We start from the raw sequence: 57,671 nt of genomic DNA, 5'->3' as shown, positions 1-57,671 counted from the left end.
CGATCGCGGGCGATCGGCGAGCTCCACCAGCACGTCCTCGCACTCGCCCATCACCACGGCGTCGACGCCGAGCTTGCGCAGGGTGGCGCGAGGGGTGGTGGAGGCGTGTGGCCCCACCGCGAGCCGGAGCCCTGGCAGCCCGTGGAGCGCGCGGAGCGCCTGCTGCGGGACGCGGAGCTCGGGCGGCGCGCAGCGCCAGAAGAGGTAGCTCGGCGCGGTGGTCACCACGATCGCATCGGCGCGGAGCGCGGCCACCTCGTCGCGGAGGGCGCCATCGGCGAGGCCCCGGGCCTGGGCGTCGACGACGGTCGCCTCGTGCCCCGCGGCCTCGAGCAGCGCCCTGGCGTAGCCGTACTCGAGGGGCAGGTGAGGCTCGCGGCAGCCGAAATAGATGCTCCCCTCGAAGCTCCAGGCCGGGTTGACGAGCGCGAACCTCACCGGACGCCCCCCGCGCACGGCTCCTTCGCGGGCTGGCCGGCGCCGGCGGCCTTCCCGGCGCCCGTCGTCTCCGTCATCTCCCGCAGCCAGCCGTGCAGCCTGCGCACCCCCTCGCGGACCCGGACGCGCGGCCACCACCCCGTGGCCGCGGAGAGCCGGCGGCAGTCGGAGACGTAGTACCGCTGATCGCCCGGCCGCCACCCCTCGAAGCCGATCAGGGGGCGCTTGCCGTCGAGCTCCTCGATGAGGTCGAGCAGCTCGAGCAGGCTGAGGGTGTTCTCCGGGCCCCCGCCGACGTTGAACGCCGACGCCGAGATCCGCCGGATGTCGCCGCGGGCGAGGAGGAGCGCGTCGACGAGGTCGTCGATGAAGAGCACGTCCCGCACCTGCATCCCGTCGCCGTAGAGGGTGATCGGCTCCCGCCGGAGCGCCTGGAGGAGGAAATGAGCGACCCACCCCTGGTCCTCGGTCCCGAACTGGCGAGGACCGTAGATACAGCTCATCCGGAACACCGCCGCGGGGAGCCCGAAGGTGCGGGCATAATCGATGACGTACTGGTCCGCCGCGCCCTTGGAGCAGCCGTAGGGGCTGTGGAAATCGAGCGGGCGGGCCTCGGAGACGCCGGAGGCCCGGAGCTCCGGATCCGCGGGCTCGTAGCGCCGGCCGCTGCACGAGAGCGGGACGTCGGGGAGGCCGCCGTACACCTTGTTGGTCGACGTGAGGAGGAGCGGCGGAGGGGCGCTCTCGGCGCGGATCGCCTCGAGGACATTGAGCGTCCCGCGGGCGTTGATCTCGAAGTCTTCCACCGGCTGGACGAGGCTCGTCGTCACGGCCACCTGGGCGGCGAAGTGGAAGACGCTGGAGGCGCGCCGGACCGCTGCCGCGACAGCGCGGGCGTCCCTCACGTCGCCGGTGATCAGCGTGACGCGGTCACCGTGGGTGCGCCTCAGCCACTCGACGTTGCGCGCCACCGAGGGGCGGGAGAGGTTGTCGAAGAGGATCACCGCCTCTCCCGCCTGGAGCAGGCGGTGGGCCAGGTTGGCCCCGATGAAGCCGGCGCCGCCGGTGATCAGCGCCGGGCGTCCTTCCGCCAGGGTCGCGCCGCCCGGGTCGAGCGCCGCGGCGCTCATACCGTCAGCCCCCTGGACTCCAGCTCTGCGCGCGCCTGGGCGACAGCGTCCTTCGCCACCTGCCCCTCGAGCCAGTCGGCGAGATCGCGGAGCCCCTCCTCGAGCGACACCCGGGGCGCATACCCGATCTTCTGCTGCGCCGCGCCGATGTCGGCGAAGCAGTGCCGGACGTCGCCCAGCCGGGATTTCCCGACGATCTCGGGCTCGATACCGCTCTTCCCCATCACCTCGCGGACGCGCTCGGCGACCTCGCGCACGGTGGTCGACCGCCCGCTGCCGATGTTGAGCACCTGGCCGATCGCGGCGTCGGCGCCGAGGGCCCGGACGCAGGCGCGGGCGACGTCGGTGACGCTCACGAGATCGCGCCGCTGCAGCCCGTCCTCGAAGATCACCGGCGGACGGCCGTTGAGGAGCCTCGCGGCGAAGATGGCGAGGACGCCGGTGTACGGGTTGGAGAGGGCCTGGCGGCGGCCGTAGACGTTGAAGAAGCGGAGCGCGACGGTCGGGATCTGATAGGCGCGCCCGATCATCAGGCAGAGCCGCTCCTGGTCGTACTTGGAGAGCGCATAGACCGACTCGAGCGACGGGGGCTTGGACTCGGGCGTCGGGATGGGCACGAGCGCCTCGCCGGCCTCGCTCCGGACCTCCCAGTCGCCGCGCCTGAGCTGCTCGAGCGGCCGGCTCACGCCGGGGACCACCGCGCCGGAGGCCGTCCGGTAGAGCCCCTCGCCATACACGCTCATGCTGGAGGCGACGAGCAGCCTCGAGACCGGCTTCTCGGCGAGCTCCTCGAGGAGCACGGCGGTGCCGACGTTGTTGATCGAGGTGTACTCCGCGATCTTGTACATGCTCTGTCCGACCCCGACCGCGGACGCGAAGTGGACAACCGCGTCCACGCCGCGGAGCGCCGACCTCACCGCCTCCCGGTCGCGGACATCACCCACGATGAGCTCGACCTCCGGGTCGAGGTACGCCGGACGGCGGCGGTCGGGGCCGTGCACCTGAGGGACCAGGCTGTCGAGCGCCCGGACGCGGACCCCCTGGCGCAGGAGCTCGTCGGCGACGTGAGAGCCGATGAACCCTGCTCCACCGGTGATGAGGACGTGGCTTGTCATATCCCTCTGGTTCGATGATCGGCGCACGGCGGAGGCGCCGCGAGCCCGGGCGGAACAGGCGAGGCGAGCGAGGCCAAATGAGGCCGGAGGTCGATGTCCCTTGCGATGACGTCGTGCTCCGGCGGATCGCTGCGCGTCGTTCCCTGCTCCGTTCGTTGCAAACAGGGCATGATCGTTGCCCCGGACGCCATCCGAGTATCATGCGACTCACGATCACGCAAGCATCGTTGTGAGGTATTCAACAAGGGCCCGCTCCGTGCGATTTTCCGTGCTCCGCTGAGGAATGCTCGAGTCTGGCGAGCCCATAGGGGCTTTCCCGTCGTCTTCCGGGCCGGTCTGTACCGTTCGAGTGCGCGAGATCCGCTGACGTCGGAGCGGTTAGGGTGAACCCGTAGCGATGGTTCTGATCGGTTGCGTGTCGCCGGAGGCATTGCATTGAGCTCCGAGGGATTGCCAGGCATTCTGCCGGCGTGCGGGCGGCGCCAGCGCGGGAGCGCGCGGGCAGGGCGGCGAGCGCCGCGTGGCCCCGGTCGGGCACGGGCGCTGCTAAGCTCTCCGTCGCCCGCAGCATGCGGGCCTCCCGTACGAGCAAGAAGGAGAGGAGCGATGATCGTCGTCACCAACCGCATCCCCGTCGCCGAGGGCCACGAGGCCGATTTCGAGGATCGCTTCAAGAACAGGGTCCACCTGGTCGATCAAGCGCCCGGCTTCATCCGGAACGAGGTCCACAGGCCGAAGCCGATGAAGCTGGACCACGCGACCGGCGCGTGGAGCCCGGACCCGGACGCGCAGGGGTTCTACGAGGTGAAGACCTGGTGGCGGTCCATGGACGACTTCATCGCCTGGACGCGGAGCCCCGCGTTCGCGGAGGCGCACAGGAACCGCGCGCCGAAGGAGATGTTCGCGGGCCCGAGCAAGCTCGATATCCACGAGGTATTTCTCAGCACCGATCTGAAGGGGTAGGCCCGGAGCGCGCCGGCGATCGAGCGACGACTGACGACCGAGCGAGCACCGGCCTCCGCCCGGCGCCTCGAGCGTCGCGTCGACCCCTGCAACACCGAGACAGCGCGGGGCCTGCCGGGACGGTAGACCCGGTCCGAGGCATCTGTTATCACGGATCCACGTAGACGGTCTGATCTGGTCCGGCCCGACGCGCGGAGCCGCCCGGGGAGGAGGCGTATCGGCCAGGTCGCCTGCCGCCCTTCACGGCCCCGCGCCGCGGGCAGCGCGCGCTGGTCCTCGCCGGCGGCGCCTGGAAGAACACGCGAACGCCCAGAACCAAGGAGACGCAGCGCATGCGGTTTCGTCCGGATCCCACCTTTTACCCGTCGCCGCGCCTGGCGATGGAGGCGCCGCCCGAGCGGCTGGCCTACGTGACCGCGCTCGACGCGGGCGCCGCGCTGAAGCGCCCGGGCGAGCTGCGCCACGACGCGCTCACGGTCGTCGATCTCGATCCGAGGTCGCCGGCGTACGGCACCCTGGTCTCGGTCAACGAGCTGCCGACCTATGGCGATGAGCTCCACCATTCCGGCTGGAACGCGTGCAGCGCCGCCCTGTGCCCCTACGCGCCGCACCCCCACGTCGAGCGCCGCTTCCTCCTGCTCCCGGCGCTCCGCTCGTCGAACATCTTCGTCTTCGACGTCAAGCCGGACCCGCGCCGCCCCGAGCTCGTCCACACGGTGCGCGCCGAGGAGATCGCGAAGCGGGCCGGCTACTCGCGCCCGCACACGCTGCACTGCGGCCCCGACGGCATCTACGTGAGCGCGCTCGGCGGCCCTGACGGCGACGGGCCGGGGGGCATCTTCGTGCTCGACTGCGAGAGCTTCGATGTGCTCGGCCGATGGGAGATCGATCGCGGGCCGCAGTTCCTCCACTACGACTTCTGGTGGCACCTCGGCCACGACACCCTCCTCACGAGCGAGTGGGGGACGCCGAAGATGATCGAGGACGGCGTGAATCCGGAGCTCCTGCTCGGCAAGAAGTACGGCCACCGCGTCCATGTATGGGACCTGCGGAAACGCAAGCACCTCCAGGCGCTGGATCTCGGCGATGAGCACCAGATGGCGCTGGAGCTCCGCCCCGCCCACGACCCGACCAAGGCGTATGGCTTCGTCGGCGTCGTCGTGAGCGTCAAGGATCTCTCCGCCTCGATCTGGCTCTGGCATCGCGACGGCGATCGGTGGGCGATCCGCAAGGTGATCGAGGTGCCGGCCGAGCCCGCGGATCCCGACCTCTTGCCGCCGCTGCTCAAGGGCTTCAAGGCGGTGCCGCCGCTGATCACCGACATCAACCTCTCCCTCGACGATCGCTTCCTCTACGTCTCTTGCTGGGGCACAGGCGAGCTCCGCCAGTACGATGTATCGGACCCGTTCCACCCGAAGCTGGCTGGCTCGGTGCACCTCGGCGGGATCGTGCGACGGGCGGCGCATCGCCGCTCCGGCCCGCTGCGGGGCGGGCCGCAGATGGTCGAGGTGAGCCGCGACGGCCGGCGCGTCTACTTCACGAACTCGCTTTACGCGTCGTGGGACGAGCAGTTCTATCCCGAGGGCGTGGGCGGCTGGATGGCCAAGGTCGATGTGGCGGCGGGCGGGGGCATCACGGTCGATCCCGAGTTCTTCGTCGATTTCGGCGCGCTGCGCCCTCACCAGGTGCGGCTCGAGGGGGGCGACGCGTCGTCCGACTCGTTCTGCTACCCCTAGCCGGCCATGATGCCCTGGCTCACGCTGGCGCTCCTCGGCGCCTATCACGGCGTCAACCCTGGCATGGGCTGGCTGTTCGCCGTCGCCCTGGGCCTGCAGGAGAAGAGCAGCGGCGCGGTGCGGCGGGCGCTCGTCCCCATCGCGCTCGGCCACGCGGCGTCGATCGGCCTCACGGTCGCGCTGCTCGGGGTCGGGCTCGCCAGCGTCCCCGCCGCGGCGCTCCGGTGGCTCACGGCGGCCGCGCTCGTCGCGTTCGGCGTGCTCAAGCTGGTGAGGCCGCGGCACCCGAGGTGGGTCGGGATGCGCGTCGGCTTCCGCGACCTGACCTGGTGGTCCTTCCTGATGGCCACCGCGCACGGCGCGGGGCTCATGCTGATCCCGGTCTTCCTGCTCAGCGAAGGCAACCCCGCTCCGTGCCACGGCGGCGGGTGTCACAACGCGGCTGGCCTGTCGCTCGCGAGCCCGCTCGGCTACCTCGCCGCGGTCGTCGTGCACACGGCCGCCATGATGGTGGCGGCCGCTGCCGTCGCGCTCGTGGTCTATCACAAGCTCGGCGTCGCCATCCTTCGCACCGCCTGGTTCAACCTCGATCGGGCCTGGGCCGTCGCGCTCATCGGGGCCGGCGTCATCGCCGTGCTGCTCTGACGTCCGTTGTGGCGGGCGACCGGGCGACGGCCTGGCTCCCGAGCTCGCCCGCACCCACCTCACCGCCCTGACAGTCGACGGCGGCCCGCCTGCGCATCTCTGCGCGATGTGCAACCGTCCCCGACAACTCTATAAATTTGGCGCGCATCGCGCTGACCTAGCCCGATCGTCTTCCAAGGCTCGCACATGGCCAGGGATTCACAGTATGTCAAGCTCGAGCTTCTCCACGAAGGGGCAGATACCCTCGTCTTTCGAGCGCGTCGTAAAGAAGACGACCGGCCGGTAGTGCTCAAGGTCTTGCGACGCGACCACGCCGACCCCCGCGCTCTCGGGCGGCTGCTCCACGAGTACGAAATCGCCAGCGCGATCGAGGCTCCCGCCGTCGTCAAGCCTTATGCGATCGACGCGCTCCACGGCCAGTCTGCGCTGATCCTGGAGGACTTCGGGGGCCGCCCGCTTGATCCTCCCCCCGGCGAGCCGATGCCGCTCGAGCGCTTCTTCCCCCTCGCCCTCCGCATTGCCGCGGCGCTCGCCGAGCTGCATCGGCATCACCTCATCCACAAGGACATCAAGCCTCAAAACCTGCTCTACAACCCGGATACCGACCAGGTTAAGATCACCGATTTCGGGATCGCCTCCCGAGCACCTCGCGAGTCCCAGGATCTCACCCGCGCCGGTCTCATCGAGGGGACGCTGGCCTATATGGCCCCGGAGCAGACGGGCCGGATGAACCGCTGGATTGACGAGCGGACCGACCTGTACTCCCTCGGGGTCACGTTCTACCAGATGCTGACGGGCCGCCTGCCCTTCGAGGCGCGCGATCCCCTGGAATGGGTGCATTGCCACATCGCCCGAACGCCGCTCCCGCCCCACGTGATCGTGCCCTCCGTTCCCCCGCCGCTGTCCGCCGTCGTGCTCAAGCTGCTGGCCAAGGCCGCCGAGGAGCGTTACCAGAGCGCGCTCGGCCTGCGGCACGACCTGGAGGCTGGCTTCGCAGCGTGGCAGGCCACCGGCACCATAAAGGCCTTTGCGCTCGGGCAGCGTGACCTCTCCGACCGCTTTCAGGTCCCGCAGCGGCTCTATGGGCGCGAGCGCGAGGTCGAGGCGCTGCGCGCCGCCTTCGATCGGGTGGCGGCGAAGGGCCGGCCGGAGCTCGTGCTCGTATCGGGGTACTCGGGCATCGGCAAAACGTCGCTCGTCGCCGAGCTGCACAGCCCGGTGGTGCGGGAGCGCGGGTGTTTCCTCTCCGGCAAATGCGACCAATTCAACAGGAACATCCCCTACCTTCCTTTCCTCCAGGCGTTTCGTGGTCTCTTGCAGGAGATCCTCTCCGCCAGCGAGGAGCGGGTCGACCGCTTCCGGCAGCACCTCCGGGAGGCCCTTGGCTCGAATGGCCGGCTGCTCGCCGACGTGCTGCCCGAGATCGAGCAGCTCGTTGGCCCGCAGGAGCCCATGCCCGAGCTCTCGGCGACCGAAGCCCAGAGCCGGCTGCTCGCGACAATCCAGCGCTTCGTCGCGGCGACGGCCCAGAAAGAGCACCCCGTGGTGCTCTTCCTCGACGATCTTCAATGGGCCGACGCGGCCAGCTTGAAGCTCGTCGAGCAGCTCGTGACGTGCACCGAGACCGCGCACCTGCTCCTGCTGGGCGCCTACCGCGACAACGAGGTCGTCCCCGCGCACCCGTTGCCGCGCATGCTGGCCGAGGCGAAGAAGCGCGGCGCCGTCGTCTCCGACGTCGTCCTCGCGCCGCTCTCGGCGGCCGATGTCGGAGCGCTCGTGGCCGAGGCGGTCCACGCCAGCGCGGCGCAGGCCGAGCCCCTCGCGCGGCTGGTCTACGAGAAGACCGGCGGCAACCCGTTCTTCGTGCTCCAGTTCTTGATCGCGCTGCATCAAGAGGGGCTCATCACCCTCGACGCGGAGGCGGGCGCATGGCGGTGGGACATCGCCGCGATCCGCGACAAGGGCTTCACCGACAACGTCGTCGAGCTGATGACGGAGAAGCTAAGACGGCTCCCGATCCTGGCGCTGGACGCGCTGAAGCTCGCCGCGTGTCTGGGCAGCCGCCTGGACCTCGACACCCTCGCGGTGGTCGCGAAGCGGCCGGCGACAGAGCTCCGCGAGGCGCTCGAAGAGGCCGTGCAAGAGGGGTTGATCGTCGGTCAGGGCGGGACCTACAGGTTCCTCCACGATCGGGTGCAGCAAGCCGCCTACGCGCTGATCCCGGCCGGACGGCTCGCCGAGGTGCACCTGGGGATCGGCTGGCTGCTCTTGAAGCGACAGCGCGCGGAAGAGCGTGACGACATGATCTTCGACGTCGTCGGTCACCTCAACCGCGGCGCGACGCTCGTCCGTTCCCGGGCGGAGAGGGAAGAGCTCGCCGCGTTGAACCTCCGCGCCGGCAGGAAGGCCAAGGCCGCGGCGGCGTTCCACGGCGCGGCAGCGCACTTCGCCGCGGGCATGGCGTTGCTCGCGCCGGACAGCTGGGAGACGCAGTACGAGCTGACCTACGACCTGACCTTCGAGCGCGCATACGCCGCGTACGTCACGGGCAGCTTCGAAGACGCCGAGCCGCTGTTCGAAGAGCTCAACTCTCGGGCGCGGACCGAGCTCGAGAGGGCCGCGGTCGTCGAGCTCGCGGTCGGCTTCCATGTGACCCGCAGGCAGAGCGTCCGCGCGCTGGAGCTGGGGCTCCGGTGCCTCCGCGCCTTCGGCATCGATTTACCGATCCACCCGACCGACGCCCAGGTCGAAGAAGACACCGAGCGCGTGTGGCAGGCGCTGGGGGACCGGGCGATCGAGGATCTGATCCGCCTGCCCCCCATGACACACCCGGAGATCAAGGTCGTGATGGGGGTCCTGCGAGGTGTGGCCCTCGCCGCTTATTTTGTGGACCCGAACCTGATGTATCTCGTCAACGTGCGCAAGATCGAGCTCAGCCTGCGCCATGGTAACGCCGAGAGCTCCGCCCACGCGTACAGCACCTTCGCGGTCGAGATCGGCCGGAGGTACTGGAAATACAAGGAGGCTTTCCGCTTCGGCGAGCTCGCCTGCGGCCTGGCGGACCGGAGCAGCCTCCTCACGAAGTCCTTCGTGTTCACCGCATTCGGAAATCACCTGAGCTTCTGGCGGCGGCACTACCGAGAGGCTTCCTCTTATGCGCGTATCGGTTTCAACGCCGCGATCGAGTCCGGCGATCTGCATCTGGCATGCAGCAACTGCCAGTACTCCCCGTTGTTCCCGCTCTCCTGCGGTGAGCCTCTCGAGGACGTCCTTCATGAGGTCGAAGATCGACTTGGCTTCGTGCGCAGAGCCCGTCATGCGTTCTCTCATGACATTCTCCTCGGTGTTCATTGCCTGATCCAGGCGCTGCGGGGGAGGCCGATTCGCCTCTCGATGCTCGATGGATCGGTCCTGGATCAGGCAGCTTTCGAGGCGCGGCTGAATCCGAAGGATCTCGAGGGGGCTCACTGCTTCTACTATATATTGAAAGCACAGGCGTTGTTCGTGCTCGGCTACCCCAAGGAGGCGGCCCGTGCGACGACCATCGCGAGCGCCGAGCAAGCCTGGCGGTTTGAAATGGGGCCCTTGGTCGTCGAGTTCGTCTTCTATCGGACGCTCGCGCTCGCCGCCGCCTGCGAAGAGCCGTCGTCGTCGCCGCGGGAGCTCCCCGAGGGCCTCCTCGCGGGCGAGAGGCAGCTCGCCGTGTGGGCGGACAACTGCCCCGAGAACTTCCTCCACAGGCACGCGCTCGTGCGCGCCGAGATCGCTCGGCTCCTGGGGCACGAATCCGAGGCGAACCGGCTCTATGAGCAAGCCATCTCGTCGGCGCGGGAGCACGGCTTCGTCCAGCATGAGGCCATCGCGTGCGAGCTCGCTGCGGCGTTCTGCCGCGCGCACGGCCTTCCCATCGCCGCCGACGCCTACCTGCAAATGGCCCGCGCCGGCTACTTCCGCTGGGGCGCCCATGCCAAGGTGGAGCAGCTCGACCAGCGCTACCCCCACCTCGTGGAGCGCAAGCCCATCGCCCCCACCGTCACCTTTGCGCTGCGGGCCGAGCAGTTCGACGTCCTTTCGGTGGTCAAGGCCTCTCAGAGCATCTCCGGGGAGCTGAAGCTGCCGCGCCTGCTCGAGACACTGCTGCGCGTCGTGGTCGAGCACGCAGGCGCCGATGAGGGGGTTGTGCTCCTCCTCCGGGGCGAGCGTCTCTCGACCGCGGCCGCGATCGAGGCGAGCGGAGGGACGGTGCGATCGCTCGATCTGGGCGAGGAGCAGACGGCGGCGCTCCCGCGATCGATCCTCAACTATGTTCGCCGGAGCCGCGAGCGCGTGCTGCTCGACGACGCCACCGCCCCTCACCCGTTCCTTGAGGACGAGTACTTCACGCGCAGGCGACCGAGGTCCCTGTTATGTCTCCCCATCGCGCGCCAGACCCGGCTGCTCGGCATCCTGTACCTGGAGAACAGCCTGGTCACCGGGGCGTTCACCCCCGGGCGGCTCGACGTGCTCGAGCTGCTCGCCTCGCAAACGGCGATCTCGCTGGAGAACGCCATGCTCTATTCCGATCTCGAGGAGGAGAACTCCGAACGGCAGCGTGCCGAGCAGGAGCTCAAGGCCAATCAGGAGATCCTCCAGGGCATCGTCGACAACTCGGCGGCAGCCATCTACCTCAAGGACCGCGAGGGCCGCTTCCTGCTCGCGAATCCGCGCGTGTGCGACCTGTTTCGCCTGCCGAGCGAGGAGCTTCTCGGGAAGACCGACGCGGAGATCGTCCCCGCTCCGATCGCGGAGATCCTTCGTGACCACGACCGAAAGGTGCTCGAGGTGGGTGCGCCCATGGAATGGGAGGAGGAGCTGCCGCTCTCCGATGGGTCACGCACGTTCCTGTCGATCAAATTCCCTCTCGGCAAAGGCGCTGCGCCGCGCGCGATCTGCGGTATCTCCACCGACATCACGGAGCGCAAGCAGGCCGAGCGGGCCCAGCGCTTTCTGGCCGAGGCGAGCCGCAAGCTGATGGCGCTGGGCTACGACGCCACGCTGGCCAGCGTGGCCGATCTCGCGGTGCCTGCGCTCTCCGACCAGTGCCTCGTCAGCGTCCTCTCCGAGGACGACGCGATCTTCGGCACCGCCGCCTCAGGGGTGCGCCTCGAAGAGATCCAGGCGCTGCGCAAGGCGCTGACGCCCCCCGCGGCGGCGACGTCGACCGAGGCCGAGATCGGGGACGCCCGCGCCCTGCCCCTGATGCAGCAGCTCGGCGTCCACGCCTACCTTCGCGTTCCGCTCAGCGCGCGCGATCGATGCCTCGGGGTCATGTTCCTGCTCGCAACGGCGCCGCAGCGTCGTTATGGGCCCGCCGACCTTGCGCTGGCCGAGGAGCTGGGGCGACGTGCCGGCCTCGCGCTCGACAACGCCCGGCTGTACGCGTTGGCCCGGGAGGCGATCGGGCGGCGGGACGAATTCCTCACGATCGCCTCTCATGAGCTCAAGACCCCGCTCACGTCGTTGCAAATGCAGATTCAGAGGATCGAGCGGCTCGTGCGCCGCGACCCGTCTGCGCACCTCAACCCAGGGCGGATCGAGACCATGCTCCGCGTCCTACATCGGCAGAGCGCGCGGCTCGGGAATCTGGTGAACGAGCTGCTCGATGTCTCGAGGCTGAACGCCGGACGACTGACGCTGGCGTGCGAGCCAATCGAGCTCACCCGCCTGACCCGCGACATCGTCGAGCGGGTGGCGCCGCAGCTCGCGGCGGCCGGCTGCCGGGCAGAGCTCGACATGGACGAGCCGGTGGCTGGGGTCTGGGACAGGTCCCGCCTGGAGCAGGTCCTGCTCAACCTCCTGTCGAACGCGATGAAGTACGGCATGCATCAGCCCATTCACGTGGGCGTGCGCAGGCAGGGGGACTCGGCGTTGATCACCGTCCGAGATCAGGGGATCGGGATAGCCGAGGAGGATCAGGCCAGGATCTTCAATCGCTTCGAGCGCGCGGTGTCAGTGCGGAATTTCGGCGGCCTCGGCCTCGGCCTGTATCTGGTGCGCTGGATCGTGACGTCGCATGGCGGGACCGTCCGGGTGGAGAGCAAACCGAACGCTGGAGCGACGTTCGTCGTGCAGCTCCCCTTGCGTCCCCCGGCGGTGGGCAACCAGGACGAAACGTCATGCTACAGGGCTGACGACGACGGCTTGGCCCCTGTCCCAGGAAACCACTGGGAGCTCGGCAAACTATGATCGGAGGCCCGCGGCTGCCCTGGTGAGAACCGCCGCGCGCGGCACTCGGCGCGATCGAGGACCTGTCAACCAGAATCGGTCAAAGCCTGTCTCGATGCGGGCCCTCTTCGCCACGAGCGTATGCATCGTCCGGTCCCAGCGGCACGCCCAGCGGCGATCCACGCCGCCGCCTGGCCTGCAGCTTGAACGCGTGCGGCCTCATGTATTACGAGGCCGGCCGGCCGTGCTCGTCGGGCCGCGGCCTTCTGCCGCGCTGCGCCGATGTCCCGCGGGATCGCCACCATGTCAGAACATCATCGAGCAGCGTGGGACACCGGCGTCGGGCCGTGGGGTCCCGCGGGCCCGGGGCAGGGGACGAGGGCGCGTCCCGGGCGCCCGCGCGGCGAGGTGGCGCTGGAGCGGCCGCGGCCCGCGCCAAGGCGGACCCTGTATCTCCTCCCCAACCTGATCACGCTGTCCTCGGTCTTCTGCGGCTTCGACGCGGTACGGCTCTCGGCCTCCGCGCGGTCCGACGACGACTTCCAGCGCGCCGCGCTCCTCATCCTCTTCGCGATGCTCGCCGACACGCTCGATGGCCGCGTCGCGCGGATGACCCGGACCGAGAGCGCGTTCGGGGTCCAGCTCGACTCGCTGGCCGATCTCGTCTCCTTCGGCGTGGCCCCGGCGCTGCTCGTGTACCAGTGGGCGCTCCACCGCCTCGGTCTGGCCGGCGTGCTCGGCGGGGCCGTGTTCGCCGCGTGCGGGGCGATCCGGCTCGCGCGCTTCAATGTCCTCTCCATGGGAGAGGCGGGCAGGCTACCTTCGCCCGCGAGGTACATCGTGGGCCTCCCCGTCACGGGCGCGGCGGGGATGCTGATCGCGATCGTCATGACCCACCGCGGCGCGGACGGGCAGCTCGGCGGCGCCGGCGTCGAGCTGCCCGTCCTCGCGACGACGCTGCTCGTCTCGATGCTGATGGTGTCGACGCTCCGGTTCCGCTCGTTCAAGGATCTCCGGCCCGGCCCCCGCACGCTGCTGGCCATCGCGCTCGCGCTCGGATCGATCGCGCTGCTCTCCGTCCGCTGGGGGCCCGCGCTCGTCCTCGCCTGGGGGCTCGGCGCCTATGTCGTGCTCGGCGTCGTCGAGTCGCTCTGGCGGCTCCCGGCGCTACGGCGCGGCGCTCCGGCCGTGCTCGAGGCGCGCGCCCGGGGAGGCGAGGAGCGGCCGTAGCGCGGCCCGCCGATCACGGCCTCCCCGACTGCCAGTACCCGTTCCCCTGCTGCTTCCACCACTTCACCTCGGCGCTCGGGGACCCCGGCCACGCGCGATACGTGTAGATCCCGTCGTCCAGGAGACAGATCGGGTCCTGGTTCTCGTGGCTCAAGCAGACCTTCCCGGGCCCTCTGTCGTACTCGAGATAGTAATCCACCTGTTCGGGGTCCTGTAGCCCATCACTCCAGATATTTTTCGTTCGTGCCTCCCATCTGCCCATCGACACATAGGTGAACGTTCGATGGGTGGTCCCGGTGACCCCTCCGGCCCTGGTGGTTGGCCCGGAGTACGCATAGATCATCATCTGCGCATAGGCGGCCGCCGACGTGAGCGACACGACGGCCAGGGTAGCGAGACCGCGGCGTAGCCTGCTCATGGATCACCCCTCCTGCCATTGAGAGAACGATGCTTGTCTCGAACGATCGGCTGTACGTCAGGTCCCTCCGACCTTGACGCGGTTCACCCTCTAGAGCCCTGGCGCTGACCGTCAACCCTGTGTACCTGCCTCCGGGTATACGCTTCGCGCGGCCGCGAGCAGGCTCGTGCTGGGCTGCGCACGCGGCGCTTTGGCGCTCGACCTCGATGGGCTGTCGCGGAGATCTGGAGCGAAGGAGCCGGCTGGCCGCTCTGCGGGACCAGCCCGATCGACCCCTCTGCAACCGTGGTTCGGGGCGGCCTCGGGTCACGGTGACCCGGGGCCAGCGGGGCAATCCACGCTCGCGCGAGCGGCGCCTCAGAACGCCGAGCCGTCCGCGCGAAGGCCCGGAGAGGCGCTCGCGCCAAGGGTGCTGTGCAGCACGAACGGCACCCCCGTGGAGGCGTCGGGGCTGCGGTTCATCGAGACGCCGTCCTGCGCCGCGAGCCCGCTCGCGTAGGTGACGGTGTCCACGGTCGCGCCCGAGGCGCTTCGCAGCGTGACCGTGTCCCCGCTGTTGCCGAGGTTCAAGGACCCCGTGGACGCCGCGACGGCCCCGCTGCCGCTCGGCACGGCGGACGCGCCGCCGTACACGACGATGGCCGTCGAGGGCCCGAGCGACGCGCCGGTCGGGAAGGTGTGCCGCGTCGACGTGCCGTCCGACAGCGTCCAGCCGGCGAGGGCCGCCGCCGCCGTGCCGACATTGACGATCTCCACGAACTCGCCCGCCGTGTTGCTGCCCGGCTCGTTCGCGAGGACCTCGTTGATGATCACGGCGGCGGTGCCCGTGCCCCCGCCGCTGCCGCCGGCCCCGCCGCTGCCGCCGGCCCCGCCGCTGCCGCCGGCCCCGCTGCCGCCGGCCCCGCCGCCGCCGCCGGCCCCGCCGCCGCCGTCGGGGACCAGGAAGTCGCGCACGACGCCCATGTGCTGCATGTTCGAGGCGCCGCTGTCCGACGAGAGCGCGGGGCTGATCTCGGACAGCGGCGAGTAGACGCGCGTGTCCGCCACCAGGCCGTTCACGAAGCTGCTCCCGCCGATGACGACGGCCGTCTCGTACGCCTCCAGGTCCCCGTCGACGAGCACCCAGTCGTAGGGCTTCGTCCTGCCGGCGTTGGTGTTCGCGTTCCCGTTCCTGTCGGCGGGATAGGGTCCGGCCGTGACGACGACGTCGGAGAGGCTCGAGACGCACGCCTCGGTCCGGCTCCCCGTGTTGAAGTCGCCGCCGATCACCAGGTAATCGCCCTGGGCCACGTTCGCCTCGATGAACGAGACGAGGTCCTGCGCCTCCGTGTTGCGCGCCGCCGCGCTGGAGGTCAGGAGGTGGACGCTGATCGCGAACACGTGGCCGGGGCCGGGGATATCGATGCGCGCCCACGCGAAGTCCCGGTTGCTCACCGACATGTCGTCCCACTCGCCGGACGCCACGATCGGCCACCGGCTCACGATCCCGTTCGGGATCTGCGCCCCGCTCTCGCGGTAGTAGCTGAACCCGGCGCCGAACGTCGCGTCCACGAAGCCGCGGATCTCGGACGCGGTGTTGCCTCCGTAGTTGAACTCTTGCAGCAGGGCGATGTCGGGCTTGATTCCCTGCAGGATGCGCTTGCCGTGCCCGGGATCGTAGCTCTGGTTGTTGCCGCTCGTGATGTTGGCGGCCATGAGCCGGACGCGCGTCGACAGCGCATCGCTGTGCTCGCCGAGGAGCTCCGCCTCCGCGCCCTCCTCCTCGTCGAGCGGCAGATCGGCCGCGCACGCGGGCATGGCGAGCGCCGCGGCGAGCAGAGGCAGTCGAACCCATGAGCATCGCTTCAAGAAAGAAGACGTCGATCGCATATCGCTGCACCCGACCTTTCTGGGGATCGTCTCCTGGAGCATCCCCTCGAGTTCTTCGGGAAAATTCACAGGGAGGCGGGGAGTGAAACCACTCCGTTCTCTCCGTCTCCCCGCCTCCCTGTTGAGTTCTTCTCTAAAGATGTGAGCAAAACGAGGGGTTTGTCAGGAACGTCTCATTACAGCACGGAACGATGGCGCGGCGGTGTCGCGTTCGTCCCTGTTCCATGCAGTGAGGATGCCGTTCCGGTTGCGGACGGACGACACCCGACGTCGGGCGCGCTGGTCGGCTCAGCGGCTCGCCATTGCGAACGCGATCCCGCTCTGGAGGGAGCTCTTCACCGCGCAGCGGCCCATGTTCGCGCCGCGCTCGGCGAGGCGGTGGGCGACCTCGGGGCGGATCCCCGTGAGGACCACCTGCGTGCCCAGGAGGCCCGCGACCCGCACCGCCTCGAGCAGCGCCTCCATCGCCGGCGGATCGATCTTGTCGACGCCGGTCAGGTCGATGATGGCGATCCGCGTGCGGCGGTTCGCGATGCCGCGCGACAGCGCCTCGATCATGCGGCGCACCCGCCCGGCCTCGAGCGGGCCGATGAGCGGCACGACCACCACGTCGTCGCGGATGGGGATGAGCGGCATGGACAGCTTCGCCAGCGCGGCGTCCTGGGCCTTGATCACCTCCTCCTGCAGCCGCGCGCGCTCCTCCTCGGCGCGCTTGCGCTCCGTCATGTCGATGCCGGTCATGATGACGAACCGGACCCGCTCGTCCCTGCCGCGCAGGACGGCGCCCGACCACGCCGTCACCCGGCGGGCGCCGTCGGCAGCCGTCCATGGCACCTCCACCTGCTTCTTCGACCCGCCCGAGCCGAGCTGCTCGAAGAGGCCTTTGAGCTGCGCCGACGCGCGCGGATCCGGCGTGAGGTCCCAGAGGAACCGCGCCTCCCGGAGCCCCCGCGCGCTCCCCAGCGCCTGCTCGGCGGCGCTGTTCGTGCGGACGATGCGGCCCTGCGCGTCGAGCGCCACGATGAGGCCGTCGACGAGGTCCATGACGGCCGCCATGAAGTCCCGCTCCCTGCTCAGCATCTCCTGTCCGTGCTTGCGCTCGAAGATGCGGCCGAGCTGCCGCGCGATGCGGCCGATGGTCGCGGTGAACTTCCCGTCGTCCGCGTGCTCGGCGTCGGAGAAGAACTCCAGCACGGCCACGACGTCCGCGCCGACCACCACGGGGAAAGCGAACCCCGCCTTCACGCCCAGGTTCCTCGCGAGCCTGGCGCGCGGGAAATTGGCGTCCGTCGTGACGTTGCGCACCCACGCCGGCTGCTTCGAGGCGAGCACCCTCCCGGGAAGACCGAGCCCCGCGGTGAACTGTGTCGCCTCGGTGACAGCCTTGAACGTCGCGAACTTTGCTTCATCGTTCAGGTGCCAGAGCGCCGTGGGAAGGAGCAGAGACGGATCGTCCGCGGCCGGCACGTACGCATGCCCAACCGGCCAGCCGAGGTGATTGCAGATGTGCGTGATGGTGCGATGCAGCGCCTCTTCGACGCTCGCTGCCTCGTGGACGTCGACGGTGACCACCCGGAGCAGGTCCACGAGCGACCGCTCGTCCGTCAGGACATTGTCGAGCCTCAATCGAGCTCGCGCCGCTACTTCATCCGAGCGCTTGAGGGGGCAAGTCATGCATGAAGCCGTAACATGCGCCATGTATCGAATCCGTTTCGACGCGGCGTCGTCGCCGGTCCGCTCGTTTCGCTCGTTTCGCCCGCTTGCCATTGACCGGCGCGGCGCACGCGGTCCCGGGCCAGCGCCGCGGCGTCGCGGTGACGTCGCCGGGCGGGCGGCGGGCGCGCCGGGGATCCTGGGAGATCACGGCGCCGGTCATCGGAGTCGTCGCTGGACGGTGGCGCGCTCTTCCCCTTAAGGTGTCGACCCCCGCGGCGGCGAGGCGGCGTGCGCGGGAGCGCGGGCCGTGAAGCAGGCGACGGCCGCGGCGCCCTCCCCGGCTTCTGCTCCAGTCTCTGACCGCTCCTGACCGCTTCTGACGGCTTCTGACGGACAAGGATGATGATGCTCTCGAACTGTCTTCGCCGGTGTGCGTTCGTTGTGACGTTGCTGGCTGCCGTGCCGGCGCTCGGGGCGCCTCCGCCGGCCGGCGCCTCGGCCGAGGCGCAGCAGGCCGCCCGGACCAAGGCGCACGAGGGGCTCAAGCTGTACGGCGCGGACCGCTGGCAGGAGGCGTTCGACGTCTTCCAGGAGGCGGATCGCCTCTTTCATGCGCCGACGCTGGTGCTCTACATGGCGCGGTGCCAGCGCAAGCTCGGCCGCCTGGAGGCCGCGCGCGACCTGTACGAGCAGGTCCTCGGCGAGCCGCTCCCGGAGGATCCGCCGACCGCGTTCCTCGAGGCGCGGAAGGACGCCGAGACCGAGCTCGCGGGCGTGCGCGCCGCGCTGGAGGCGGCCGCGGTGAAGGCGCCGCCCCGCGCCGAGCCCGCGGCGCCGGCAGGCGCGGAGGCCGGCGGCTCGCTGGTCCCCGCCGGCGTCGCGTTCGGGCTCGGGGCGGTGGGCATCGGCGTCGGCGCCGTGACCGGCCTCATGTCGCTGTCGCAGGTCTCGGACATCAGGTCGGGCTGCGAGGGCCGGCGCTGCCCGGCCGAGCTCCAGGCCGACGCGGATGCGGCGGCCACGCTGGGCCATGTGTCCACCGTGAGCTTCATCGTGGGCGCGGCGGCGGCCGCGACGGGCGTCGTGCTGCTCGTGGTCCGGCCCGGCGGCGGCAGCGAGGCCGCGGGCGCGCCTGCGGCTGCGGGCGGGCCGCCGCGAGCGCCGCGCGGCGTGGTCTGGAGCGCCGGGGTGGGCCTCGGGCGGATCGAGCTCCAGGGGAAGTTCTGATGCGAACGCTGGCGCCGCGCGCGAGGAGGGGCTGGCGTGTCGGAGCGCTCGCGGCCCTGGCGCTCTCCGGCGGCAGCGCGTGCACGAGCATCTCCGGGATCGGCGATCTCGAGTTCGGCGTCGGCCAGGGCGGGGGAGGCACAGGCGCGGGCGGCGTCGGCCAGGGCGGCGCAGGCGGGAGCGGCGCAGGCGGCGGCAGCACGAGCGCGAGCGGCGCAAGCGAGGGAGGCGCTGGCGCCGGCGAGGGGGGCGCTGGCGAGGGAGGCACAGGCGGGGGAGGCCACGGGGGCAGCGGCGGCGGCGCCGGCGAGGGCGGCGCCGGCGGGGGTCAGCCGCCGGGTCCTCCGACGGCGGCGGAGCTGCTCGCGCTCACGGCGTCGTGCCGCCCGGCCTCGTCGGGAAGCTTCAGGAACGCGTTCGACGGCAGCGCGGAGCCCGGTATCCCCGTCTGCCAGCTGAACGGGGCGTACTTCTGGCAAGCCGGGATGGGGATCGACTGCGACGGTCTGTCCCACGAGTCCACCGAGTGCCCCTCGTCGACGGCTCACACGGCGCTGGCCGACGCGCAGGGAAACGCGCTCGACTCGGTCCATCTCCCGTTCGTCGTCGCCCCCAACAGCTGGCCCGCCGAATGCGACGCGGTGGCGTGGAACCACAGAGACGCCGGCGTCGAGCTGGGGGCCGTTGTGGCGGTCATCCGCGGCGACACGGTCGCCTATGGCATCCTCGGCGACACCGGGGAGTGCGATACGATCGGGATGGGCTCGTACGCGATGGCGCAGGCCGTGGGCATCGAGCGGCCGGGCGCCGGGGTGGCGAGCGGCGTCACCTACATCGCCTTCGCGGGGCCGCGGGCGGTCGTCGATCCCGTCGAGGACCACGCGAAGGCCGAGGAGCTGGGGATCCAGCTCGCGGCCCAGCTCCTCACGGCTCCCTGAGCTGGCGCCCAAAGCTCGCCCCTCCCCCATCGCTCACCAATGTTATCGTGGTCGTGGTCGTGGTCGTGGTCGTGGTCGCGGTCGTCGACGACACGATCGTGGACGTAAACGTTCTGCCGAAACCTTGGTCAACGAATGAAAGCGGCGACTTCCGGGTGACGTTCACGTTCACGACCGAGCCGTTGACGACCACGACCACGACCACGACGGCTTCGTGCCTTGAGCGCGACCGAACGGGCTTGGTTAACACCGATGACGGGCGTGGGAGGATCGCCTTCGGGCGTGGGAGGATCGTCTCCGGGAGCGGGAGGATCGCCCTCGGGCATGGGATGATCGCCTCCGGGAGCGGGAGGATCGCCGCGGAGCGGAGCAGGGCCGCCCCGCGGCGACTGTCATCGCGACGTCAGTCGCACGTCGCGGCCTGACAGGCCTCCATCTCCGCGCCGCACGCCGTGCCGATGCAGGTATTGCAGGCCTCGGCGTCCTGGCCGTCGCACGCCTCGATGCAGGCGCCGTTCCCTCCCGTCATCTGGCAAGCGAGCGCCGCCGAGAGCTGGGGGCCGACGCTCTCGCAGCTGTTCACCACGCAGCCGTAGGCCGCGGCGTCATCCTGGGCGCTGCCGAGGCACTCGAACGCCTGGGCGCACGTGGTCTGCCCGTCGCCGAACCACGTCGCGGCCTCCAGGCCCTCCTCTGTCCGGCAGTTCTCGTAGGCCGGGGAGCGCGGGAAGTACGGTCCGATCAGCATGCACATCTCGTCGCGGGTGGTCAGGCCCTGCGCGATGTTGCGATCCTCGACGTTGTTGAAGTCGCAGTGGTAGTCCAGGGACTCTCCCGCCTTGACCTCGAGGAAGGGCGAGAACTCCTTCGACGGGACCCCCTCCCACCTGTCGTGGGCATAGAGCTCCGTCATCGTGCCGTCGAGAGCGACCTTGTTCGCGGCATAGCCGACGCCGCGCCGGTGCATGTGCGACTGGATCCTCACGACAGAGATATCGTTCTCGGTGACACAACGCATCCGCGCCGTGGAGCTTCCGTGCGCCGGCACGCTGATGAAGGGGTTGTAATGGAAGAGCATGCCCGCCTCGACCTCCACCTCGTCGTCCGCGATCGTGTAGAGGTTGATGCGCGCGTCGGTCTCGATGGGGTTGGACGACGAGTTCAGGTAATGGGTGTTCATGAGGAGCACCGTGCCCGGCGGGACCTTGAGCGCCACGCCGTCCGGGAGATCGCCCAGGAAGGAGTTGCCGTCGGGCGACTGGGAGCCGGCGACCACGCCGTTGACCTCCCAGTCGGCCTGGGGGCCGTCGTTGCAGTCGTGGACCTGGGTCGCGTCCAGGGCGACGCCGCGGCGCGTCTCGGTCGGGATCGACGTGTAGGGCGTCGTGTACAGGAGCACGTGGTGGCTCCCGCCGGAGAACCGCACCACCTCCCGGTTGACGTTGAGCCCCTCCGGCGGCGCGACGAACAGCTGGCAGCGCTCGATCTCCTGCGCCGGCTGGAGCGTGGAGACCATCCGATACTGCACGCCGGTGCCCTCGGCCGGCGGCGCCAGGATCTCGTCCTCGGAGGGTTGAGGGGTGGGGCTCGAGGAAGAACAGCCGAAGAGCGCAGTTGCACCGAGGAGAGCGATGAGTGAGGTCGTTGTTCGCATGCGTTGATCCCTGCCGTGTGTTGATATCGCATCTCGCGCGCGCCCGTCGTGTCGCGCGCACATAACTCCCGGGGGCTCGCGGAGGGGCGCGCACCCAGGCAAATCGATCGACGCCGGCTGGTCCGCGCCGGCATGTCCGCGGCCGACCTCACCCCGCCGAGGGCGGAGTCGGACGCATCATGAAGTCATCTCCAGGATCGAGGGCGGCCGCGCCAGTTCGGCCGGTCCCGCGAGCCCCATCCCGGGGAGCGGCCGAGCGATGTGTCGATGGCGAGCCGCACATCGAGGCGAGCCAGCGTCGCCCCGATGCAATAGTGATTGTCGCCGCCAAAAGCAATGTCCTTGTCGGCGCCCCGCTGCAGATCAAACGCGACAGCGCGGGGGTAGACGATCGCACCGCTGGCCATGTCGGCACGTACGCTCAGCGCCGCGAAAAACTCCCCACCGTCCTCGCTGCCACCCGCAGCGGCGCGGGGCTCCTGCGGCGACTTGGCGGTTCCCTCATGCCGGCAGGACGGGGGAATCCCCCCACCACGCACATGTGAGTCTGTCGCGAGAGCAAGTACAGGCTGTGCTCGTTCCGCTGCTCGCTGCTCGCTGTTCAAGGCGAGCTGCGGGGCGTTCGCTGTGAGCGCCCACGCTGGACGATCGGTCATGAAGAGGCCATCGGGCAGCAAGGACACGACGTCCTCAGCGCCGGAGGACGAGCCACGCGCCCCGCGTCCGTTCGTATGCCATGGCACATCGAACGCCTCGGCCGACAGTGCGTACATCCTTTCGCTTCGCCGTGAGTTGTCGCCTGGTTGCGCTCGACCGCGGTTGCGTCCGGCGTCGAGCATCGTTGAATGCCATGCCGACGAGCGCCTGTCGAGCCTCGATCCAGGCCCCGATGGGGCACCCGGAGTGGCATTGACGGGCTGTTTTGTCGCTGTTTTCGCGTTGGTGCATGTCAGATCATGTGTTGAGTGAAGAACTGTAAAGACGTTTTGATAAGTGTGATGTCGCGAGCGTGGCGCAAGGCAGCGAGGTAGGGGCGCGCCGGCGCGCCCGCTCTTCCGGCGGGGCGAGGGCGATCCCGGCGTCCTCCGCCGTTCGGTCGCTTGCGCGCTTACGCCGCTCGCGTCGCTGCGCGCACCTCGGCCGCGCTCTCTGGTAGCGTGGGCCCGTGCAGCCTCGCGCCACCGCCTGCGGCCTCCCTCCTGCGATCGTCCTCGGGGCGGCCGTCGCCTTCCTCGCCCCGGCCTCGGCGCGGGCCGCGGACCCGGCCCCGGCCGTCGCGATCGACCTCGGCGGGGTGCAGCTCGAGCTCGTGCTGGTGAAGGCGGGGCGCTTCCGCCAGGGCTCGCCGCCCGCGGAGGCCGGGCGCGGCGACGATGAGGCGGTCCGGGACGTGACCCTCGGCCGCGACTTCTACCTGGGGAAGTTTCCGGTCACGGTCGGGCAGTACGCGCGCTTCGCCGCGGAGACCGGCTACCGCACGGAGGCCGAGGTCGGCGCCTCCGGCGGGTTCGGGTTCGACGGCAAGGGCCTCTCGCAGCGCAAGGAGTTCACCTGGAGGACTCCCGGCTTCCCGCAGACCGACGTGCACCCGGTGACGCTGGTGACCTTCAAGGACGCGGGCGAGTTCACCCGCTGGCTGACGCAGAAGACCGGCCGCGCCTTCGACCTGCCGACGGAGGCGCAATGGGAGTACGCCGACCGCGCGGGGACCCAGACGCGGTTCTATGCGGGGGACAACGACAGCGCCGCGGCCGCCATCGGGTGGTTCAAGGCCAACGCGGGGAGCGGGACGAGGCCTGTCGGGCAGAAGCAGCCGAACGCCTTCGGCCTGCACGACATGAGCGGCAATGTCTACGAGTGGTGTCGCGACTGGTACGGCCCCTATGCGCCCGGGCCGGCGGTCGACCCCGAGCAGACGGCGCCCCCGGCCGGCGACAAGCCCCGGCGCCTGCTGCGCGGCGGGTCGTGGCTCAAGGACGCGAGGCACCTGCGCGCCGCGGCGCGGTACCGCAACGACCCCGGCAGCCGCAACGCGGACAACGGCTTCCGCGTGGTCGCCGCGCTCTCGGCGAGCGCGCCTGCCGTCGCGCCCGGGCCGACCCCGCCGCCGGCGGCGACCGCGCAGGCGCCTCGCTCGAGCTCCTGGTCGACCGCGGCGATGGTGGGGTTCGTCGGCGGCGGCGTCGTCCTGGCCAGCGCCGTCGTCGGCCTCATCGGCCTGCTCGTGCACCGCGCGGTCGGCCGCAGGCCCATGGCCGGGGGGTCGCCCGGCGTGACGTTCCGGCCGCAGGGCGACGGCTTCTGGCTGCACGCGCCCCCGCACCTGCACGGGTCGGTGCTCCACTACCGCTGCCTCGTGAAGGGCGCGATGCGGCGCGCGTCGGTCCCGATCGAGCCGGGCCCGCGCGGGCAGTTCGTCTACACGGGCGGCGTCCCTTCCGCGGTGGAGGTGGAGCAGATCGGCGCGGCCGCGTGGGCAGCGCCGCGCGCGGCCGGGTGGGCCGCGGCGCCGTCCGCCGCGCCGCGCGCGGCCGTGGGCGCCGCGGGTCGACGCTCGAGGGACCGCATCTCGAGCGCGCCCGACGTGGCCGCCGCCGCGCCGTTCCGCGGCTATCCGTCGGCCTACTGAGCCGCGCCGCTCGATCGCGCATGTTTCGCATGTCCCGCATGCGCCGCCCGCTCTGCGCCGTCTTCGCCGAGGCGCCCGCGCACCGCGCCCGCGCCGGCCGCACGCTGCGCGCGCTCCGGCTCGCCGGGCTCGCGCCGGTCGACCTCACGGCGGCGCCGCTCGCGGCCGCGGCGGAGGAGCTCGCGGCGGGGCCGGTGTGGCTCGTGCGTGGGGGCGCCTGGCCTGCGCCCTCCGCCGCGCTCGAGCCGGAGCCGTTCCCGCCGCCGAGCGACACCGGGCTACCGCTCTGCGCGCTCGGCGCCGTCCTTGCGCCGATCGATCTGCCGGCGATCGTCCCTGCGCGCTCCGACGCCACGGCGTGGGCCGACGCCACGGCGTGGGCCGAGCTGCTGCGCGCCACGGGCGGCGAGCTGAGCCGCGCCGCGCGCGCCCGCCGCGCTCCGGGGCTACCCCGCGCGGCGAGCGTGTACCTCGACGGGGCGCTCGCCGCGGGCGTCGCGGCGCGGCTCCGCGCGGGCGAGCCGCTCGACGCCGCGCTCCAGGGCGAGCTCGGGGCGCGGCGGGCGCGCGTGGTGCGGCACGCGCCGCTCGACGTGTGCGACGACGCGGCGCCGCGGGTCGCGCAGGTGGTGACCAGCTTGCAGCAGGGGGGCGCCGAGCGGATCGCGATCGACCTCGCCAGGGAGCTGCTGCGGCGCGGCGTGCGCTCGCTCGTCTGTGCGGTGTACCGGCCGACCCGCGCCACGTTCGCCGCGCCGCCGGGCGCGCTGGATCTGTCCGATGCGCGCGGCGATCGGGAGGCGCGCTTCGACGCGCTCGCCCGCGGGCTCGCCGCGTGGGGCGCGGATCTCGCGCACGCGCACCTGCTCGACGCCGAGGATCTCGCGCGGCTGTCCGCGCGCGGGTTCCGGCCGCTCGTCACGGTGCACAACGTGGCTGCGGGCTGGCCGGCGGGCCTGGAGCGCCTCGCTCCGGACGACGCGGCGCTGCTCGTCGCGTGCGCGCGCGCGGTCGAGGCGGAGCTCGCGGAGCGCGCGCTGCCGATCCCGGCGCGCACGGTCTGGAACGGCATCGACCTCGCGCCTGCGGAGGCGGCGCGCCGGTCCGAGGCGGCGGAGGCGCACCGCGTCGGGTCGGCGGAGGCGGTGCGCCGGTCCGGGTCGGCGGAGGCCGCGGCGTGGCGGCGGCGCCTCGAGATCGCGCCGGACGACCTCGTGCTGCTCGCCGTGGCGAACCCGCGGCCGCAGAAGCGGCTGCACCTGCTGCCTGGAATCCTTGCGGCCACGCGAGCCGCGCTGGCGGCGGCCGGCGATCCGCGGGCGGCTCGGCTCGTCATCGCCGGGAGCGCCTCGCCCGGCAGCGAGCAGGCGCTGGCCGCGGAGGCGGAGATCCGACGCGAGGTCGACCGGCTCGGCCTGCGCGCCGAGGTGCGCTTCGCGGGGGCGGTCGGCGACGTCGCCGGCCTGCTCGCGGCGGCCGACGTCCTCGTGTCGCCGAGCGCCCACGAGGGGCTGAGCCTCGCGCACCTGGAGGCGCTCGCGGCGGGCCTCCCGGTCGTCGCGACCGGCGCCGGCGGCACCGCGGAGATCGCGGCCGAGACGCCGGCGATGGTCCACCTGCCGCTCGACGCCGCGCCCGAGCGGTTCGCCGGGGCGATCGTGGCCGCGGCGCGCGCCGGCGCCGCGGGCAATGCGCGCGACCCGTCGACAGGCGGCCGGGAGGTCGCGGCGGAGGCGCGCGCCGGCGTGGGGCCGCCGAGCGGCCGGGAGGTCGTGGCGCGGCACTTCAGCCTCGCGCGGATGGCCGAGGGCTACGCGCGGCTCTACCCGCGGGCGATCGCGCGGAACCGCGGCCTGCGCCGGGGCGACGGGCTGCTCCTCGTCACGAACAACTTCTCGATGGGCGGGGCCCAGTCGAGCGCGCGCCGGCTGCTGCTCGGCCTCGCGGCGGCCGGCGTGCGCGGCCGGGCGGCCGTGATCGAGGAGCAGCCGGAGTACCCGACGCCGGGGCGGCGCGCGCTCGAGGCCGCGGGCATCCCGGTGCTCGTGGTGCCTCCGCCGGCCGACATCGAGCCGGCCGAGGCGGTGGAGCGGCTGCTGCGCGCGATCGAGGAGGACCCGCCCGAGGCCGTGCTGATGTGGAACGTGATCGCCGAGCACAAGGTGCTCCTGGCCGACGGGCTGCTCGACGTCCCGCTCTTCGACGTCAGCCCGGGCGAGATGTACTTCGCCTCGCTGCGCCGGTATTTCGCGTCGCCGCGCCGCGGGCTGCCCTACCGCGCGCCGCGCGACTACGGCGCTCGCCTCGCCGGGGTGATCGTCAAGTACGGGGCCGAGGCGGCGCTCGCCGCCGAGGTGCTCGGGGCGCCGGCGCACGTCGTGCCGAACGGCGTCGCGCTCGGCCCGCGCCCGGTTGCGGCGCCGCGCTCGACGTCGCCCGATTCGCACGCGTCCGGCGGCGGGCGCGCGCTGCTCGCGATCGGGACAGCGGCGCGGATCCACCCGCACAAGAAGCTCGACGAGCTCCTCGCGGCGCTGCGCCTCGCGGCGCCGCGCTTGCCGCCGCACGTGCTGCGCATCGCGGGCGGCGTGGAGCGCGGCGCCGAGGCGCACGCCGAGGAGCTGCGGCGGATGGCGGCGGGGCTGCCGGTCGAGTGGGTCGGCGAGCTCGCCGACACGCGCGCGTTCCTGCGAGAGCTCGACGTGTTCGCGCTGATCGCCGAGCCCGCTGGGTGCCCGAACGCGTCGCTGGAGGCGATGGCCGAGGGGCTGCCGGTGGTGGCCACCGCGGTCGGCGGCATGTCCGAGCAGGTGGACGACGGCGTGACGGGCCGGCTGGTGCCCCCGGGCGACGCGGAGGCGCTCGCCGCGGCGCTCGCGGAGCTCGGCGCCGATCCGGCGCGGCGGGCGCGCATGGGGGCGGCGGGGTGGGAGCGCGCGCGGGAGCGGTTCTCGCTGGAGAGGATGGTCGCCGACTACGTGGGCGTGTGCCTGGGCGGACGGAAGGCGTCCCCGTGGTAAGGTCGCTGCGTGTCGCTCACCTCGTTCAGCGTCGAAGGCTACCGTTCGTTCGTCCGGCGCACGCTCGTGGAGCTGCGTCCGTTGACGCTCCTCTTCGGTTACAACAGCGCTGGCAAGAGCGCGCTCGTGCGGGCGCTGCCCCTCTTGTCCGCGTCGTCCGGCGGCGCGAACGTGGGCCCGCTGGCGCTCAAGGCCGAGGGCATGCGCGAGCCGACATACGCGGATATCGCGACGCGGCTCTCATCGCGCAACAGGCTCGTCTTCGGTCTGACCTGGGATGACGACGAGCAGCCGGTGCGTGCCATTGAGATCTCGCTGCGCGAGGACGACAAGCGACACCTGGTCAGCGAGTTCTTCGCCCGCGGCGCGGACGGTGCCGAGCTCCTCCATGCCATCGATGTTCCCGGAGAGCCGGGCCGGTACGAGATCACGGCTCCTGGTAGCCCGCTGCTGACCGTCACGCTCTCGTTCAAAGACCTCCGGCCTGTGCTCTCGGGCCCAGGCGCCGCATCTTCCGTTCCCGGTGATGTCCGAGTGGTGCTCGGCCAGTGCTGGCAGCGATTGGAGTCATTGCAGGAGTCGGTGCACTGGCTGGGCGCGGTACGCACAGCGCCCGAGCGTCGCGGTGTTTACCAGGGCGAGCCGGTGCGGCTCGGGAGCAGTGGTAAAGAGGCGGCGGCAAAGCTCGCCTATGACGCGCGCGGCAGGAAAATCATCCTGCCCCGCGTCTCGGCGGTGTTGCGCAAGATGTTCGGTCAAGCCATCGACGTTCGCGACAGCGGAGAAGAGTTCGCCATCGAGCTCGAGCCCGTCGAAGGGGCGCCGCTGCGGATCTCGATCGTCGATGTCGGCGAGGGGGTCAGTCAGGTCCTGCCGGTGCTCGTGCTTGGCGCGATGGCCGCCGTGGGCGATCTCCCCCCAGGCGCCGTTCTCGCCATTGAGCAGCCGGAGATGCACCTCCACCCGCGGGCTGAGCGGGCGCTGGCCGAGTTCTTCGGTGAGGTGATCAAGGCGCCGTCGCGCCCGAGGCTCTTGATCGAGACCCACTCAGAGAACCTGCTCCTCTTCGTGCAACTGCTGGTCGCACGAGGTGAGCTCAAGCCCGAGGATGTTTCCATCCTCTGGCTCGAGACCCTGGACAATGGTGAGTCCGACTGCCGGGCCATCGTCCTGGATGCTCGGGGGCGACCGAAAGACTGGCCAGCGGGGGTCTTCTCCGAGGACGTCAAGACGGCGCGCGAGCTCTTCCTGGCCCAGCGGAGTGTGCGGTCGTGATGGTGCTGATCGAAGCGGAGGTCTTCGCTGGAACCTCCACCGCGGATCTGATGGTGCTGCTCTGGCTCGGTGCGACCCGGCGGCACAGGATCGTCGTGCTCGACGACCAAGCACCGGCGTACACGGCCTGGCTCGCTGGACTGGACGAGGCGACGCGCGGCGACTGGGAACGCGTTGTCGGGGATGGTCTTCGTCTGAACGCGCTGGAGCCATCCTATCACGAGGTCTGGGTCACAGCGCACGGGCAGTCGACGTGGTCCTACCCGAGCCCAACGCTGACCTTCGGCGACGCCATCGATCTCCTCCAGCGTCCCTATCGACTCCTCGTGGAGAACGGCATCACAGACCGCGCCTTCCTCCTGAGCATGTGCGATCGCGCGACGCGTGAATTCCTGGAAGAGCGTATTTCCCGCGAGTGGATCGAGGCGGAGCACTGCGGCGGGCTCGGCGAGCTTGAGAAGAGGGTGAAGGAGATTCGGAGGCAGGTCGCTGCCCGGATGCGCTGCTCGGCGATTTTCGACAGCGATGCGATGCAGCCAGGAGAACCGAGCCCCAAGTCGCGCGCCATCCGGGACCTGTGCTATCCCGACGTGCACCACCACCAGCTCGAGCGACGGGCAATCGAAAACTATCTGCCACGTGCCGCGCTCGATCGGTGGTGCCAGTTGGCGCAGGGCCGAGCGCGGCTCGACCGCAGGGCGCAGGTGGAGGCGCTCTTCGCGCTCCGGGACGACCAGCGCGCACACTACAACATGAAGGAGGGCTTCGAGAAGGACCTGCCGAACGCCCATCGGGCAGGCGAGTTATTCGCTGCCATCTCTGGCGAGACGCGCCGGCTGCTGCGTTATGGATTGGATGTGCATATCGCCAATCTGTACCGAGATGATTACGTCCATTTTCACGATCTGGAGCGCGCGGCAGTCGTGGCTCGCGTGCAGAAATTTGCTCGGGAAATCGTCGAGCGGATCCGGTGAGGGAGTCATGCCCGTACGAGAGTCATTGGCCGGGTTCTACAGCGAACCGCAAATCCGATACCTGCCGCAGGTGCTTGAAGAGATCGGCAGTGGACAAATTGTAATCCCCAAGTTTCAGCGTCCGCTCGTGTGGCCCAAAGAGATGAGGCTTGCGCTGCTGGACAGCATTCTGGAAGGCATTCCGATCGGCACGGTCATGCTCTGGCGAACGCGCTCCGGCGAGATGTCCGTCAAAGACCGCCTTGGCCCGTTCTTCTTGCCCAACGCTGACAGGAACGCGCCTGTACGCCAATATCTGCTCGATGGGGAGCAAAGGCTCACGACGCTGTACTTCGCGCTCATCGGCGCCAGGCAGTCCGACGAAGACAGCGAAGAGACGGATGAACGTTCGGAAGCGTTTCAGGTCTACTACGATCTGCGCGCCAAAAAGTTTGTGACGCGAGAGGACCTTGGAACGGTGCTTCCACACCATCTCCCGCTCACCGACATGCTTCAGGGGTCGCGACTGGTCAAATTTCAGCGAAATCTGGTTGGCCAGAGGCGTATGGGAAAGAGGGGACACGAGCTATACGCCGACGCGGACGCCCTAGTGAGCCTGTCCGATGAGGTCGCCGACACTTTTCGTCAGTACAAATTCCCCACTGTCCCGGTCACGTCAGAGAGCATCGAGCTTGTCACGCGGACGTTCCAGCGCGTGAACAGCCAGCACGTAACGATGAGCGAAGTTCATATGGTGAACGCGCTCACATGGTCCTCGAGGTTCGATCTGCTCGATCGTCTGCAGGAGATGAAACAGGGATCTCTTGCCGAGTTCGGATGGGACGAGGTCGACGACCAGACTATTCTTCGCGTTTGCAAGATCGCGCTCGGAGTAGCCGTCTACGATGATGACTCTGAGGCTGTCGGTAAGGCGCTCAAAAGACAGCCTAACGTCCTGGGGGAGGTCGAGGCCCATCTGCGTCACGCCGCGCGATTCCTCAAATCGAAGTGTTTGATCAGGGCTCCGGCCCTGGTCCCTTACACTGCGCAGATCGTCCTCCTCGCGGCGGCGTTCCGAGAGCGGAATGAACCGGATGAGGACGTGCTCGAACGCCTTCGTGACTGGCTCTGGTTCACCACCTACACCGAGATGTTCCAGCGGCAGATGAGCGAGTCCCGGTTCTCGCAGCTCCTCGACGACGTTCGCGCTTTGGCCAGCGGCCAGATGCTCGCGCAGCCACACGGCAACGCGCCAACCAAGCGTCCGCTGCCGCGCTTCGACTTTCGTCACGCGCGCGCGCGTGGGGTGGCCTTGCTGATGGCCGAGTACAGACCGCGGGCTCCTTCCGCGCCCTCGGAAGAAGTGACGCGAGTGCATGGCAGCAGGCTCCTCGCGGAGTACCGGAACCGTGTGATGACACAGCTCATCACCTCGGCGCAGGCCAAGAGGCCGGCGGTCTCCGGAAGCCCCGGCGCACGCGTCTTGGTTCGCCCAGAATCCATTGGTACCCTGCGAAGGCTCCTCCAGTCGGACGAGCGACCGCCCAGCAAATTTCTCGCCAGCCACGTCATCAGCTACGACGCATACCAGGCGTTCCGTGATGGCGACTATGATAGGTTCGTCCAGCTGCGTGAGAGCCACCTCAACGGCCTGGAAGATGCGCGCTTCCAGAGCGTGCTCCGGCGCCTTTATCCCACGCTCGTCGAGCCATCGAGCGTATGATGGTAAGTCCTTGTTGCGGCACCCGGCAGATCGAGGGAAGTCGAGCAGCGGGCGCGCATGGGGGCGGCGGGGTGGGAGCGCGCGCGGGAGCGGTTCTCGCTGGAGAGGATGGTCGCCGATTACGTGGCCGTCTGCCTGGGCGGGCGGGACGCGCGGGCGACGTGAGATGAGCTTGAAGGGCGAATCTGCGGTGGCGAACCGCTGCGAGCCGTGGGCTCCGCCGGCGTCTCTTCACTCGATTTCTACGCAGATGGCATCACCGAGCTCGCGAGAGTCGGTCGCGCGGATGCCGCAACCGTAACCTACGCCGTCGATGGAGCCCCCTCCGCCGATCCTCGCGATCCCCCAGTACCCGACGTGAGTGCATATCTCATCCGAGTAGGCGGAGGCCGTAGCGAAATCCACGTGCTCGAAGCCTTCCAGGCACTGCTCTCCGCCTCTCACCACCGCAAAGGTGGTCCCGTCGATGTCAAAGAGCTGGTAGTTGGGCTTGCAGAGCGTGTATTCCAGCTCGCGGGTGTCGTTGGCGTGCTGCTGGCAGTTGTTCCACGGGCCGTCTATCGATGACCCGTCCGCGATACGAAAGACCCCTGAATAGGGGAGCTCATCGCAGCGGGCTAGAAACGTCCAGAAGGCGTCGAGCGGGGTCAACGGCGTGTATCCTGCGGGGCAAGCTTCTCCTTCGTAGACTCCGAATGCCGTCTGAGCTTGAGCGGGTGCGCTCAGCGAGACGCCTCCGGCGACGAGGCCGCAGAGCAGGACGCGCATGGCCGTCAAGTGATAGATGTGTTTCATTCGTTTGCCGCTATGCTATGCTGTTGGGTTAACTTCCAAGCCAAGCGCGAGGCCAGGTTCCATCCTTCGTGATGCCCCTGCACCGGCGGGCCACAAGATGAGCCCGCTGCAGCCGGAGGTCCGGAGGCAGGCGCATCCGAGCCGCCCCGCCACCGCGCCAGGATCATGTCCAGAGTATGCGGCGACACGGTGGGCGACACCAGACAGCGGGCTGGAACGGCGGCGTTCGAGAGGTGAAACAGTGCTATCGGGCGCGGGCGCGCCGGCCCTGGATCCGGGCGGGCACGGGCAGACATGAGAGGCCCGGCATCATCACTTCAGGCGCAGGTAGAACTCCGCCGCGTCGAGGCGGTTCATCGAGCCTGCCGGACCGGTGACGATCGCATGCTGGCCGGCGACGAGCAGACCGGCCGTGGAGAGCGCCTTCATGCCGCCTTCGACCTGCTTCGCCGTGGCCCCGGAGGCGGACAGATCGACGCCGTCGAGCGGACCGCTCAGGTCGGTGTTCAGGCCATGCTCGGAGAAGGAGGGACAGGGATACGTCACGCACACGATCCCGGTGCTGTCGACCCGAGAAAAGTGGCCCTTCGGCGTATTGCCCGTCGCCCCGAGCCAGATCTCGCTGGCGACGAGGACGTCAGCCGGCCGCGACCGCAGGTCGCCGAGCGCGACCTGCTTCAGGCCGCCGCGGACCAGCGCCTGCCCGGCGCCGAACGCCTCTCTTGCTTTGGCCTCGGTCGAGCGGTCGAGGCCGAGCCCGGACAGATCCAGCTCGAACATGTGGCATTCTTCTTGCCAAGTCCCATCGGCGCAGCGGGTCACGCTGGTGTTGACGCGAGCGACGAAATGGCCGCCGCAGATCGGCGCGACGCATTTTCGGTAGTCAGGATGGGTCGCGATGAAATAGTCCGCCACGGCGACCTCGGCAGCGGCCAGCGCGCCGACATCGTCCTCGACGTCGAGCTCGGCCTGGGCGAGGTCCCCCGCGAGGCCGCCCTCGCGCGGGGCTTCGCAGGCGAGCGCTGGCGCGGCCAGCACGCCGAGCAAGGTCAGCAGCGAGAGGCGATGATGGGTGAGGTTGAACATCGGTGTTCTCCACGAGCGGACACGGGTCGACGTGGATGCGAGCGCCCGGGCCGGTCCACAGGCTCGGGACGCCTTCATGGGCTTCCACGCGTCGAGGGGGCGAGCCGTCGCGAGCACGGTACGCCCCCGCCGCCCTGCCACCTGCTCGCCGTGCTTCGCCCGGAGACGATCGGCTCCAGCGAATGAATGTCGTGTGCTAGCAGACCTGCCGAGTGAAAAGCGGGTCGGAGCAAGAATTCGACGAGCAACGAGGCCTCGCGAAATCGACATGAAGTGACGTGGATTGTAGGGGACTGTCCCCCAAGCTCATCGGTGCTTTACGGAGAGCTTGACGAACTATGCTGGCACGGGATCGCGCCGATTCCGGTCGCGGTTCTGACCCGGATTTTGCCGCTATCGTTGCTCCCGCATCCCCGTGCCCCGTGGCCGAGCGCCGCGGGGAGCATCCGATCTCGAATCGGAACCAGGGTTGGCTGGCCGCATGAGGGTCGGTCGCAGCGAGCTGCGTCCTACCCCGGCTTCTTCGCCACGAGGAACGCAACCATCTTCCCAGCACCAACGTCCCTCTCCTCGATCTCGACGAACCCTGCCTCGCGCATCTCGCGGAGGATCGTCTCGCGATCGTAGGTGTAGACGAACGGCGCCTTCCCGAACCAGCGCATCACCGTGATGATCGCGCCGTAAGGTAGCCAGGTGCTGCCGAGACAGACATTCGACGAGATGAACGAGCCGCCCGGCTTGAGGAGGTCGAAGATCGTCTTGAGGGTGCGCCTCCGATCGGGGACGAGGTGGAGGATGGAGTAAGCCCAGGCGCTGTCGAAGTGCTCGGGCTCGTACGGGGTAGGTCCGTCCAGCGTGCCCTGGCGGAAGGTGACGTTGGTCGCGCCTTGGGACTGCTTCTTCTGGTTGGCGATGCGGATCATCTCGCCAGAGACGTCCATCGCGTGGATGTGGCCCGCAAACTGCGACATCTCCAGGGCGAGCGAGCCCGTGCCGCAGCCGATCTCGAGGACCGTCGAGGCCGGGCGCAGGCGCTCGCGGGTGATGGCCTTCTTGCGCTCGAAGGCCGCGACGTTCGCCACCGGCTTGGCGGCGTACTTCTCGGCGAGGTCGTCCCAGAACTTGGCGTCGGCGGTCATGGTGGTCATGGTGGTCGATGAATCTACGCGCGCGGCGCGGCTGCGCCCGGTGCAGTTTCGTGACGCAGGGGCGCAGTTTCGCGCCACCCCTCGGCCTCGCCGCGAAACAGCGCCGCGCGCTCCGCCATCGCCGCGGTGATGCCCTCGCGCGCGGCCCGCAGGCGCGCGTTGTCCCGGAGGTCGCGGTGGCTGAGGAGCCAGAAATCGGCGACGTGGCGCAGGTCCGGCCTCGCGAGCCGCTGCAGCCCGGGCTCCGGATCGCCGGCGTAGGTGGGCAACATCACGAAGCCGAGGCCCGCGTGCGCGGCCTCCACCATGATCGCCATCGACTCGAACGTGCCCCAGATCGGAACCTCGGGATAGCTCGACGACGCGACGAGCTCCTTGACGATCCTGTGCACGCTGGATCCGAGCCAGCGCGCGGGGCGCGCGCCGCGCTCGGGGTCGAGCCGGGCAGCGTGCGCGGTCGCGACGTAGCTGCAGAGGGTGATGGGGGCGAGCCGCCGCCCGATCAGGTGCTCCGGCGGGGACGCGCCGGGCGAGAGCGCGCGCACCGCGACGTCGGCCTCGCGCTTCGACAGATCCAGGTTCTTGGCGTCGGCATCCAGCTCGAGCTCGATGCCGGGATGCTGCTCGCAGAGGCCGGCCAGGGCGCGGAGGAGGATCTTCGCGATGAACGGGTCGGTGCAGGTCACCCGCACGGGCCCCTCGAGCCGCGCGTCTTGCCCGGCGATGCCGCGCTCCAGCGCGGCCATCTCCCGCTCGACGCGCTCCGCCCCCGAGACCATCTCGTTGCCCGCGTCCGTCAGCTGGTACCCGTCGCGGTGCCGGTCGAACAGCTTCACGCAGAGCCGCGCCTCGAGGGCCTCGACCCGCCGCGCCACGGTCGAGTGGCTCACGCCGAGCATCGAGCCCGCCGCGCGGACGGAGCCCGTTCGAGCGAGCGCGAGAAAATGGCGCACGTCATCCCAGTCCACGACGCCGGCCAGCATACCCCGGGCGGGCGCGCGCGACAGATGCAGATGCGAGCCGCCGTGACCGAGGGCGCCGAGGCGCCGCGGGTCGACGTGGCGGCCGAGGCGCGCGTCAAGAAGAACGCCTGGTCGATCGCGCGCCTCCTCATCGTCTCCCAAGAGCCCAGGTGCTCCTGCTGGGATAGGTTTCAAGGTGGGCGCCGCTGCTGTAGCGCCCACCGCGGCACGTCAGCGCACCCGCAGTTGCGCCGCCGATTCACCGAGCTTTTCGCCCTGCGCATCGACCACATGCAGCTTGTACGTTCCGGCGCTGGCCGGCACGGCGATGGACGTAGCGTCCCCCGCCGCCTTCGTCATCGTCGCGCCCTCTGTGAACGTGCCGGTGCCGGCCGGCGCGAGCCAGACGGCGTTGGCCGCCGCGCCGGTGCTCCTGATCTTGATCGTCTTGGTGCCGGATGCCACCGAGGCGCTCGCCGGGAACACGTAGTCTTGAACCGCGAGCAGTCTGCTGGGGATGATGCCCCGGTGCTCTTCCTGGATGCCGGAGCTCAGGCAAATTTCGTATTGCGCTGCCGGCCACATGTTGTCCGGAACCGCGACCGGCGGGTCGATTCTGCTATCGGGCGGGTTGATGCCCATCTTGTTCACGGTGGCGTACGTCCTCAGGATGGTGAGATGGTGCTTGGCCCCGAAATCCTCGCAGTTGATCGTGTATTTTACGCCGGGGTCGATGTCGAGCACGTTGTCGTTCTGCGTGATGTACGCGCTGCCCTCGTCGTTGTGCAGGCCGTACGTGGGGCCGCTCGTCGCGGGCGGAATGCCCTTGACGTAGTTTTCGTTGATGGTCGTGCCCGGCATCTGACCTAGCGTGTAGACCGCGCCGCTGTCGTGTAGCCTGCTCAAGGTATCGATGAAGCGATTGTTGTTGATCGCATTGTCTTTGCAGGTGGTCGAGTCGGGGAAGTTCCGCCAGCCCCAGCCCAGGTTGATGCCGTTGTAGGCCGTCTTCTGGATGTGGTTGTAGGTTATCTTCAGGCCATCGACGAAGAACGCGGTGATGCCCGAATGGCCACCGAAGCCCGGCAGTGAGCTCACGTCGTACAGCAGGTTGTTGCTGATGGTGTCGTTCTTACAGATGCCTTCGACACCCGAGCCGAACTTTTGGTGCGGGCCGGTGTCGCCCACGTACAGGTGCTGCGGGTGGCCGACCGTGATGCCGCTGCCGGCGATGTCGGTGATGTAGTTGCCGACGATGCTGGAATTTACGACGTCGTTGATGAAGGAAATGCCCTCATTGCCGCTGTGCTTCACCACGTTGCCGATGAAGTTGATCGAGTCGGCGTTGTTGACCGTGATCATCCCGGGAAGCGTGTCGATGATTTCGTATTTGCTGTTGTGCCAGTTGCCGTCGCCGTAAGCAACGTAGATGGTGGCGCCCTGTACCGTCGCTTTGCCGCGCGACCCGTCCACGCTGTATAAGTTGTAGTCGGTGTTGGCGAAGGTGATGCCCTGGAAGGTAAGGTTCTTGACGCGGTTAGCGCTGGAGGCGCCGACGATGTCGATCAGCTTTTCTGCGATCGGCGCCTGCACGTCGGCTTGAGCCATGTCTTCGCTCTGCCGCGGGTAGTAGTAGAGGGTCCCGGTCGTCTTGTCGAAGTAAAACTGACCGGGTGAGTCCAAGAACTCACGCGCGTTGTATATCGTGTGGGAACCAGAAACACTGAAGCCCGAATTCCAACCGGGGGTTTGCGCAATGGTGCCGTAGGGCTGTTGAAAGAGCAGCGCGCGGAAGTTGTCTGGCGTGGTGGTGACATCACGAACGCAAACGATATTCTCGTTCCAAGTGGTGCCGTTCACGATCTCGAGGTCGTCTTTGTTGCTGGCGATGGCAGGCACCGCGTTGAGGTCGTACTTGGCGCCGTCACTGCCGCTGCCGGTCGCCCAAGCCCAGCTGTGCTGCCCGGCCGTCACGCCGTACGTCCCGACACCTCCGCGCGACGTGACCCGCTTGCTCGTCATCAGGGCACGAGCATCGTTCACGTACAGGTTGCGCAGCTTCGTCGTTCGGTCCAGCTTGGCCTTGTAGATATTGCCCGTGTCCGGCGTCCATCCGGTCACCTTCGTCGCGCCGTTCAAAACGGGCGTTTCCCCGGGGTAAGCCTGATAGTAGATGCGATGGCCATTCGTGCCCGAGTCCGACGGCGCGAAGGCGATGGCGTCGGTGAGGCTGTACGTGCCAGCTCGGAGGTAAACGTAGATGTCGCCGGTCATACCGGCGTTGACGGTGCGGACGACGTCGCGCGCCTTGGCGACCGTCTTGAAGGGCGCGCTGGCCGTGCCTGGATTGTCGTCGCTACCGGAAGGCGACACGTAGTACGCCGCTTGCCGCGTCCCGGTCTCGTCTGGAACCTCGCCGCCGCCGCCGCCGCCGCCGCCGCCGTCCGCTCCGCCACCGGCCATCGCGCCGGCGCTGCCGCCGCCACCGGCCTCTACCGCTCCTCCGGCTCCTGCAGTGGCGTCGGCTCCGCCGGTTGCGCTGCCGCCAGCCGAGCTTTCGCCGCCAGCCAGGTTGGGGCTCGTTCCATCCGACGAACAAGCAACCAACCCAGCGAACCCCGTGAGTGATGCGGCCACCAGCAGCCTGACGTGACGAATGGTGAAATCGTGACTCTCACGCATGATTTTTGCCTCGAACGTAAGCTGATCCAGCTGCCGACGCGCCCTTGAAATCCTCGAATCGTTGCCCATCCAGAGGGCAAGTGTGCCTTGCTATGTCATCCCAGCAGGGTCCAACTGCTGCTTCCTCCCCCTGCATGCGCCTCGACGGGAGCCAGCAGCCCGACCGCCACCGTGAACGCGCATAAGGAGAACGGCCGGTGCGCATGACGCACCTATCCAGGGCAAGCCGAAAGAATACCCTGCGCCAAATGTGAACGCTCACATATCTGGCGTCAATCAAAATGGACTGCGCGCAGATGTCCTCAAGCCCGAAGGGTGCGCAGCGGCGGCCGGCCGAGGCGTCCGCTCCTGTTGACGCTTGACGCGGCGCTCCGGACGGGCCCCACGAGCCTGGTGCTCCCTCGGGCCCGAGGCGCGGTCGCGGCGAGTCGTAGGCGCTCACGCACCCGGGCAAGAGGCGCCGTTCACCAGAATCCTTCCACCGTTCCCGCTGCTCCTGGCTCCCAGCATCAAAGCCGGGCTCGACCTCGACGGCGCGGGTGCACGCCAGCGGGCGTGATCGAACGGCACCGTGTCAAGGGGTCACCGAGCCGGGTCGGACGCCGCTCGGGAGCGGGAGGCGAGCGCGCTCTTCGGCATAAGGAGGACCAGCATGAACGGCCGGTGGCCATCGCGCTCCTCGCCGGTGAAGCGCACCAGGGCGTCACCGCCGCGAGCCCGGAGGCTCGCGCGCACGATGTCGAGCCCGACACCTCGACCGGCTACTTGACCGATCGTCTCTGCGGTCGAGACGCCGGACAGGAAGATCTGGTCGGCCAGGGCTTCATCGGGCAGCGCATGAACGCCCGCCCGCCGACGCAGCTTCGCGAGCGACAGTCCCCTGCCATCGTCGAAGATCTGCAGCTCGATCGCGCTCGGTCCGCTCCGCATCCGAACCTCGATGCGGCCCTGCGCCGGCTTGCCGGCGAGCTCTCGCACGTCGGGCCTCTCGATGCCGTGATAGAGGGAGTTGCGAAAGCACTGAACCAGGATGTCTTTCACGAGTCCCGTCCAGTCGCTGGCCAGCTGCGCCTCGGCCTGCTCCGTGAGCACCGCGGGCGCGGGCTTCCCGAGCTCCGCGGCCAAGCTCGGCAACATCTCGCGCGTCTCGTCGACCAAGCGCGCCACCGACGTAGGGTCGAGGCGCGCGAGGACTCCACGCAGCTTGCGCGCGAGCTCCTCGGCCGCGCCGGTGGGAGCGGCCGTCGCGACAAGGCCCCGGATGTCGTGAAGGACACCCTCGCTCCGTTCATCCAGCCTCTTGATCACGGCCGTCAGCCTTTGCTGGCAAACCGACTCGTACTCCGCGACCGTCCGCTCGACGGCGTCCAATCGCTCCAGCAGCTCGTGCCTGTCGCTCGGTCGCCCTGGCTCCCGGCGCAACGCCTGGCAGGCGTGCTCCGCAGAGTGCAGGCAGTCCACCAGGTGCGTGAAGCCGTGCAGGCGAGCGTTGCCTTTCAGCGTGTGCAGGTTGCGCAAGGCGGCACCCCAGAGCTGCTCGGAGCTCTCGACGTGCGGCCCGAGCGCCGCGCGATTCGCGGCGAGCAGCTCGCGACAGTCGGCGCAGAAGGCGCGTGTGGCCTCGACGCCGCAATCGAGCGCCTGCACCATCATGTCGACCTCGCGCTCCTTGTTGCGCGCCGCTTGCCTCAAGCTACGCAGCAAGGTCACGTCGCGAACCGTGACCAGCATGCGCTCCACCTGGCCCGCTTCCGACTCGATGAAGTTCCAGGATATCTCCAGGAACTGGGGTTTGCCGCCGGGACCCGTACGCTCCACTTCACGGATCAGGTGATGGGTGTTCAGCTCCGCCAGCCACTGCTCTTGACCGAAGGCACAGCTGAGCGCGGCCTCTGCCGCGCTCCGCGCGTCCGGTCGGACGTTGGAGCCATCAAACAGCAGCGCGAGGCAGTCGCGACCGACCAGCTCGGCATTGCCGAGGATGTCCGCCAATCGTCGAGAGTATCCCGGTTCGACACGCCGGTTCCGGCCGATGGTGAAGACGCCCTCGTCCAGATTGTCGAGCATCGAAGCGATTTGACCGTTCTTGAGCGCCAGCTCCTCGGTGCGCTGGGCCACGCGTCGCTCCAGGCTCTCGTAGAGCTGTGCGTTGTAAATCGAGATCGCTGCCTGGCTGGCAATCACCTGCAACGCAGCCAGTCGATCGAGCGTGAAAGCATACGCGCTGACGTTGTTCTCCACGTACAGCGCGCCCAGGACGTCGCCCTTGCGCATGATGGGAGCGCACAGCACCGAACGTACGCCCCTCTTTCGAATTTGCGGGTCCGCCTGGAAGGCGCCGGCCTTCGCTGCGTCGTCCAGCGTGACGGCCTCTCCCGTGCGCAGCACGTAGCTGACGACGGTGGGGCACAAAAAATCGGCTTCCGAGTACTCCACGCGCTGCGAAAGGCGCGTAATCGGGCGCTCCACGTGGGCGCGCGCCTCCACGTAGTACGCGCGATCGGTGTCGTCTTGCAAGACGAGGCAGCCGTGCTCTGCCCCGGCGTTCTCGATCAACGTGGCCATCAGCGCGGCGAACAGCCGCTCGGTCTCGACCTCGACGAAGATGCTCTGCGTTGCCTTGAGCAGGGACGCGCTGTCGAAACCCTGGCCGGCCGCCATCGCGCCGCGTGCTGTCGCGATGTCTCCTCTCACGGTATCCGCGAGCAAAGCGGGGTGCTCACGCGCTAGCAATTCGAGCTTCGCCGTGGCGCCCCAGTCAGCGTAGAGCCGGTAAGCCGTCTCGAAGCATGTCCTGGCGTGAAGGGGCTCGTCCAGCGATAGCCACATCTGGGCCTGGTGCTCGTGGGCGAGCGCCCGCAAGTGGATGAACCCGTCTCCGGCCGTCCTGATCGCGTCGCGGTAGCGGGCGAGCACGACTTGCAGCGGCTGCCCCGTCAGGCGCGCGTGCTCGGCGGACAGGAAGTGAGCCTTGTGAGCGAAGTTCTCCGAGCACAGACGGGACCAGGCCTCGAGCTGCTTCAGATTCTCCTCGATGACAGCGAGCAGGGCCTCCCGCGCCTCCGGGCCTCCTTCGCGGCACGCCCTCGCCGCCAGCAGCCCTTCGAAGAGCTTGTAATCGGGAAGCGAGAACTGCCCCGCCGCGATGATCAAGAACTCCCGGGTGAACTCCATCCACTGACGCGCCGAAGCGAAGTCGCCCAGGATGAAGCTCGTCATCATCTGGGCTTGCCCGTAGGCGTACGAGTACTGGGTGCTCTTCTCGGCAACCACCACGGCGGTCGCTTCGTGGTCGGCCGCGGCGACGGCCTGCTTCTCCGATTCGCGTGCCGTCAATCGAGCGACGGCTCGCTCGACGACGAGCGCATTGACCAGCTGACCTGCCGCCGAAATGTGCGTCAGGTAGCGCCGCAGCTCCGCTACCTGCTCGCGGCAGGCCCGCAGCCGCGCACCGACCAAGAACGAGCGCTGGGCGCGATCGTTCTTGGCGTAGGCGACGTGCTGCAGGTCGCCGAGCATGAGCCCGCTCTTCTCCCCCCGGTCGTAAACCGCGAACAGATCTCGGTAAGTCGCCTTCCAGTGCGCAAGGAAGCCCGCGAACACGAAGCACACGCCCGATTCGACCGGGGTCGGCGAGAAGCGCTTCAAGAGCTCGAAGGCAGCCAGGCCGATGCGATAGGCGGCATCGTAGTCGCCCAGCATCGCGAGGAGGATGATGCCGCAGTCAGCGAAGTTCTTGCACGAGACCGCGTCGACGCCGCGGCATAGCGCCAGGTCGAACATGATGAGCTCCGCCAGGAAGAACAAGGGCGGATAGGTCTGAAACGCCGGGGGAATCACCTGCGCCAGCAATTCGAGGACCAAGCGCGACGCTGCGTCCTCTGCCGTCGGAAGAGCCGCCAGGCCCTCGATCGTCACGCGCGCCAAGTGCGCTTGCAGCTTGCCGATACCCTCACCGATGCCCTGGTTGATCTCGTCGGGCGCTTCCGGCAAGCGCACGCCGAACTCGGCCAGGGCTGCGCGTACCTGGACCACGGCGTCCAGCATTCGCCCGCCGTGCTCGAGGATCCGGGTCTTCAAGACATGAACTCGGCCGCGCGCCAGGAGGTCGGGGGCGAGCCTGAACGCCTCCTCGCAGAGCGCTTCGACATGCGGATCAGCCAGCACGAACGCTGTCTCGGCGCGCGCGAAGATCGCTCGAAAGGCCAGATCCGGCGAACATTCGCTCTCGCACCTGACCAGCAGCTCGACGGCGATCTCGGCGTGGGCTCCCGCGATGCTCCACGCGCCGCTCTGAAGCGCCTGGTGACTCGCGGTCAGGTTGAGCTCCACGAGGTCGAGGTGCTCTTCTCGGTCATGGATCGCGCCGCGAGCGGCGTTCAAATGATGAAGCACATCGAAGAGTCGACTCGGCGCGCGATCGCCCCGCAGGCGCTCGCGCAGGATCCGTCCGATGCAACCATGAGCTGCCACACGCTCCGCGTCGCTGGCGCGCGAGAGCGCGGCCTGCTGCACGCGCGAGTGTTCGAACGCGTACGATGCAGGCTCGTAGCTCCGGCCAGGCGCTGACGGCTCCGCCCGAGCCTCGACGGAGACCTCGGACAGGAGACGATGGGCCAGCCCCTCCCGAAGGAGCTCAAGACAGGCCGCGGGCGGCCTGCCCACGGCCTCCGACAGGGTCTGCAGATCGAAATGCATGCCGAAGCATGCTGCGGCGGACAGCAGCCTCGCCGCGTCGGGGCCGAGGTCCTCGAGGCGCTCCGCCATCAACGCGCCGACATTGTCGCAAGCGGGGTGCGCCTCCGCGCGCTGCAAGTCAGCGGACCATCGGCCGCGCTCGACCTCCAGGCGCAGGATGCCCTGTCGATGCAAGGAAACGAGCAGCTGACCGATGAAGAACGGGTTACCATCGGTCTTGCGCCTCACGATCTCCGCGAGCCCGCGGGCTTCAGCGACAGGCGCGCGCAGCGAGCGAGCCACGATCTCCGCGACCGCCTCGGAGGACAGCGGTCCGAGCGGCAATGTCAGCACGACCCTCTTCGCCCGGTGCAACGCTCTCTGCATGTTCAGGAGCGTCGGTACGTCACTGACATCACCGCCGCGGAGCGCGGCCAGCACCATCACGTGACTCGAGTCGGGATTCGTCAAAATGGCAGACAGCACCTCGGCAGAGGCGGCGTCGAGCCACTGAGAATCGTCGAGGACGAAGGCGAGGGGACGCTCCGGCGTGGCGAAGATACGGATGAAGGAGAGGAAGACATGCTGCAACCTGCGCTGCGCCTCGATGGGATTCAACGCGACGATGGACGTGGAGGGACCGGTGACGCAGGAGAGCGCCGGCACCAGCTCGGTCATCATGCCTGCGTTGTGCCCCAGAGCTGCGGTCACGCGCTGCCGCAGCTCCGTCAGCTCGGCTTCGGAGAGCGACAGCAGGTCCCCTGCCAGGCGTCGTAGCACCTGCGCCAATCCAGACAGCGGCACTGCCTGAGCTCGCTCTTCGAACGCCGTCGACAGCAGTCGCGCCGGCGCTCCGCCGTGCTGTTGCAGGAACTCCGCGAGTACGGCGGACTTTCCGGCGCCCGCGGCTCCTGGCATGAGCACGAGCAGCCTCTTGCCGGAGCACACGTCGTGGAGGGCGCCTCCCAGCGCCGACAGCTCGGCGTCACGTCCTTGCACGTCTCGGCTGACCATGAATTGACTGGAAACGTCATTCACCCCCAGGACCACAGCAGGGAGGGTCTGCGTTCGCCGGAAGCTCTCATAGAGCGTGGTCAGGTCGCTCAGCAGCCCGTGATCGCTCTGGTAGCGCTCGTCAGGATTCTTCGCGAGCAGCTTGGACACGAGCTGTGCGAGGACTGGCGGCATGTCGGGCGACAACTCCGTGACGAGCGGAGCGCGCTTGGACACGTGCGCGTGAGCCCAGCCGATGGCATCGCTCGCCGCGAACGGCAGCTGGCCCGTCAGCATCTGGAAGAGCGTGACGCCTAGAGAATAGTAGTCTGCTCGGTGATCGGGGCGGCGGTTGAGGCGGCCCGTCCGCTCTGGCGCGACGTGGGAGAGTGAGCGCGCGGGTTCGCAAGCGGTGTCGACTGCCGCGTCCTCGGAGACTGCCAGGAGATCGGCAAACTCGACACGTCGAGTCTCGAGATTGACCAGAAAGCTCTTATGGCTCACATCCTGATGAAGCAGCCCCTGCTCGTGCAAGCGATGCAGCAAGCGAGACATGCCGAGCGCGAGCTCCAGGCACGTTCCGACCTCCAGACCCTTCGCGGGAATCTCGAGCGGTGTGCCTCCGAAGTCCTCCATGATGAGGGAAAGCTCGCCGTCTACCTCGCACACGTCGTCGTCGATCGCGAGCGTGCCGATTCGACGCCACATCTGCAGCTCGAGCTCCAAGACCCGGCGCGGCTGAGCGACTGCGTGCCGGAGCGAGTGCAGCAAGGCGCTCGCGCCGGAGGTCGCGCGGCGCGCGCGCCGCCAGATGCTGCGCGGCAATACCGCCACGGTTTCCGTGATCTGATAAGCGTCCTCACCGAGGTGCGCTTGACTGTTTCGGTTCATTGATTTGCGTCCCGCTCGCTTTCATCGGCCGAGGCTGGTTCTGCGTGTGCTCGAGAACGGCGCTCCCCCTGATGGCTGAAGGAACCACAGCGCTTCGCGACCCCCCTGCCGGGAGCCGCTCACCCGCTGCGCCCCCGTCGCCTCCCGCTCTCCTCCTGGCGCCCAGTGCCAGCCCTGGCGCCTTCCGAGCGAGAGGGGTCGGCGGCGCGCTCTGGCCTAACGACGAGAACTCGATGAACCAACGCAGAGAGAAGGAAATCCAAAGCCTTCCGAAACGTCAAGCGCCAACTGCGGGACGTTGCCCCGGTCGGCAGCGCATTCGTCGCTGTGATCTGGCACACCCGCATGAAAAATCGATGCCATATCAACGACTTTAACCCATGCATCGAAAGACGCCGCCATCACTCCACGGCCTGCGGGAGCTCGTGCCTGCCGTGCGCTCGGGCTCAGCGTGCGCACGGTGGCCCGCTGGCGAGCGGAACCGCGCCTGCGTGAGCGCGCTCGACGCGGGGCGTCGAGCGCGAGGACGAGCAGCCGCGCGGGGTCGAGCCGGTGCACCGCGGGCCACCGGTTCTCGCCGTCACCGATGTACCCGGAGCGCCCGGTCTTGCGCGCGAGCTGGATCAGCATCGGGACGAACCCGCGGTCAGCGATGAACGCCGCGGTCGTCCGGGACGAGCTCGCTTTAGAAGTCCTGGTAGTCGACCTTCATCTGATCGTAGGGCGCGATCATGCTCTCGATGACATCTCCGCTCGGCGAGAAGATGCGCTCGTGCCACTCGGTCGGCTCCCAGATGAAGGTGCCGAGCCCGCGCTTGTCCGGGAGGTTGAACATCAGGTCGTTGGCGGCGCGCTTCTCCCACGAATACTCCGCCACCGCGAACTTCAGGTCGGGATAGCGCTTCACGAGATCATCGAAGTTCGCCTTCCACCCCGAGGGCGGCCCCTGGTACTCGGTGTAACAGGACTGGCCGAGCACATCGAACTTGACGCCCTGCCCGCGCACGCCGTCGACCCACCAGCGCGTCGCCGCGTTGTCGTCGCAGCGGTCGAGGTGCAGCATGACGGTGATCGTGTCGTCGGCGTCCTTGACGCCCTGGATCCCGGCCTTCAGGAGCGAGCCCAGCCCCTGGAACGCCTGCCCGGTGACGAAGCCGTCAGGCCACAGCAGCCCCTGCGGGATCTCGTTGCCGATCTGGACCATATCCGGCCGCGCGCCGGCGGCGCTCAGCTGCTCGATCGCGTCCCGCGTGAACTCGCGCATGGCGCTCGCCAGCGCGTCGCCCTCGAGATCGGTCCAGGCGACGGGCTTGTGTTGATCGTCGGGGTCGGCCCACACGTCGCTGTAGTGAAAGTCGAGCAGGAAACCCATGTTCGCTCGCTTCACGCGCCGCGCCATCTCGATCGTGTGCTCGAGATCGCAGAAGCCCTCTGGCGAGTAGGGGTCGTCGTCGACGGCCGCGTCGGCGTACACCGCCGTGGGGTCATTGAACAGGCGCAAGCGGATCCAGTTGAACCCGTGCGCCTTCAGGATCTCGAGGATGTCCTTCTCGACGAGCTCACCCGTCCGCGGGTCGATGTCGCGGAACACCTTGCCTCCGGCCTCGCGCTCCTGCACCCAGGAGATGTCCGCGCCGAGGATGAAGCCCTGGGGCGCGCCCGGCGTCCCGTCGCCTCCGCTCCCGCCCGTGCCCGCGCCGCCCGCGCCCGCGCCGCCGGTGCTCGCGGACGTTCCACCCGCGCCGGCTCCGCTGCCGCTCGTGCTGCCGCTCGCGCCGCCCGCTCCGCTCCCCGTGGACGCCTCGGCGCCCGTCGACGCGGCCTGACCGGCGCCCCCCCCGCCGGCCGCCCCGGCCCCCGAGCTCTCACCGCACGCGGCGAGCGCCGGAAGCAGCGTCACAACACCCATCCATCCCAGCTTCTGTCGCAGCATCCCTGACCCCGGCGAGGATCCTACCATTGGCCATTCGCGCGATCACCGCGCACGAAGAGGGCGCGTCCACGATCGCGGCGCCGCCGGTAGAAAGATCCGCTGTCGATAGGCGCCAGGGCGCAGAAATGACGAGGGCCCGCCGCACAGCGTGTGCGCGGCGGGCCCTCGGACTGCTCACAGACGATGTGTTACTGCTGCTCCGGCCCCTTGCCCATCCAGTAGCTCTCGGGCGGGCCCAGGAGGCTCTCCTTCACGCCACCGGCGTCCACCACGATCTTCTGGACGACCACGCCCGGGTGGACCATCCACACCTTCAGCGTGTGGTCACCCGCCGCAGCGATCGTGTGCTTGGTGCGCATGATGTTGGCGTTGTCCGAGGTGTGCCGCTCCCAGATCTTGTTGCCGTTGCCGTTGAGCTCGACGGCGTAGCTCGTGTTGACCTTCTGGACCGGGCCGTCGTCGAACGACACCGCGTACTGCAGGCCTTCTTTCCAGTTCTGGAAGTTGTTCCTGGGCGACACGTAGACATACACGTTCACCGGGCCGCTGCTCGTGAGGTGCATGTCGTACTCGAGGCGAGGCGACGCGCCGCCGGGCACCTGGGCCTCGGCCGTCACAGGGAACGGCGTCACGCCCGACCCGGTGCGCCCGATGTCCGGGAGCAGCTTCCACTCGACGTCATCCGTGCCGATCGCCCGGCTGTAGTGATCCGCCTCCATCGACACATAGCCGTTCGCCTCGATGAAGCGGTTCGGCTTCCACGCGACCTGCCGCGGGTCCTCGACGCGGGCGATGACCTCCACCGAGCTCCCGTCCGAGCCGGTGACCGTGATCGGGACATCGACGGGGAACGTCTGGTTCGTGGGGATCATGACCCAGTCCACCCTCACCGTCGCGCGCACCTCCTTGTCGACGATACCGTGGCTCGGATAGACGTTCAGCCACGGCGGGCAAGGCGTGTTCGCGGCCCAGCCGGAGGGGCACTCGACCGGGAGAGCGACGTCGATCGTGTACTCGAGCGGCGCGCTGCCGCGGTTGAACACCTCGATGTACTGCTCGGGCTGCGTCTGATACCGGCTGAACGTCGGCAGGACGGCTTTCGCCGTGGTCCCGTCGCCTGCCCCTTCACCCGTCCAGAAGTTGCTCGATCCGTCGATCGCCACGCCGAGCTCCGCCGCCGCGGGGACATCGATCGAGACGAGCTCGGGCCAGATGAACTCCTGGATGTTGTTGTACTGGTACTCGGGCTGCTGCCAGGACGGGTTCCCCGGCGCCCCGTAGCCGATGTGAGGCTGCGTCTGGAAACCTTCCCACTTCCCGCTGGCGAGATCGTGGTTGTAGTAGGACGCGAGCGCCAGATCGTCCTGGAGCCGCGCCTCCGCGACGGCCGCCATGTCGTTCGTGGCCGCGCGCCCCTGCGCCGCGTACAGCTTGTTCTTGAACCCTGCCAGGCGCAGCGCATACAGGTTCGCCGTCGCCTTCACCTGGTAGAGCACGAGCTGGAAGTAGGCGTCGTGCGCCTCCTCCGGCAGGAGCCTCTCCACGAACTCCGCCTGCGACGCCAGCGCCTCCCACTCCTCCGTGACGCTCTCGAGCTCGCGGTAGTTCGTGAGGCTGAACGGGCTCGCGCCGTCGTCGTACGTGACCGCCGCCGTGTCGGGATCCGGGACGTCGGTCGTGGGCGCGCTGACCAGGAGATCGTAATCCACGGTGATCTTCCGGTTGGTCAGCTCCGGCTTGCGATCCGACTGCAGCAGCGAGTAGCTGTGCAGGATGTCGGCGATGATGTCCGCGTGCTCGGAGCCGAACTGCTGCTCGGTCCACCGCCGCTCCCAGTCGCCGATGCGCTCGACCGGCCAGCGATCCGGGTTCCACGCGTAGTCGAGGAAGAACTGGAGCGGCTGCTCCTCGCTCTTGAAGTCTCCGACGTTGACGACCCAGAGCCGATCCACGCCGTAGTTGTAGGCGAGGTGGAGCTGCTCCCAGACGTTGGGCAGGAGGATCGTGTCGACCCACTTGTAGTTACGGCCGCCGCCGACGTAATCGAAGTGGTAGTAGAGGCCGAAGCCGCCGGCCCGCTCCGTGCCGAGCTCCGGCAGGCGCTTCATGTTGGACCAGTTGTCGTCGCAATAGACCACCGTGACGTCGTCCGGCACGGTGATGCCGGCGTCCCAGTAACCCTGGATCTCCTTGTACAGCGTCCAGACCTGGGGGATGGTCGTCACGTCCTGCCCCGTCACGTCCGCGAGGATCTTCCGCTGGGCCGCGACGATATTCTGCATGAGCGGGATGCCGTCCGCCGGGGGCAGGCTGACGTCGCCGGGGCCGCGCATGCCGAGCGTGACGACGCCCTCGATCTTCTGGTCGACCATGCGCTGGATGCCCTTGGTCCAGTGCTTCTTCAGCGCCTCGGAGTTCACCGAGAAGCGCCACTCGCCGGTGCCGCCGTACGGATCGTTCCCTGGCTTGGTGATGGTGCCTGCCGCATCCCTCTGCGCCGCGACCACGTGGCGATTCCACTCCTCGATACCCTGCATCATCGGGGCCTCGTGCGAGGTCCCCATCACGACGCCGTACCGCGTGGCCGTCGCGTGGTTCTCCGGGTCGTCCTCGCCGAACGCACGGCCCCAGACGGCCGGCCAGATGTAGTTCGCCTTCATGCGGAGCGCGACCTCGAAGATCTTCTCCCAGTAAAGGTGGTTGAGGCCTCCGGGGAAGCCCTCCGCCTTGCCCGGCCCGAACATCTTGGCCGCCCAGTTGCCCGTCGCGGGGTTCTCGTCGTTGATGAAGAACCCACGGTACTTCACCTTCGGCTCGCCCTGGGTGTGCTGCCCGGGGAGCACGAACAGCGCCTGCTTCTTCTGCGCCGGGACGTCGTCCCACCAGTACAGGGGCGACACGCCGATCTGCGAGGAGAGGTCGTACGCGCCGAAGATGGTGCCGCGCTGGTCGCTGCCGGCGATGACGAGCGCTCGGTCCACGCCCTCGATCGGCTGCTCGACGATCTGCGTGACGAACGTCTCCCACTTCCCGGTCAAGCCCGAGACATCGAGCTTGTCGGCATCCACCAGCTGATCGATGAGCGCGCTCTTGCCCACCGTCCCGACGAGGACCACTTCCTTCGCCGACGCGGGGATCTCGTGGCTGACGGCGGCGGCGGTGCCGGTCACCCGCCGGATGTCCGCCGCGAGGTCGTCCACGACGCGGTTCACGCCCGCATAATCGCTCTCGCTGACGACCAGCGGAGCGACCTTGCCGCCCACGGCGAGGGCGAAGCGATCCGCTCCACCCTCGGTTGAAACGTACTTCTCCAGGGAGCCCGTCACCGGGTCGACCGGCGACACCGGCGTCTCGCCGGGCGGCCCCTGCGGCCCCGGCTCGCCCGGCGCGCCCGGCTCGCCCGGCTCGCCCGGCGCGCCCGGATCCCCCGGATCACCCTTCGCTCCATCCGACCCGCAGGCGGCCAGCGAAGCGAGCGACATGGGGAGCAGCAAGCAGAGTAGCGAGGATCCGATTCGACCCTTCCTGATGGCCATGCGTGCGTAACTCATAACGGTGTTTCCCTCGTTGATGCGGCTGACCGGCGTCGTCGACGCGCCCGCGCTGGACACGGGCCGTGACCTCCGGCGCTGAGGCCGGGCGCTCCTATGCAATCGTCCAAATCCCTGCGGCGATCCGCGCGATCGCGACCGTGATCCCGGTGATCACGAGGCGCTGCTCCGAGCGATCACGCCGCGGCGATCCCGGTGATCACCACGGCGCGACAGATGAAGCTCGGAGGCGGCGTACGCCTTCTCTGCACAAGTTGGCTGGGTGTCACCCAGGTTGCACCTCGCTGGTGTGGCCCGCGAGAATTCCCGCAGCGCGCTGATCTGATCACGCAATCGGCTCGATTTTTCGGGTCGGCATCCGTTTTCGTCGTCGCGGCGCGCGGGGGGATGCCGTCATGCATCGAGGTGGCTGTTGCATGGCGCGCGCGTCTCCTGGCTTACCGCAGCGGTGATGAGTGACAGTGGTTATGAAGTTCCGCTCGTCGATGGGGAAGAAGGCGTTGTTCTGGTAAACGATGTTTCCCTGAGCCTCCGCAACCGTCGAGAGCGACGCCGCAACGACATTCAAAACGCCAAGTTGCCGCATCAGCCACGCTGCCTCGAAGTGAACAAGGATAAGTAATACTCATTACAAATAAACCAAGAGAGGGGTATAGCCAGGCTGGCCCGTTCCGCCGCGATACTGCTTCGAGAACAGCGCCATTGCAAGAGGGGGCGTTCGGGCGCTCCAACAGACCTTCGAGGCCCGTGGTCTGTGTCATGGTGTGCCGTAGTAATGGCCCATGATGGTCTTTTTGTGTCATCATGGGTCGCCGGCGAGAGCTGAAGGTGGCGCGTCCATGTCGCGGCGCTTCGGGCTGCGACATGGACGCCTCGGCGCTGTGGGCCTGCGGATGGTTGCTGGAGCCGCGGAGCGCCACGGCGCCGCGATGCGAGGACGGTGTGGCGCGCCGTTTGCTCTGCGCCATGCCTGGCACAGTCTCCACAGACTCGTCGAAAGGGCAATACCATGAGAGCACATCGCGTCATTCAAGGAGCGCTCCTGCTGGCAGCGGCGCAGCTTCCTTTCATCGTCGCTTGCGCGAGCGTCGTCGAGGGCTCGGACGGTGCCGAGACCGAGGCGGAGCCGGACAGGGGCGACGACACGGATCCCGGACCGGAGTCGTCCGACACCACGTCGGGCGGCGGCGCGGACGTGCCTGATCCGGCCCTGGATCTCTTCGCTTGCGACTTCGAGTTGAGCTGTGAGCGGGTCGTCGTGCACATCTCTGCGGACCCGCCAGAGACGCTCCCCTGCGCGGCCAGGCTCGTGCTCGGAGGCGGCACGGGCGTCCTCGGCTCGCTGCTCACCCCTGGCCCGTGGATCGACGAGACCGAATCGCTGATCTTCGTGCTGGGCGACGGCACTGCGCTGGTGCAGACCCGCGAGAGGCACTGCGGAAGCCCAGGGATGGAGTGCGGGCCGACGCCGGTGTGGGAGGCGCCGTCGCCGCATCAGATCTGCGACCTCGTTGTCTCTCCGGACCTCGAAGCAGCGTGCGAAGCCGACACCGAGGAGTGTGCGTTCCTGCCGTGGGGTGACGTGACGAACTGCCGGGCCGTCGAGGAGCACACCTGCGAGGACGTCACCGCCCTGCTCGCGGCCAGGTGATCGCGGCGGGGCGCGCCGACCGCGAGCCGCCGAGCTCGCGGGCAGTGACAGGCAGATCCTGCTTCAGAACGGCCAGATCGTCTGTTCCAGCGCGGAGAGCGAGGAGACCTGGGACTCCCATCCTTCGAGCCTGAGCTGGAACCTGAGGTGGCTGTACCTGTGCAGCAGCGCGAGGGCCATCAGCTTGCGGCGCAGCGATGAGCCCAGGTCGCCAGGCGCGTATCCGTAGGCGCCGAGGATGGCGCGCTGGAGGTCCGCGCTGCCGGCTGCCAGGAAGAGGCACGGGCCCAGGAGATCGTACTCGGGTGCTCCGAGGCACGCGTCCGCGAAGTCGATCATGCCGGTGACGCGCCACCTCCCGTCCGCTCGGGTCACGAGGAGGTTCTGCGGGGTGTATTCGCCGGTCAGCACGACCGGGACCACGGACCTCGGCAGGAGGGCGCGGGCAGACTCGAGGTAAGCCGGGATCTGCGAGGCGAGGCGCTCGGGCAAGCCCATCCGCCGGTGCCGGCTCTCGCATCCGGCGATCTGGCGCTCCAGGAACGCATCCCAGCCGAGATCGATGCTCTCCAGTCCAGCGGTGGGCAGCGCGTGGGCGGCCCTCATGATCTCGCCGATGCGGGCGAGCGCCTCGGCGCGCTCCGCGCCGCTCATCGCGGGCCAGGCCTCTTCGAGCGTGCGCCCCGGGAGGCGCGATATCACGAGATAGGGCCAGCCTTCGAGCTCCGCTTGCCAGAGGAGCTCCGGCGTGGCCACGGGGACGGTCCCGTGGAAGCGTCCCAGCGAGAGGCGCTCGGCCTCGAACTGGTGCCGGAGGAAGGGCGGGAACAGCTTGATGATCTGGCCTGCGTCGTTCGAGACGACCACGTTGGTCCCGTGCGCGAAGGCGGAGAGCCCGCCCGACGAGAGCCCGTGGCGCTCGCACACGACGCGGATCGCCGGGAGAAAGGCGTGGACGTCGGCGCGGATCCGGTCGAAGCCGGCGGGGCCGTCGAACGACGGGAACAGGGATCGATCGCCGGGGAACGCGGTGTGATCGGGCGGCATCGAGGCGGCGGGTACCGTAACCCGCGCGCGCCGGCGCGGCCATGGCGGAATCGGACTGCGTGCGCTCGTGGTGAGCTTGGGCCGCGGGCCCTGCGCGAACAGGGAGACCTGGTGGCGGGGCCCGAGCCGTCGGATAATCCTCCGCGGGAGAGGTCGCTCCCCGAGCTCACCCGGTCCGCCTGAGAGGAGCATTCCGCATGCAGGTACCCGACGCCCCGGAAACCTCCATCGAGCAGGTCGTCGCGATCTGTTCCTCGGCGCCTGGCGCGCCCGGTTCCGTCGGCTCCCGCTCCCGGGGGCGCGACGTTCTTGAGGAGGACGGCGGGTGAGCGCGCCCCTATTTCTGACCGCAGCGAACCGGGACCGGGCGCGCGCCGCCGTGGCGGCGCTCGGGGTCGGCGTGCTCCTGAGCTGCCTGGGCCCGACGGCGGGTCAGGTCGATCTGCCGGGCTTCGACACCCCCGTCGAGAAGGCGCTCTCGTTTCCGGCGGGAAAGGCGCTCGAGTTCCCGGTGCACGCCGAAAGCTACGAGCACAGCGGCGCAAACCATGTGCGCATCGAGGTGACCTTGCTCCGTGGAGGCGCGCCGGTCGGCACGATGGCGTGCGACGGCTTCGAGCTGGAAGGCGACGCCGGGTGCGGATCTAGCGCAACCCACCTGAACGGCAGCTGCGCGATGACGGTCCCCTCCGGCGGGAGCGATGCCATTCGGGTCGTGGCGAGGCTCGCGAGCAGGGACAACTCTGCCTCATTCGAAGGGCTCAGCGTCTATATCCGGGATTGAAGGCGGGCAGCGCGCGGCGAAGGCGGGCAGGGCATAGGCGTTAACCAAGCTTCGCGCCGCGTTCTCCTACATCCGAACGTTTACGTTTACGTGGTCGTGGTCGTGGTCGTGGTCGTGGTCGTCAACGATAGGCCGTGAATGACCACGACCACGACCACGAAAACGCTCACGTTTACGTTTACGTTTACGTTCACGTTGGTGACCGATCGACCTCGACCTGGAGCCTGCGCACTACGCCATGACCAGCGAGCGTGCTCTACGCGACATCGAACGACTACCGCTACGACCGCGATTCGCCGCTTGCGAAGCCGGAGTGAGGCGCGGCGGGGATCGGAAGCGGGCTGCCTCGGCGCACACGCCGCGTTCGCGGCGCTGGCGGCTTGATCGAGGTCGGGGCTCGCGGCGCTGGCCGCTCGGCCCAGGTCCAGTATGCTCCCGGCCGCCCGTGAGACCCTGGCCGCCGTCATGCCGCTGATCGTCGTCGAGGATTTGCGCAAGGCGTACCGGGTGGCCGAGCGCCGGCCGGGCGCCCTGGGCGCGCTCGCCGGGCTCGTGCGCCCGCGCTACCGCGCCGTCGACGCGCTCGCGGGCGTCTCGTTCTCGCTCGAGCGGGGCGAGCTCGTCGGGTACATCGGGCCGAACGGCGCCGGCAAGTCGACGACGGTCAAGATCCTGGCGGGCATCCTCGTGCCGGACTCGGGGCGATGCGAGGTGGCCGGCCGCGTCCCGTGGCGCGAGCGCATCGAGCACGTGGGGCGCCTCGGCGTCGTGTTCGGCCAGCGCACCCAGCTCCTGTGGGATCTGCCGGTGATCGACTCGTTCGAGCTCCTCCGGGACATCTACCGCGTGGGCGCGGCCGAGCACGCCCGCGCGCGCGACGAGCTCGTCGCGATGCTCGACCTCGGGCCGCTGCTCGACACGCCGGTACGGCAGCTCAGCCTCGGCCAGCGCATGCGGTGCGATCTCGCGGCCGCGCTGCTCCACGCGCCCGACCTGCTCTTCCTCGACGAGCCCACGATAGGCCTCGACGCCGTCTCGAAGCTCGCGGTGCGGCGCTTCGTGCAGCGGCTCAACCGCGAGCGCGGCGTCACGGTGATCCTGACGACGCACGACATGGACGACATCGAGGCCCTCTGCTCGCGGGTCATCCTCATCGCCGGGGGGCGGGTGCTCTCGGACGGCTCGCTCGAGGCGCTGCGCGCGCAGGTCACCGCGGAGCGCTGGCTCATCGTGGACCTGGCGGACCCCGCGGCGGAGATCGCCGAGCCGCGCGCCGAGGTGATCCGCCGCGAGGGCGCCCGCGTGACGCTGCGCTTCGACCCCGCCGCGATCTCGACGGCGGAGCTGGTCGGGCGCGTCACGGCCCGCTACCCGGTGCGCGACCTCCTGGTGCAGAACCCGCCCATCGACGAGATCGTGGCGCGGCTCTACGGCGAGGGCGGCGAGGCGGGGGCGCCGCCGTGAGCGCGCCGTTCGAGAGCTTTGCGGGCAATATGGCCGCCTGTGTCGCCGTGTTTCGGGCGCGCTGCCGCGCGCTCCTGCAGTACCGCGCCGCGGCCGCGGCCGGGTTCGGCACGCAGCTGTTCTGGGGGTTCATCAAGGTCATGGTGCTCGAGGCGTTCTACGGGAACGCCATGTCGGGCGCGCCGCCGCCGATGGCGCTCGGGCAGGCCATCACGTACACGTGGCTCGGACAGGCGTTCTTCCAGCTGCTGCCGTTCTCCACGAACCCCGATCCCGAGGTGCGCGAGCTGATCCGCACCGGCGCGGTGGGCTACGAGCTGGCGCGCCCGCTCGATCTGCACGCGCTCTGGCTCGCCCGCGCGCTCGCCGCGCGCGTCGCGCCGACGCTGCTGCGCGCGGTCCCGATGTTCGCGGTCGCGGTGCCGCTCCTCGGCATGGCGCTGCCGCCGTCGCTGGCCGCCGCGGGCGCGTGGGCGGCGGCGATGGTCGGCGCGGCGGCGCTCGTGGGCGCGTTCGCGACGGCGGTGACGTCGACGATGCTGTGGACGACGTCCGGCGACGGGATTGCGCGGATCGTGCCGTCGCTCGTGCTCGTCGCCTCCGGCATGATCGTGCCGCTGCCGCTGTTTCCGCCGTGGATGCTGCCGTGGCTCGACGCGCTGCCGTTCCGCGGCATGGTCGACGCGCCGTTCCGGCTCTACCTCGGGCACCTGCCCGCGGGCGCGCTCCCCGGCGTGCTGCTGCACCAGGCGCTGTGGACCGCCGCGTTCGTGGCGCTCGGCAGGGCGATGGTCGCGCGCGGCCTGCGCCGGCTCGTGGTGCAGGGCGGTTGACGGAGGAGGAACAGGCGAGATGTCGCTCGACGCAACGAGGCTTTACCTGCGGCTCGCCGCCGCGTCGCTGCGGGCGCAGATGCAGTATCGCGCGTCGTTCGTGATGTGGTCTGTCGGGCAGTTCATCACGGTGGGCATCGAGCTTCTCGGGGCGTGGGCGCTGTTCGACCGGTTCGGGGCGGTCCGGGGGTGGCGCTTCGCGGAGGTGGCGCTTCTGTTCGGCCTCGTCAACGTCTCGTTCGCGCTCGCCGAGTCGTTCGGCCGCGGGTTCGACACCTTCTCCGCGATGGTGAGGTCGGGCGATTTCGACAGGCTCCTCCTGCGCCCGCGCTCCACGGCGTTCCAGGTCGCCACAGGGGAGTTGCAGTTCCTGCGCGCAGGGCGGCTCGCCGTAGGCCTCGTGATGCTCCTGTGGGCCGGGAGCGCGCTGACCGTGGGGTGGACAGCTGCCAGGCTGGCGCTGCTCGCCGGCGCGATCGTGGGCGGCGCCTGCGTCTTTTACGGGCTCCTCGTGCTCCAGGCCACCCTGTGCTTCTGGACGATCGAGTCGCTGGAGATCATGAACGCGTTGACCTATGGCGGCACGGAGGCGGCGCAGTACCCGCTGACCCTGTACCGCGACTGGTTCCGGCGCTTCTTCACGTTCGTCGTGCCGCTCGCGTTCGTGAGCTATATCCCTGCGGGGGCGCTGCTCGATCGCCCCACGGTCCCCGCGCTGCCCGAGGCCGCGCGCTGGGCGTCGCCGCTCGTGGGGGTGGCATTCCTGCTCGTGTCGCTGCGCATCTGGCGCTTCGGGGAGCGGCGGTACCAGTCCACCGGGTCGTAGGGCGACAAATCGATTGAAACCTCCTGAACAGGGCAGAATTTGACGCTCGCGCCCGGCGCCTCTATAGGCGCCAGACCCTCGCAGCCGAAGGATCCCCGCGTGTCGGTCAAGGACCATCTCTCCATCTCTCCCGAGGTCAGGAAAGCGCTCGCTGACGGCCGGCCGGTGGTCGCGCTGGAGTCGACCATCATCACGCACGGCATGCCGTATCCGCAGAACCTCGAGATGGTGCAGCGCGTGGAGGCGGTGATCCGCCGGAACGCCGCCGTGCCGGCGACGATCGCCATCATGGACGGCAAGCTCGAGGTGGGCGTGAAGGGGGAAGATCTCGAGCGGCTGGCCAGGGGGGGCGGCAAGGCGGCCAAGGCCTCGCGGCGCGACGTGGCGGCGCTCCTGGTCCTGGGCGGGATGGCCGGGACGACCGTGGCGACCACGATGATGGCGGCGGCCTGGGCCGGTATCCAGGTGTTCGCCACCGGGGGCATCGGCGGCGTGCATCGCGGGGCGGAGACGACCTTCGACATCTCCGCCGACCTCGAGGAGCTGAGTCAGACGCAGGTGGCGGTGGTCTGCGCGGGGGCCAAGTCGATCCTCGACATTCCCAAGACGCTGGAGACGCTGGAGACCCAGGGCGTTCCGGTCCTGGGCTACAAGACCGAGGATTTCCCGGCCTTCTGGGCGCGGCAGAGCGGGCAGAAGGTGGACCACAGGATCGAGAGCGCCGAGGAAGCGGCCAGGGTCATCGCGCTGCAGTTCGAGCTCGGCATGGGCGGGGTCCTGGTGGCCAACCCGATCCCCGAGAGCCATGCCATGGACGCCAGGGCGATCGAGGTGCGGATCGAGGAGGCGATCCGGTGCGCCGAGGCAGAGGGGGTGAGCCGGAAGGACCTGACGCCGTTCCTCTTGAAGCGCATCTTCGAGCTCACCGAGGGCAAGAGCCTCATCGCGAACATCGCGCTGGTCGAGAACAACGCGGCGGTGGCGGCGGAGATCGCGGTGGCGATGAGCGAGCTCGGGGCCAAGTCGAAGTCGAAAGCGAAGTCGAAATCAAAGTCGAAGGCCAAGGCATGAGCGAGGCCGGCCGCGTGCTCGTGGTCGGCGACGTGATGACGGACGTGATCGTCCGCCCCGAGGGGCCGCTGGTGCGCGGCTCGGACCGGCGCGCCAAGATCGAGAGCCGCCCCGGAGGCTCGGGGGCCAACCAGGCGGTGTGGCTCGGCTCGATGGGAGCGAAGGTGTCGCTCGTCGCCCGGGTCGGAGCCAAAGACAAGCCGCATCTCGAAGCCTATTTCAGGAGCTTCCATGTCGACCCGATCCTCGTGGCCGACCCGCAGAGTCCGTCGGGCGTGCTGGTCATCCTCGTCGACGCCGACGGGGAGCGGAGCTTCCTCACCGACCGTGGGGCGAACCTCGCGCTCGAACCTTCGGACATGCCGGTGGGGCTCCTGGACGAGACGCGGCTGGTGCTCCTCTCGGGGTATTCGCTCTTTGCCGAAGGGCCTCGGCGGGCAGCGCTGCGGCTCGC

General features: G+C 69.2%; 37 protein-coding genes and 1 pseudogene (2 of these 38 cut by a window edge). 20 read left to right on the top strand and 18 right to left on the bottom strand.

Going from position 1 to position 57,671, the window contains the following annotated elements; translation table 11 throughout:
* The 3 genes in view from WMF14_RS36470 to WMF14_RS36460 are tightly spaced (each overlapping or abutting the next) and all read right to left on the bottom strand, a layout consistent with a single transcriptional unit that may run on beyond the window.
* Positions 1-438, bottom strand: the start of a protein-coding gene (locus WMF14_RS36470; RefSeq protein WP_437804368.1) for a TIGR04295 family B12-binding domain-containing radical SAM protein. 864 nt of this gene lie to the left of the window's left edge; the window shows 438 of its 1,302 coding nt (coding positions 1-438); its start codon is at positions 436-438; its stop codon lies beyond the left edge, outside the window.
* Positions 435-1,568, bottom strand: a complete 1,134-nt coding sequence (locus tag WMF14_RS36465; protein ID WP_437793763.1) for an SDR family NAD(P)-dependent oxidoreductase — start codon at positions 1,566-1,568, stop codon at positions 435-437. Before WMF14_RS36465 ends, WMF14_RS36470 begins: the two co-directional genes overlap by 4 nt.
* Entirely contained in the window at positions 1,565-2,683 is a 1,119-nt protein-coding gene (locus WMF14_RS36460) for an NAD-dependent epimerase/dehydratase family protein (protein WP_437793760.1), read from the bottom strand. Before WMF14_RS36460 ends, WMF14_RS36465 begins: the two co-directional genes overlap by 4 nt.
* A 606-nt stretch (positions 2,684-3,289) precedes the next feature.
* Between WMF14_RS36460 and WMF14_RS36455 the strand changes: the two genes are divergently transcribed.
* From WMF14_RS36455 to pssA, 5 genes are all read left to right on the top strand, one after another.
* Positions 3,290-3,646, top strand: a complete 357-nt coding sequence (locus WMF14_RS36455; protein WP_012239378.1) for an antibiotic biosynthesis monooxygenase family protein — start codon at positions 3,290-3,292, stop codon at positions 3,644-3,646.
* 332 nt (positions 3,647-3,978) lie between these two features.
* A complete protein-coding gene (locus WMF14_RS36450; protein WP_272095739.1) occupies positions 3,979-5,382 on the top strand; it encodes a selenium-binding protein SBP56-related protein in 1,404 nt (467 codons plus the stop codon).
* A gap of 6 nt (positions 5,383-5,388) precedes the next feature.
* Positions 5,389-6,027: a hypothetical protein gene (locus WMF14_RS36445; protein ID WP_437793757.1), complete on the top strand. Its 639-nt coding sequence runs from the start codon at positions 5,389-5,391 to the stop codon at positions 6,025-6,027.
* 186 nt (positions 6,028-6,213) lie between these two features.
* The gene (locus WMF14_RS36440; protein WP_437793754.1) at positions 6,214-12,252 is read left to right on the top strand and encodes an AAA family ATPase; all 6,039 of its coding nucleotides are present in this window, start codon (positions 6,214-6,216) and stop codon (positions 12,250-12,252) included.
* A 282-nt stretch (positions 12,253-12,534) separates the two neighbouring features.
* Complete coding sequence (gene pssA / locus WMF14_RS36435) at positions 12,535-13,461, top strand: CDP-diacylglycerol--serine O-phosphatidyltransferase (RefSeq protein WP_437793752.1); 927 nt, start codon at positions 12,535-12,537, stop codon at positions 13,459-13,461.
* A gap of 13 nt (positions 13,462-13,474) precedes the next feature.
* Here the strand turns inward: pssA and WMF14_RS36430 are convergent, their stop codons facing one another.
* The 3 genes from WMF14_RS36430 to WMF14_RS36420 all read right to left on the bottom strand — a co-directional run bounded on the left by WMF14_RS36430 (position 13,475) and on the right by WMF14_RS36420 (position 17,374).
* Positions 13,475-13,660: a hypothetical protein gene (locus WMF14_RS36430; protein ID WP_437793749.1), complete on the bottom strand. Its 186-nt coding sequence runs from the start codon at positions 13,658-13,660 to the stop codon at positions 13,475-13,477.
* A 576-nt stretch (positions 13,661-14,236) separates the two neighbouring features.
* On the bottom strand, positions 14,237-15,727 hold the full coding sequence (locus WMF14_RS36425) for a lamin tail domain-containing protein (protein ID WP_437793746.1): 1,491 nt from the start codon (positions 15,725-15,727) through the stop codon (positions 14,237-14,239).
* Positions 15,728-16,036: 309 nt separating this feature from the next.
* Positions 16,037-17,374 (bottom strand): STAS domain-containing protein, encoded by a 1,338-nt coding sequence (locus WMF14_RS36420; RefSeq protein ID WP_437793743.1) that lies wholly within the window; start codon positions 17,372-17,374, stop codon positions 16,037-16,039.
* A gap of 471 nt (positions 17,375-17,845) precedes the next feature.
* Between WMF14_RS36420 and WMF14_RS36415 the strand changes: the two genes are divergently transcribed.
* The 3 genes from WMF14_RS36415 to WMF14_RS36405 are packed head-to-tail and all read left to right on the top strand — an operon-like array spanning position 17,846 to position 19,994.
* Entirely contained in the window at positions 17,846-18,631 is a 786-nt protein-coding gene (locus tag WMF14_RS36415) for a tetratricopeptide repeat protein (protein WP_437793740.1), read from the top strand.
* Complete coding sequence (locus WMF14_RS36410) at positions 18,631-19,569, top strand: glycoside hydrolase family 75 protein (protein ID WP_437793738.1); 939 nt, start codon at positions 18,631-18,633, stop codon at positions 19,567-19,569. The genes WMF14_RS36415 and WMF14_RS36410 overlap by 1 nt, the downstream gene beginning before the upstream one ends.
* Positions 19,570-19,616: 47 nt before the next feature.
* Positions 19,617-19,994, top strand: a complete 378-nt coding sequence (locus tag WMF14_RS36405) for a hypothetical protein (protein WP_437793735.1) — start codon at positions 19,617-19,619, stop codon at positions 19,992-19,994.
* Here WMF14_RS36405 and WMF14_RS36400 read toward each other — a convergent pair.
* Positions 19,973-21,223, bottom strand: a complete 1,251-nt coding sequence (locus WMF14_RS36400) for a hypothetical protein (RefSeq protein ID WP_272095728.1) — start codon at positions 21,221-21,223, stop codon at positions 19,973-19,975. The genes WMF14_RS36405 and WMF14_RS36400 overlap by 22 nt on opposite strands.
* A 185-nt stretch (positions 21,224-21,408) precedes the next feature.
* A complete protein-coding gene (locus tag WMF14_RS36395; RefSeq protein WP_437793733.1) occupies positions 21,409-21,996 on the bottom strand; it encodes a hypothetical protein in 588 nt (195 codons plus the stop codon).
* Between the two features lie 392 nt (positions 21,997-22,388).
* Between WMF14_RS36395 and WMF14_RS36390 the strand changes: the two genes are divergently transcribed.
* The 5 genes from WMF14_RS36390 to WMF14_RS36370 are packed head-to-tail and all read left to right on the top strand — an operon-like array spanning position 22,389 to position 30,823.
* The gene (locus WMF14_RS36390) at positions 22,389-23,852 is read left to right on the top strand and encodes a formylglycine-generating enzyme family protein (protein ID WP_437793730.1); all 1,464 of its coding nucleotides are present in this window, start codon (positions 22,389-22,391) and stop codon (positions 23,850-23,852) included.
* A 29-nt stretch (positions 23,853-23,881) separates the two neighbouring features.
* Positions 23,882-26,872 carry a glycosyltransferase gene (locus WMF14_RS36385; protein WP_437793727.1) on the top strand — a complete coding sequence of 997 codons (2,991 nt, stop codon included), beginning with the start codon at positions 23,882-23,884 and terminating at the stop codon, positions 26,870-26,872.
* Between the two features lie 9 nt (positions 26,873-26,881).
* Complete coding sequence (locus WMF14_RS36380) at positions 26,882-28,147, top strand: AAA family ATPase (protein WP_437793724.1); 1,266 nt, start codon at positions 26,882-26,884, stop codon at positions 28,145-28,147.
* Positions 28,144-29,121 (top strand): hypothetical protein, encoded by a 978-nt coding sequence (locus WMF14_RS36375; protein WP_437793721.1) that lies wholly within the window; start codon positions 28,144-28,146, stop codon positions 29,119-29,121. The genes WMF14_RS36380 and WMF14_RS36375 overlap by 4 nt, the downstream gene beginning before the upstream one ends.
* A 25-nt stretch (positions 29,122-29,146) precedes the next feature.
* Positions 29,147-30,823 (top strand): DUF262 domain-containing protein, encoded by a 1,677-nt coding sequence (locus WMF14_RS36370; protein WP_437793718.1) that lies wholly within the window; start codon positions 29,147-29,149, stop codon positions 30,821-30,823.
* Positions 30,824-31,054: 231 nt separating this feature from the next.
* On the opposite strand, the gene WMF14_RS36365 is transcribed toward WMF14_RS36370, so the two are convergent.
* The 9 genes and pseudogenes from WMF14_RS36365 to WMF14_RS36325 form a co-directional block, all read right to left on the bottom strand.
* A complete protein-coding gene (locus tag WMF14_RS36365; RefSeq protein ID WP_437793715.1) occupies positions 31,055-31,618 on the bottom strand; it encodes a hypothetical protein in 564 nt (187 codons plus the stop codon).
* 312 nt (positions 31,619-31,930) lie between these two features.
* On the bottom strand, positions 31,931-32,704 hold the full coding sequence (locus WMF14_RS36360; protein WP_437793713.1) for a DUF6748 domain-containing protein: 774 nt from the start codon (positions 32,702-32,704) through the stop codon (positions 31,931-31,933).
* Between the two features lie 509 nt (positions 32,705-33,213).
* Positions 33,214-33,852 (bottom strand): class I SAM-dependent methyltransferase, encoded by a 639-nt coding sequence (locus WMF14_RS36355; RefSeq protein ID WP_437793712.1) that lies wholly within the window; start codon positions 33,850-33,852, stop codon positions 33,214-33,216.
* Positions 33,853-33,866: 14 nt separating this feature from the next.
* On the bottom strand, positions 33,867-34,976 hold the full coding sequence (locus WMF14_RS36350; protein WP_437793709.1) for a LysR family transcriptional regulator: 1,110 nt from the start codon (positions 34,974-34,976) through the stop codon (positions 33,867-33,869).
* A 69-nt stretch (positions 34,977-35,045) separates the two neighbouring features.
* Positions 35,046-37,496 carry a right-handed parallel beta-helix repeat-containing protein gene (locus WMF14_RS36345; RefSeq protein WP_437793707.1) on the bottom strand — a complete coding sequence of 817 codons (2,451 nt, stop codon included), beginning with the start codon at positions 37,494-37,496 and terminating at the stop codon, positions 35,046-35,048.
* A 582-nt stretch (positions 37,497-38,078) separates the two neighbouring features.
* Positions 38,079-44,057 (bottom strand): AAA family ATPase, encoded by a 5,979-nt coding sequence (locus WMF14_RS36340; protein ID WP_437793704.1) that lies wholly within the window; start codon positions 44,055-44,057, stop codon positions 38,079-38,081.
* Between the two features lie 497 nt (positions 44,058-44,554).
* Positions 44,555-44,705 (bottom strand): annotated as a pseudogene (locus WMF14_RS36335) (3-beta hydroxysteroid dehydrogenase); the annotation flags it as partial.
* A gap of 37 nt (positions 44,706-44,742) precedes the next feature.
* Positions 44,743-45,966 (bottom strand): glycosyl hydrolase 53 family protein, encoded by a 1,224-nt coding sequence (locus tag WMF14_RS36330; protein ID WP_437793701.1) that lies wholly within the window; start codon positions 45,964-45,966, stop codon positions 44,743-44,745.
* A gap of 212 nt (positions 45,967-46,178) precedes the next feature.
* Entirely contained in the window at positions 46,179-49,541 is a 3,363-nt protein-coding gene (locus WMF14_RS36325) for a glycosyl hydrolase 115 family protein (protein WP_437793698.1), read from the bottom strand.
* 1,009 nt (positions 49,542-50,550) lie between these two features.
* Here WMF14_RS36325 and WMF14_RS36320 point away from each other — a divergent pair.
* Positions 50,551-51,192 carry a hypothetical protein gene (locus WMF14_RS36320; RefSeq protein ID WP_437793696.1) on the top strand — a complete coding sequence of 214 codons (642 nt, stop codon included), beginning with the start codon at positions 50,551-50,553 and terminating at the stop codon, positions 51,190-51,192.
* A 63-nt stretch (positions 51,193-51,255) separates the two neighbouring features.
* Here WMF14_RS36320 and WMF14_RS36315 read toward each other — a convergent pair whose 3' ends face one another.
* The gene (locus WMF14_RS36315; protein WP_437793693.1) at positions 51,256-52,239 is read right to left on the bottom strand and encodes a phosphotransferase family protein; all 984 of its coding nucleotides are present in this window, start codon (positions 52,237-52,239) and stop codon (positions 51,256-51,258) included.
* Positions 52,240-52,564: 325 nt separating this feature from the next.
* Here WMF14_RS36315 and WMF14_RS36310 point away from each other — a divergent pair, with 325 nt between their 5' ends.
* The 6 genes from WMF14_RS36310 to WMF14_RS36285 form a co-directional block, all read left to right on the top strand.
* A complete protein-coding gene (locus WMF14_RS36310) occupies positions 52,565-53,023 on the top strand; it encodes a hypothetical protein (protein WP_437793690.1) in 459 nt (152 codons plus the stop codon).
* Positions 53,024-53,488: 465 nt separating this feature from the next.
* On the top strand, positions 53,489-54,487 hold the full coding sequence (locus tag WMF14_RS36305; protein WP_437804366.1) for an ABC transporter ATP-binding protein: 999 nt from the start codon (positions 53,489-53,491) through the stop codon (positions 54,485-54,487).
* Entirely contained in the window at positions 54,484-55,320 is an 837-nt protein-coding gene (locus WMF14_RS36300; protein ID WP_437793687.1) for an ABC transporter permease, read from the top strand. The genes WMF14_RS36305 and WMF14_RS36300 overlap by 4 nt, the downstream gene beginning before the upstream one ends.
* A gap of 19 nt (positions 55,321-55,339) precedes the next feature.
* Positions 55,340-56,146 carry an ABC transporter permease gene (locus tag WMF14_RS36295; RefSeq protein WP_437793684.1) on the top strand — a complete coding sequence of 269 codons (807 nt, stop codon included), beginning with the start codon at positions 55,340-55,342 and terminating at the stop codon, positions 56,144-56,146.
* 99 nt (positions 56,147-56,245) lie between these two features.
* On the top strand, positions 56,246-57,217 hold the full coding sequence (locus WMF14_RS36290) for a pseudouridine-5'-phosphate glycosidase (RefSeq protein WP_437804364.1): 972 nt from the start codon (positions 56,246-56,248) through the stop codon (positions 57,215-57,217).
* Positions 57,214-57,671: the 5' portion of a carbohydrate kinase family protein gene (locus tag WMF14_RS36285; protein ID WP_437793681.1), read on the top strand. 445 nt of this gene lie beyond the right edge of the window; only the first 458 of its 903 coding nucleotides appear in the window; its start codon is at positions 57,214-57,216; its stop codon lies beyond the right edge, outside the window. Before WMF14_RS36290 ends, WMF14_RS36285 begins: the two co-directional genes overlap by 4 nt.

It is taken from the genome of Sorangium sp. So ce693 (assembly GCF_051521375.1).
Taxonomy (GTDB): Bacteria; Myxococcota_A; Polyangia; order Polyangiales; family Polyangiaceae; genus Sorangium; species Sorangium atrum.
This window is presented reverse-complemented; position numbering and strand designations above follow the sequence as displayed.

Coding starts and splice junctions, on each gene's coding strand:
- WMF14_RS36360 (WP_437793713.1), bottom strand. CDS start 32,704: ATGTTCAACCTCACCCATCATCGCCTCTCGCTGCTGACCTTGCTCGGC.
- WMF14_RS36345 (WP_437793707.1), bottom strand. CDS start 37,496: ATGCGTGAGAGTCACGATTTCACCATTCGTCACGTCAGGCTGCTGGTG.
- WMF14_RS36395 (WP_437793733.1), bottom strand. CDS start 21,996: ATGTACGCACTGTCGGCCGAGGCGTTCGATGTGCCATGGCATACGAAC.
- WMF14_RS36330 (WP_437793701.1), bottom strand. CDS start 45,966: ATGGGTGTTGTGACGCTGCTTCCGGCGCTCGCCGCGTGCGGTGAGAGC.
- WMF14_RS36295 (WP_437793684.1), top strand. CDS start 55,340: ATGTCGCTCGACGCAACGAGGCTTTACCTGCGGCTCGCCGCCGCGTCG.
- WMF14_RS36440 (WP_437793754.1), top strand. CDS start 6,214: ATGGCCAGGGATTCACAGTATGTCAAGCTCGAGCTTCTCCACGAAGGG.
- WMF14_RS36455 (WP_012239378.1), top strand. CDS start 3,290: ATGATCGTCGTCACCAACCGCATCCCCGTCGCCGAGGGCCACGAGGCC.
- WMF14_RS36355 (WP_437793712.1), bottom strand. CDS start 33,852: ATGACCACCATGACCGCCGACGCCAAGTTCTGGGACGACCTCGCCGAG.
- WMF14_RS36410 (WP_437793738.1), top strand. CDS start 18,631: ATGCGAACGCTGGCGCCGCGCGCGAGGAGGGGCTGGCGTGTCGGAGCG.
- WMF14_RS36445 (WP_437793757.1), top strand. CDS start 5,389: ATGATGCCCTGGCTCACGCTGGCGCTCCTCGGCGCCTATCACGGCGTC.
- pssA (WP_437793752.1), top strand. CDS start 12,535: ATGTCAGAACATCATCGAGCAGCGTGGGACACCGGCGTCGGGCCGTGG.
- WMF14_RS36340 (WP_437793704.1), bottom strand. CDS start 44,057: ATGAACCGAAACAGTCAAGCGCACCTCGGTGAGGACGCTTATCAGATC.
- WMF14_RS36315 (WP_437793693.1), bottom strand. CDS start 52,239: ATGCCGCCCGATCACACCGCGTTCCCCGGCGATCGATCCCTGTTCCCG.
- WMF14_RS36465 (WP_437793763.1), bottom strand. CDS start 1,568: ATGAGCGCCGCGGCGCTCGACCCGGGCGGCGCGACCCTGGCGGAAGGA.
- WMF14_RS36365 (WP_437793715.1), bottom strand. CDS start 31,618: ATGAAACACATCTATCACTTGACGGCCATGCGCGTCCTGCTCTGCGGC.
- WMF14_RS36325 (WP_437793698.1), bottom strand. CDS start 49,541: ATGAGTTACGCACGCATGGCCATCAGGAAGGGTCGAATCGGATCCTCG.
- WMF14_RS36450 (WP_272095739.1), top strand. CDS start 3,979: ATGCGGTTTCGTCCGGATCCCACCTTTTACCCGTCGCCGCGCCTGGCG.
- WMF14_RS36460 (WP_437793760.1), bottom strand. CDS start 2,683: ATGACAAGCCACGTCCTCATCACCGGTGGAGCAGGGTTCATCGGCTCT.
- WMF14_RS36385 (WP_437793727.1), top strand. CDS start 23,882: ATGTCCCGCATGCGCCGCCCGCTCTGCGCCGTCTTCGCCGAGGCGCCC.
- WMF14_RS36400 (WP_272095728.1), bottom strand. CDS start 21,223: ATGCGAACAACGACCTCACTCATCGCTCTCCTCGGTGCAACTGCGCTC.
- WMF14_RS36305 (WP_437804366.1), top strand. CDS start 53,489: ATGCCGCTGATCGTCGTCGAGGATTTGCGCAAGGCGTACCGGGTGGCC.
- WMF14_RS36320 (WP_437793696.1), top strand. CDS start 50,551: ATGAGAGCACATCGCGTCATTCAAGGAGCGCTCCTGCTGGCAGCGGCG.